The 57,462-nt window shown below is 65.3% G+C and carries 50 protein-coding genes (1 of these 50 only partly in view); 31 read left to right on the forward strand and 19 right to left on the reverse strand.

Annotation, left to right across the window (positions count from 1 at the left end):
* Positions 1-254 precede the first annotated feature (254 nt).
* The 9 genes from P0R31_RS35890 to P0R31_RS35930 all read left to right on the forward strand — a co-directional run bounded on the left by P0R31_RS35890 (position 255) and on the right by P0R31_RS35930 (position 9,886).
* Complete coding sequence (locus P0R31_RS35890) at positions 255-1,193, forward strand: LysR family transcriptional regulator (RefSeq protein ID WP_225128458.1); 939 nt, start codon at positions 255-257, stop codon at positions 1,191-1,193.
* Between the two features lie 132 nt (positions 1,194-1,325).
* The gene (locus tag P0R31_RS35895; RefSeq protein WP_275519538.1) at positions 1,326-2,201 is read left to right on the forward strand and encodes a shikimate dehydrogenase; all 876 of its coding nucleotides are present in this window, start codon (positions 1,326-1,328) and stop codon (positions 2,199-2,201) included.
* A 56-nt stretch (positions 2,202-2,257) separates the two neighbouring features.
* Entirely contained in the window at positions 2,258-3,388 is a 1,131-nt protein-coding gene (locus P0R31_RS35900) for an ABC transporter substrate-binding protein (RefSeq protein WP_036001805.1), read from the forward strand.
* 217 nt (positions 3,389-3,605) lie between these two features.
* Positions 3,606-4,481 (forward strand): branched-chain amino acid ABC transporter permease, encoded by an 876-nt coding sequence (locus P0R31_RS35905; protein ID WP_275519540.1) that lies wholly within the window; start codon positions 3,606-3,608, stop codon positions 4,479-4,481.
* Positions 4,478-5,476, forward strand: coding sequence for a branched-chain amino acid ABC transporter permease (locus tag P0R31_RS35910; protein ID WP_275519542.1), 999 nt, complete (start codon positions 4,478-4,480; stop codon positions 5,474-5,476). The genes P0R31_RS35905 and P0R31_RS35910 overlap by 4 nt, the downstream gene beginning before the upstream one ends.
* Positions 5,473-6,216, forward strand: coding sequence for an ABC transporter ATP-binding protein (locus tag P0R31_RS35915; protein ID WP_275519544.1), 744 nt, complete (start codon positions 5,473-5,475; stop codon positions 6,214-6,216). The genes P0R31_RS35910 and P0R31_RS35915 overlap by 4 nt, the downstream gene beginning before the upstream one ends.
* Positions 6,217-6,225: 9 nt before the next feature.
* Positions 6,226-6,963, forward strand: coding sequence for an ABC transporter ATP-binding protein (locus tag P0R31_RS35920; protein WP_036020339.1), 738 nt, complete (start codon positions 6,226-6,228; stop codon positions 6,961-6,963).
* A complete protein-coding gene (locus tag P0R31_RS35925) occupies positions 6,960-8,018 on the forward strand; it encodes a Gfo/Idh/MocA family protein (RefSeq protein ID WP_275519546.1) in 1,059 nt (352 codons plus the stop codon). Before P0R31_RS35920 ends, P0R31_RS35925 begins: the two co-directional genes overlap by 4 nt.
* Positions 8,015-9,886, forward strand: a complete 1,872-nt coding sequence (locus P0R31_RS35930; RefSeq protein WP_275519548.1) for a bifunctional sugar phosphate isomerase/epimerase/4-hydroxyphenylpyruvate dioxygenase family protein — start codon at positions 8,015-8,017, stop codon at positions 9,884-9,886. Before P0R31_RS35925 ends, P0R31_RS35930 begins: the two co-directional genes overlap by 4 nt.
* 161 nt (positions 9,887-10,047) lie before the next feature.
* Here the strand turns inward: P0R31_RS35930 and P0R31_RS35935 are convergent, their stop codons facing one another.
* Positions 10,048-11,220: an ABC transporter substrate-binding protein gene (locus P0R31_RS35935; RefSeq protein WP_275519550.1), complete on the reverse strand. Its 1,173-nt coding sequence runs from the start codon at positions 11,218-11,220 to the stop codon at positions 10,048-10,050.
* 298 nt (positions 11,221-11,518) lie between these two features.
* Here P0R31_RS35935 and P0R31_RS35940 point away from each other — a divergent pair, with 298 nt between their 5' ends.
* The gene (locus P0R31_RS35940; protein ID WP_275519552.1) at positions 11,519-12,781 is read left to right on the forward strand and encodes an NAD(P)/FAD-dependent oxidoreductase; all 1,263 of its coding nucleotides are present in this window, start codon (positions 11,519-11,521) and stop codon (positions 12,779-12,781) included.
* Between the two features lie 98 nt (positions 12,782-12,879).
* On the opposite strand, the gene P0R31_RS35945 is transcribed toward P0R31_RS35940, so the two are convergent.
* The 4 genes from P0R31_RS35945 to P0R31_RS35960 form a co-directional block, all read right to left on the reverse strand.
* The gene (locus P0R31_RS35945; RefSeq protein ID WP_275519618.1) at positions 12,880-14,544 is read right to left on the reverse strand and encodes a tannase/feruloyl esterase family alpha/beta hydrolase; all 1,665 of its coding nucleotides are present in this window, start codon (positions 14,542-14,544) and stop codon (positions 12,880-12,882) included.
* 98 nt (positions 14,545-14,642) lie between these two features.
* The gene (locus P0R31_RS35950; protein ID WP_275519554.1) at positions 14,643-15,854 is read right to left on the reverse strand and encodes an ABC transporter substrate-binding protein; all 1,212 of its coding nucleotides are present in this window, start codon (positions 15,852-15,854) and stop codon (positions 14,643-14,645) included.
* A gap of 55 nt (positions 15,855-15,909) precedes the next feature.
* Positions 15,910-16,233, reverse strand: coding sequence for a 2Fe-2S iron-sulfur cluster-binding protein (locus P0R31_RS35955; RefSeq protein ID WP_275519556.1), 324 nt, complete (start codon positions 16,231-16,233; stop codon positions 15,910-15,912).
* Between the two features lie 12 nt (positions 16,234-16,245).
* Positions 16,246-17,454 carry a cytochrome P450 gene (locus P0R31_RS35960; protein ID WP_275519558.1) on the reverse strand — a complete coding sequence of 403 codons (1,209 nt, stop codon included), beginning with the start codon at positions 17,452-17,454 and terminating at the stop codon, positions 16,246-16,248.
* Between the two features lie 83 nt (positions 17,455-17,537).
* On the opposite strand from P0R31_RS35960, the gene P0R31_RS35965 reads away from it, so the two are divergent.
* Positions 17,538-18,044: a MarR family winged helix-turn-helix transcriptional regulator gene (locus P0R31_RS35965; RefSeq protein WP_275519560.1), complete on the forward strand. Its 507-nt coding sequence runs from the start codon at positions 17,538-17,540 to the stop codon at positions 18,042-18,044.
* A gap of 345 nt (positions 18,045-18,389) precedes the next feature.
* On the opposite strand, the gene P0R31_RS35970 is transcribed toward P0R31_RS35965, so the two are convergent.
* Entirely contained in the window at positions 18,390-20,237 is a 1,848-nt protein-coding gene (locus tag P0R31_RS35970) for a feruloyl-CoA synthase (RefSeq protein WP_275519561.1), read from the reverse strand.
* A 153-nt stretch (positions 20,238-20,390) separates the two neighbouring features.
* Here P0R31_RS35970 and P0R31_RS35975 point away from each other — a divergent pair, with 153 nt between their 5' ends.
* Both P0R31_RS35975 and atzF read left to right on the forward strand, forming a co-directional pair.
* Entirely contained in the window at positions 20,391-20,897 is a 507-nt protein-coding gene (locus tag P0R31_RS35975) for a MarR family winged helix-turn-helix transcriptional regulator (protein ID WP_275519563.1), read from the forward strand.
* Positions 20,898-21,082: 185 nt separating this feature from the next.
* Positions 21,083-22,891: an allophanate hydrolase gene (gene atzF, locus P0R31_RS35980; RefSeq protein WP_275519565.1), complete on the forward strand. Its 1,809-nt coding sequence runs from the start codon at positions 21,083-21,085 to the stop codon at positions 22,889-22,891.
* Positions 22,892-22,986: 95 nt separating this feature from the next.
* Here the strand turns inward: atzF and P0R31_RS35985 are convergent, their stop codons facing one another.
* From P0R31_RS35985 to ugpB, 10 genes are all read right to left on the reverse strand, one after another.
* Positions 22,987-23,709, reverse strand: a complete 723-nt coding sequence (locus P0R31_RS35985) for a GntR family transcriptional regulator (protein WP_275519567.1) — start codon at positions 23,707-23,709, stop codon at positions 22,987-22,989.
* The gene (gene hpxZ / locus P0R31_RS35990) at positions 23,706-24,101 is read right to left on the reverse strand and encodes an oxalurate catabolism protein HpxZ (protein ID WP_275519569.1); all 396 of its coding nucleotides are present in this window, start codon (positions 24,099-24,101) and stop codon (positions 23,706-23,708) included. Before hpxZ ends, P0R31_RS35985 begins: the two co-directional genes overlap by 4 nt.
* A 1-nt stretch (position 24,102) precedes the next feature.
* Entirely contained in the window at positions 24,103-25,494 is a 1,392-nt protein-coding gene (locus P0R31_RS35995) for an AtzE family amidohydrolase (protein ID WP_275519570.1), read from the reverse strand.
* Positions 25,495-25,498: 4 nt separating this feature from the next.
* The gene (locus P0R31_RS36000) at positions 25,499-25,678 is read right to left on the reverse strand and encodes a DUF4089 domain-containing protein (RefSeq protein WP_036001861.1); all 180 of its coding nucleotides are present in this window, start codon (positions 25,676-25,678) and stop codon (positions 25,499-25,501) included.
* Positions 25,679-25,704: 26 nt separating this feature from the next.
* A complete protein-coding gene (locus tag P0R31_RS36005; protein WP_275519572.1) occupies positions 25,705-27,513 on the reverse strand; it encodes an ABC transporter ATP-binding protein in 1,809 nt (602 codons plus the stop codon).
* A gap of 280 nt (positions 27,514-27,793) precedes the next feature.
* The gene (locus P0R31_RS36010) at positions 27,794-28,693 is read right to left on the reverse strand and encodes an ABC transporter permease (protein ID WP_036020304.1); all 900 of its coding nucleotides are present in this window, start codon (positions 28,691-28,693) and stop codon (positions 27,794-27,796) included.
* Between the two features lie 212 nt (positions 28,694-28,905).
* Positions 28,906-29,919 carry an ABC transporter permease gene (locus P0R31_RS36015; RefSeq protein ID WP_275519574.1) on the reverse strand — a complete coding sequence of 338 codons (1,014 nt, stop codon included), beginning with the start codon at positions 29,917-29,919 and terminating at the stop codon, positions 28,906-28,908.
* A gap of 209 nt (positions 29,920-30,128) precedes the next feature.
* Complete coding sequence (locus tag P0R31_RS36020) at positions 30,129-31,748, reverse strand: ABC transporter substrate-binding protein (protein WP_275519576.1); 1,620 nt, start codon at positions 31,746-31,748, stop codon at positions 30,129-30,131.
* Between the two features lie 364 nt (positions 31,749-32,112).
* Complete coding sequence (locus tag P0R31_RS36025) at positions 32,113-33,072, reverse strand: aminoglycoside phosphotransferase family protein (RefSeq protein ID WP_275519578.1); 960 nt, start codon at positions 33,070-33,072, stop codon at positions 32,113-32,115.
* Positions 33,073-33,323: 251 nt separating this feature from the next.
* Positions 33,324-34,664, reverse strand: coding sequence for a sn-glycerol-3-phosphate ABC transporter substrate-binding protein UgpB (ugpB, locus tag P0R31_RS36030; RefSeq protein WP_275519620.1), 1,341 nt, complete (start codon positions 34,662-34,664; stop codon positions 33,324-33,326).
* 281 nt (positions 34,665-34,945) lie between these two features.
* On the opposite strand from ugpB, the gene P0R31_RS36035 reads away from it, so the two are divergent.
* From P0R31_RS36035 to P0R31_RS36080, 10 genes are all read left to right on the forward strand, one after another.
* Entirely contained in the window at positions 34,946-35,956 is a 1,011-nt protein-coding gene (locus P0R31_RS36035) for a TRAP transporter substrate-binding protein (protein ID WP_343299359.1), read from the forward strand.
* A 54-nt stretch (positions 35,957-36,010) separates the two neighbouring features.
* Positions 36,011-38,041 (forward strand): sensor histidine kinase, encoded by a 2,031-nt coding sequence (locus P0R31_RS36040; RefSeq protein WP_275519622.1) that lies wholly within the window; start codon positions 36,011-36,013, stop codon positions 38,039-38,041.
* The gene (locus P0R31_RS36045; RefSeq protein WP_275519582.1) at positions 38,011-39,756 is read left to right on the forward strand and encodes an ATP-binding response regulator; all 1,746 of its coding nucleotides are present in this window, start codon (positions 38,011-38,013) and stop codon (positions 39,754-39,756) included. Before P0R31_RS36040 ends, P0R31_RS36045 begins: the two co-directional genes overlap by 31 nt.
* 39 nt (positions 39,757-39,795) lie before the next feature.
* A complete protein-coding gene (locus P0R31_RS36050) occupies positions 39,796-40,527 on the forward strand; it encodes a response regulator (RefSeq protein WP_036020286.1) in 732 nt (243 codons plus the stop codon).
* A gap of 432 nt (positions 40,528-40,959) precedes the next feature.
* Positions 40,960-41,571, forward strand: a complete 612-nt coding sequence (locus P0R31_RS36055; RefSeq protein WP_275519584.1) for a sigma-70 family RNA polymerase sigma factor — start codon at positions 40,960-40,962, stop codon at positions 41,569-41,571.
* A 487-nt stretch (positions 41,572-42,058) separates the two neighbouring features.
* On the forward strand, positions 42,059-42,757 hold the full coding sequence (locus P0R31_RS36060; protein WP_275519586.1) for a cytochrome c biogenesis CcdA family protein: 699 nt from the start codon (positions 42,059-42,061) through the stop codon (positions 42,755-42,757).
* 30 nt (positions 42,758-42,787) lie between these two features.
* Complete coding sequence (locus P0R31_RS36065) at positions 42,788-43,351, forward strand: thioredoxin family protein (protein WP_036020278.1); 564 nt, start codon at positions 42,788-42,790, stop codon at positions 43,349-43,351.
* 104 nt (positions 43,352-43,455) lie between these two features.
* The gene (locus tag P0R31_RS36070; RefSeq protein ID WP_275519588.1) at positions 43,456-44,427 is read left to right on the forward strand and encodes a hypothetical protein; all 972 of its coding nucleotides are present in this window, start codon (positions 43,456-43,458) and stop codon (positions 44,425-44,427) included.
* Between the two features lie 352 nt (positions 44,428-44,779).
* Entirely contained in the window at positions 44,780-45,373 is a 594-nt protein-coding gene (locus P0R31_RS36075) for a L,D-transpeptidase (RefSeq protein ID WP_275519590.1), read from the forward strand.
* An 87-nt stretch (positions 45,374-45,460) separates the two neighbouring features.
* Complete coding sequence (locus P0R31_RS36080; protein ID WP_275519624.1) at positions 45,461-46,498, forward strand: amino acid ABC transporter substrate-binding protein; 1,038 nt, start codon at positions 45,461-45,463, stop codon at positions 46,496-46,498.
* A gap of 143 nt (positions 46,499-46,641) precedes the next feature.
* Here the strand turns inward: P0R31_RS36080 and P0R31_RS36085 are convergent, their stop codons facing one another.
* Together P0R31_RS36085 and P0R31_RS36090 are read right to left on the reverse strand one after the other, a co-directional pair.
* Positions 46,642-47,781, reverse strand: a complete 1,140-nt coding sequence (locus P0R31_RS36085; protein WP_275519592.1) for an acyl-CoA dehydrogenase family protein — start codon at positions 47,779-47,781, stop codon at positions 46,642-46,644.
* A gap of 149 nt (positions 47,782-47,930) precedes the next feature.
* On the reverse strand, positions 47,931-49,145 hold the full coding sequence (locus tag P0R31_RS36090; RefSeq protein ID WP_275519594.1) for an acyl-CoA dehydrogenase family protein: 1,215 nt from the start codon (positions 49,143-49,145) through the stop codon (positions 47,931-47,933).
* A 127-nt stretch (positions 49,146-49,272) separates the two neighbouring features.
* Between P0R31_RS36090 and P0R31_RS36095 the strand changes: the two genes are divergently transcribed.
* Together P0R31_RS36095 and P0R31_RS36100 are read left to right on the forward strand one after the other, a co-directional pair.
* On the forward strand, positions 49,273-49,818 hold the full coding sequence (locus tag P0R31_RS36095; protein ID WP_275519596.1) for a carboxymuconolactone decarboxylase family protein: 546 nt from the start codon (positions 49,273-49,275) through the stop codon (positions 49,816-49,818).
* 300 nt (positions 49,819-50,118) lie between these two features.
* Entirely contained in the window at positions 50,119-50,613 is a 495-nt protein-coding gene (locus P0R31_RS36100; protein ID WP_275519598.1) for a VOC family protein, read from the forward strand.
* A 49-nt stretch (positions 50,614-50,662) separates the two neighbouring features.
* On the opposite strand, the gene P0R31_RS36105 is transcribed toward P0R31_RS36100, so the two are convergent.
* Complete coding sequence (locus P0R31_RS36105; protein ID WP_275519600.1) at positions 50,663-51,988, reverse strand: MFS transporter; 1,326 nt, start codon at positions 51,986-51,988, stop codon at positions 50,663-50,665.
* Positions 51,989-52,170: 182 nt separating this feature from the next.
* Here P0R31_RS36105 and cyoA point away from each other — a divergent pair, with 182 nt between their 5' ends.
* The 6 genes in view from cyoA to P0R31_RS36135 are tightly spaced (at most 25 nt apart) and all read left to right on the forward strand, a layout consistent with a single transcriptional unit that may run on beyond the window.
* Positions 52,171-53,331, forward strand: a complete 1,161-nt coding sequence (gene cyoA, locus P0R31_RS36110) for a ubiquinol oxidase subunit II (protein WP_275519602.1) — start codon at positions 52,171-52,173, stop codon at positions 53,329-53,331.
* A 25-nt stretch (positions 53,332-53,356) separates the two neighbouring features.
* Positions 53,357-55,354 carry a cytochrome o ubiquinol oxidase subunit I gene (gene cyoB / locus P0R31_RS36115; protein ID WP_109142142.1) on the forward strand — a complete coding sequence of 666 codons (1,998 nt, stop codon included), beginning with the start codon at positions 53,357-53,359 and terminating at the stop codon, positions 55,352-55,354.
* Complete coding sequence (gene cyoC, locus P0R31_RS36120) at positions 55,355-55,984, forward strand: cytochrome o ubiquinol oxidase subunit III (RefSeq protein WP_109142141.1); 630 nt, start codon at positions 55,355-55,357, stop codon at positions 55,982-55,984. It abuts the gene before it with no gap.
* Positions 55,981-56,361 carry a cytochrome o ubiquinol oxidase subunit IV gene (gene cyoD / locus P0R31_RS36125; protein WP_275519604.1) on the forward strand — a complete coding sequence of 127 codons (381 nt, stop codon included), beginning with the start codon at positions 55,981-55,983 and terminating at the stop codon, positions 56,359-56,361. The genes cyoC and cyoD overlap by 4 nt, the downstream gene beginning before the upstream one ends.
* Positions 56,358-57,209, forward strand: coding sequence for an SURF1 family protein (locus P0R31_RS36130; RefSeq protein ID WP_275519606.1), 852 nt, complete (start codon positions 56,358-56,360; stop codon positions 57,207-57,209). The genes cyoD and P0R31_RS36130 overlap by 4 nt, the downstream gene beginning before the upstream one ends.
* Positions 57,181-57,462: the beginning of an ATP-binding protein gene (locus tag P0R31_RS36135; RefSeq protein WP_275519608.1), read on the forward strand. 1,122 nt of this gene lie beyond the right edge of the window; only the first 282 of its 1,404 coding nucleotides appear in the window; it begins with the start codon at positions 57,181-57,183; its stop codon lies off the right edge, out of view. The genes P0R31_RS36130 and P0R31_RS36135 overlap by 29 nt, the downstream gene beginning before the upstream one ends.

Here is a 57,462-nt window from a genome sequence, read left to right on the forward strand (position 1 = left end):
TTGGCCCCGGCTCCCTTCGGCAGCCACCCCTCAATAAAACTCGGCTGCCCCGTCTGCTTCACTGCCATCGCTACCCTCCAAGGCTTTGCCCTAGGGAATCACAAATGGCGAATTACGCAACAGGCCCACAAGGGGAGAGGGAAACCGCCAGCCTCCGGCCACATCGACACACACTTGCCGCTGGATGACATCGCATCTCTCGTGAGATGATCGCCGCCGCGATCTCTTGTCGATGCCAGGGACATTTCAGGGCCATGATGACGCTGCGCCAGGTCGAAGTGATCCGTGCCGTGATGGTGACGGGCACCATCGGCGGTGCGGCGAAGCTGCTCAACGTCTCGGCGCCGGGGATCAGCCGCCTCGTCAAATACACCGAGCGCTCGCTCGGCATCCGCTTCTTCCAGCGCCAGAACGGGCGCTACTTCCCGACGCCGGAGGCCGAGAACATCTTCGAGCAGATCAACGGCGTCTACAAGAAGGTCGACGACCTCTCCGAGATCATCTCCAAGATCGGCCGCGGGGGCCTCTCGGAGCTGCGCATCGGCTCGGTGCCGAGCATCTCGCAGGTGATGGTGCCGCGCGCCATCGAGCGCGTCCGCCGCCGCTATCCCGATCTCGGCATCGACATCAACATCCTCAAGCTCGAGGAAGCCATCGACTACCTGATGCTCGGCCGCGGCGAGTGCGTGGCGATGAGCTATCGGCTCGAGCATTCCGGGCTCGACTTCATGCCGCTCGCCTCGGGCGAGCTCTATTGCATCGTTCCGCCCGGCCACGAGCTGTCCGGCCGCAAGCAGGTCTCCGCCGCCGAGATCACCCGCTATCCGCTGATCGGCATCGATCCCAACGACCCTTACGGCCGGATCATGGCCGGGATCTTCGCGCGCCATCGGCTCGACTACAACATCACCATCCGCGCGCGCTTCGGCACCACGGTCTGCGCGCTGGTGAAGGCGGGGCTCGGCATCGCCATCATCGACCAGTTCACCGTCGCCCATGGCGGCTATCCCGGCATCGAGCTCTTGAAGATCGCCGAGCCGACGCGGTTCGACACCTACATCGCGGTCAAGCGCGGCACGCCGCTGTCGCTGCATGCGGAGTACTTCATCGAGGCCCTGCGCACCGAGATGCGCGCGGTCGAGCCGTCCCGCGGCAGTGGCAAGACCGCCCCGGCACGCGGGCGGAAGAAATAACATGATGTTAGGTTTGCCAGATAAAAGGGTAATTGTGTTAGGCGGGGGAAAGGCTATCGTCGTAGCTGGAATTGCACGGATTTCCCCGCTAATGGCCGGGGCCGGACGCTCCCTTTGAGACGATAGCGAACCATGTCGAAACGCGGATACGCCGCCAGCAAGAAGCTCCTCACCGGCCTGATCGGCGCCCCGATCGCGCATTCCGCCTCGCCCGCCATGCATGAGCGCGCCGCCGAGGCGCTCGGCCTGCGCGGCCATTACCAGCTCATCGAGGTCGCCGGCGCCGATGCGGCCGGGCTGCGCATGATGCTCGAGGGCGTCCGGCGGCTCGGCTTTGCCGGCGTCAATGTCACCTACCCCTACAAGGAAGCTGTCGTGCCGCTGCTCGACGCGCTGGCGCCGGGCGCAGCCAGCATGGGCGCCGTCAACACCGTCGTCGTCAGGGATGGTCGGCTGACCGGCCACAACACCGACACCACGGGTTTCGCGCGGGCGGTGGGGCCGTTGCTGGCGCCCTCCGGCAACGCCATCGCCCTGATCGGCGCCGGCGGCGTCGGCAAGGCCATCGCGTTTGCGCTGGCGAGCCTGAAGGTTGCCGACATCCGCATTTTCGACAGCGAACCGGCGCGCGCCGAGAAACTGGCCGTCATGCTCGCCCCGCGCGGCGCCCGCGTCGCCGCCAGCGTCGAGGATGCGCTCGACGGCGCGACCGGTCTCGTCAACGGCACGCCGGTCGGCATGCTGCCGAACCGTGACACGCCGGTGCCGGCGGGACTGCTCAGGGCGGACCTATGGGTCGCCGACGCCGTCTATTCGCCGCTGATCACGCCGCTGCTGGCCGCAGCGCGAGACAAAGGCGCGAAGATCATGACCGGCCGCGACCTCGCGATCTACCAGGCCGCCGACGCCTTCGAATTGTTCACAGGCCTTGCCCCATCCACCGAGATCATGGGAGAGGCTTTCGACGCCGTGATGGCAGCGCGCAGCGCCGCCTATCAGGCAGCTTGAGGCGAAGCGGCCGGATACAAGGCCGCTTGCAAGATTTGAAACGGGAGGAGAGGACGATGAAATCAACGCTAGTGGTGGGCGCATTGCTCACCGTCATGACCGCAACGGGCGCCTTTGCCCAGGCGATCAAGCTCGCCAACGTCGCGGAGCTCTCGGGCGGCGGCGCCACCGTCGGCACGAACTGGAAGAACGGCATCGACCTCGCGATCGAGGAGATCAACGCCAAGGGCGGCGTGCTCGGCCGCAAGCTCGAGGTCAGCCACGCCGACTCGCAGTCCAACCCCGGGGTGGCGCGCGCCCAGGTGCAGAAGGCACTCGACGCCGAGCCCTATGTGCTGCTCGGACCCGGCTATTCCGGCTCGGTGAAGGTGACCGCGCCGCTCGCGGCCGAAGCCGGCATCGCGCAGATCATGGGCGGCGAGGCCGCCGAGCTGACGCAGACCGGTAACAAGTTCCTGTTCCGCACCTCCTTCGGCCAGCAATCCTCAATGCCGAAGGTCGCAAAATACATCCACGACGAGATGAAGGCGAAGACCGTTGCGGTGGTCTGGGTCAACAACGATTTCGGCCGCGGTGGCCGCGACGTCGTGGTCAAGGAGCTCGACCGACTCGGCTCCAAGGTCGTCGCCGATCTCTCCACCGAGGCAGGCCAGGCCGACTTCGCCGCCGACGTCGGCAAGATCAAGGCCGCCAATCCCGATGCCGTGTTCGTCTATCTGAATGAGGAAGAGAGCGCGCGCATCCTGAAGGAGCTGAAGCGCCAGGGCGTCACCGCGCCGCTGATGGGCGAGACCACGCTGATCGGCCAGAAGGTGATCGAGCTCGCCGGCGATGCCGCCAACGGCGCGCGCGGCCATGTCGGCCTCACCACCGACGCGCCGGTCGATCTGGTCAAGGCGTTCCGCGAGAAGTTCTCCAAGAAGTACAATTACGTCCCCGACCATAACGGCCTGAAGGGCTATCTCGCCGTCTACATGGTGAAGGCCACCACGGAAAAGATGGGCAAGGTCGACCCGAAGAAGTTCGCCGACACGCTGCACGGCCTCACCATCAAGGCCGCGGACGAGCCGGGCATTTTGATGGACGTCACCTTCAGCGACACCGGCGACATCGACCGCCAGAGCTTCCTGGTCGAGGTGGTCGAAGGCAAGCAGGTGGTGAAGCAAGTGCTGCCCAAGGTGAAGTGAAGCGTGGCTCTTCTCCCGCGCCCCGCTCTTCGCGGGGAGAGATCTTTCATCTCCCTCTCCCCGCCCCTTCGCGGGGAGAGGGCGGGGTGAGGGGCTGCTTCCGCGACGACGGTGACAATCGAGTACGCGGAGACAGCCCCTCACCCCAACCCTCTCCCCGTAAGTACGGGGAGAGGGAGAGGAAAGAGAGCGGGGAGAGGGAAGGAAAGAGGGGAACATGTCCAACCTATTCGATCTACTGGTCGCGGGGTTCGCCACCGGCGCCATCTACGCGCTGGTCGCGGTCGGATTCACATTGCTGTGGCAGACCTCGCAGACCATCAATTTCGCGCAAGGCGAGTTCGTGATGCTGCCGGCGTTCCTGATGCTGGCGACGATGCATGTGGGCGCGCCGTTCTGGCTCGCGATCATCCTCGGCATCCTCTTGTCGATCATCCTGCTCGGCCTCGCCTTCAAGATGCTGCTGGTGGACCCGATGATGCGCCATGGCGTGCTGCCGCTGGCGATCGCGACCATGGCGCTCGCGATCGGCATCAAGGAATCCGTCAAGCAGTTCTACAGCGCGGAAGCCTCGCCCTTCCCCTCGATCGTGCCGACCGGCGACGTCTCCATCCTCGGCCATGCGGTATCGCTGCAAAGCATCGGCGTGCTCGCGGTCGCCATCCTCGCCGTTCTCGGCCTGACCACGCTGCTCAGCCGCACCTCGCTCGGCCACCAGATGCAGGCGGCGGCGCAGAATCCGACGGTCGCCCGCATCATCGGCGTCCCGGTCGAGCGCATGATCCTGCTGACCTTCCTGATCAACGCCTTCCTGGTGGCGCTGGCCTCGCTGCTGATCACGCCGATCTATCTCGCAAAATTCTCGTCCGGCGAGGTGCTGGGCCAGGCCGCCTTCATCGCCGCGATCGTCGGCGGCTTCAACCAGGTGCGCGGCGCCATCGCCGGCGGCCTGCTGATCGGCGTGCTGGACAATCTCGCGGCGGCCTATGTCTCGACGCAGTACCGCGCCGCCGTGCCGATGCTGTTCCTGATCGCCGTCATCCTGTTCCGGCCGCAGGGCTTGCTCGGCCGTGCCGAGGAGCGCACCGTATGAGCGACTTCGCCAAACCCTTGAAGATCGCGCTCGGCCTTGCCATCGTCGCCGCGCTGATCGTCGTCCCCATGAACTTCAACCGCTACGGCCTGTTCATCCTCAGCCAATGGGCGGTGATGAGCATCGCCGCGATGGGGCTCAATCTCACGCTCGGCTATGCCGGCCAGGTCTCGCTGGCGCAAGGCGCCTTCGTCGGCATCGGCGCCTATGCGGCCGCGATCATGACCACGCATGGCTGGCCGCTGCCGGCGGCTATCCTGGTGGCGATCGTCTTGAGCTTTGCGATCGGCTGGGTGCTCGGCTATCCTGCACTGCGCGTGCAGCACCACTACCTCGCTTTCGTCACCCTCGCCTTTTCCACCCTCGCCTTCCTGGTGTTCCGCAACGAGAGCTGGCTGACCGGCGGCATCTACGGCATCTCCAACATTCCGCGTCCGCACATCTTCGGAATCGCGACCAACAAGCCGCTGCCCTTCTACTATGTCTGCCTCGGCTCGCTCGCGATCGTCTCGCTTGCGGTGTGGTGGCTGATCCGTTCGCCCTGGGGCCGTGCCTTCATGGCGCTCCGCGAGAATCCGTTGCGCGCGCAATCCCTCGGCGTCGATACCCGCCGCTACACGCTGATGGCCTTCGCGATCGGTTCGGGGCTCGGCGGCGTCGCCGGAGCGCTCTATGCGCCGCTGACGCAATATATCGATCCCGTGCCGTTCAACCTGTCGCTCTCGCTCGACCTCCTCTTGATGGTGATCGTCGGCGGCGCCGGCTTCTATTTCGGTCCGTTCCTGGGAGCGATGATCGCGGTGCTGCTGCCGGAATGGCTGCGCTTCACGGAAGGCTATTATCTGATGCTCTACGCCATCGCCGTGATGCTGCTGTTGATCTGGTCGCCGACCGGCATTCTCGGAATCCTCGACCGATATCTCGCCGAACGCCGCACCAAGGCGGCTTCCGCGCTGCGCGCCGTCGCAAAGTCGCGCCTGGAGACGGTGCAATGAGCGCGGTCCTCGAGGTCACCGACATCAAGAAGAGCTTTGGCGGCATCCACGCGGTCAACGGGGTCTCGTTCGACGTACGCGAGGGCGAGATCCTCGGCCTGATCGGGCCGAACGGCTGCGGCAAGTCCACGCTGTTCAACTGCATCCTCGGCCAGCTCACGCCGACCGGCGGCGAGGTCAAGCTCGACGGGCAGGTCGTCACGGGCCTGCGCCCTTCCGAGCTCAACAAGCTCGGGGTCAGCCGCACCTTCCAGCTGTTGCAGGTATTCCCAAAGCTCTCGGTGCGCGAGAACCTGATCCTCGCCGGACAGGAGCACCAGGGCAACATGGCCTCGCGCCTGGTCGGCCGCTCCGATGCCGGGCTGACGGAGGCCGCCAACCAGATGATCGGCTTCTTCAAGCTCGATCATCTCGCCGACGAGCCGGCTGGGGGTCTCTCCTATGGCCAGCAAAAACTGCTCGATGCCGCCATGGCCTTCATGGGCGGCTCGCGCCTGGTGCTGCTCGACGAGCCAGCCGGCGGCGTCAACCCGTCGATGCTGGCGGACCTCAAGGAACGCCTGGTCGCGATCAACCGCGAGAAGAACGCCACCTTCGTCGTGATCGAGCACAACATGGAGTTCGTGATGTCGCTGTGCTCGCGCGTGATGGTGATGGCGGAAGGCAAGGTGCTGGCGATGGGCCGGCCCGGTGAGGTGCGGAAAAACCCCGCCGTGATCGAAGCCTATCTCGGACATTAGGAGCGCGTAATGAGCGATCCCATTCTCTCGGTCCACAATCTCGTCGGCGGCTACGGCAAGATGACGATCTTGAACGGCACGACGTTTGCCGTTCCTTCAGCAACGATCACGACGATCATCGGTCCGAACGGCGCCGGCAAATCGACGGTGTTCAAGGCCATCTTCGGCCTGCTCAAACTGCGCGAAGGCAAGATCAGCTTCGCCGGCCGCGACGTCACCAATTTGAGCCAGCGCGCGCTGCTCAACGCCGGCATCTGCTACGTGCCGCAAGGCCGCAACATCTTTCCTGAGCTGTCGGTGCGCCACAACATCGAGCTCGGCGGCGTCGCCGCCGACAAGGGCCTCGACCTGCCCAAGCGGATCGAGGCGGCGCTCGACCTGTTTCCGGCATTGCGGCGCAAGTCCGCGCAGCAAGCCTCGACGTTGTCCGGCGGCGAGCAGAAGCAGCTCGAGATCGCCCGCTCGCTGCTGCTCGAGCCGAAGCTGGTGCTGGTCGACGAGCCTTCGATCGGCCTGTCACCGCTGATGGTGCAGCAGACCTTCGACATCCTCAAGAGCTTGCGCGATCGCGGCGTCACCATCCTGATGATCGAGCAGAACGCGCGCTCGGCGCTGGAGATCTCCGACATCGGCATCGTGCTGGAGCTTGGCCAGACCCGCATGGTCGATGACGCCAGGCGCATTCTGAACGATCCGCGCATCGGGCAGCTCTTCCTCGGCGGCGCCATGGAGGAGAGCGCGGCATGAGCGCGAAGATGCGGATCGCCGTGGCCGGCGCCGGCCTGATCGGCCGCCGCCATATCGAGTTGATCGAGTCCTCCCGGGATTGCGAGCTCGCCGGCATCGCGGACCCCTCGCCCGCCGCAAAGGACTATGCGCTGGCGCATGGCGTGCCCTGCTACGCGGACCATCGCGCGCTGCTGGCAGAAGAGAAGCCCGACGGCCTCGTCATTGCCTCGCCCAACACGCTGCACTTGCCGATGGCGCTCGACTGCGCCGAAGCCGGCATACCGGCTTTGATCGAGAAGCCGGTGACCGAGACGGTTGCCACCGCGCAGCGCCTGTGCGCGGCGGTGAGACGCACCGGCGTGCCGATGCTGGTCGGCCACCACCGGCGGCACAATCCGATCATCAAGTCGGCCCGCGCGGCCGTGACGAACGGAAAGCTCGGCCAGCTCACGGCCGTGGTCGGGCTGTGGCTCCTCAAGAAGCCCGACGATTATTTCGAAGTCGCCTGGCGGCGCGAGGCAGGCGGCGGGCCACTGCTGATCAATCTCATCCACGACATCGACAATCTCCGCTTTATCTGCGGTGAGATCGTCGAGGTGCAGGCGCTGACCTCGAACAAGGTGCGCGGCTTCGCCGTCGAAGACACCGCCGCGCTGCTGCTGCGCTTTGCGAGCGGCGCGCTGGGCACGGTGACCGTGTCGGATGCGACGCCGGCGCCGTGGAGCTGGGAACTCTCCTCGGGCGAGAACCCAGCCTATCCCAGGCAGGACCAGCCCTGCTACATCTTCGCAGGGACTGCAGGTTCGCTCTCCGTGCCGAACATGGAGCTGTGGTCATACACGGAGCAGCCCGGCTGGTACGCGCCGCTGTCGCGCGCGACCATCGCGCCGCCCGCGTTCGATCCGCTGGTCGAGCAGCTCCGGCATTTCTGCGCAATGATCTCCGGCCGCGAACAACCGCTGATCCCGGTCGAAGACGCGATGGGAACGCTTGCCGTCGTCGAAGCCGTCGGCGAGGCCGCGCGCACGGGGCAAACGATCTCGCCGGGGCAGATCATGGAGCAGGCCGCATGAACAAGCGCTCGATCGCCACCGTCTCCCTCTCCGGCAGCCTCGACGAAAAACTCCGCGCCATCGCCGCCGCCGGCTTCGATGCGGTCGAGATCTTCGAGAACGATCTGCTGTCGTTCGGCGCCGGCCCACGCGATATCGCGAAGATGTGCGCAGACCTCAATCTCGAGATCTGTGCGTTCCAGCCGTTCCGCGATTTCGAGGGCATGCCGGAGCCGCAGCGCGCGCGCAACTTCGCCCGCGCCGAGCGCAAGTTCGACCTGATGCAGGAGCTCGGCACCGATCTGTTGTTGATCTGCTCCAACGTCTCGCCCGCCGCGCTCGGCGGCATCGACCGCGCGGCTGACGATTTTCGCGAGCTTGGCGAGCGCGCCGCCAAACGTCGTTTGCGCGTCGGCTATGAGGCGCTGGCCTGGGGCCGCCACGTCAACGATTATCGCGACGCCTGGGAGATCGTGCGGCGCGCCGATCATCCCGCGATTGGCGTCATCCTCGACAGCTTTCATGCGCTGGCACCTGGCTTTCCGACCCGCGCCATGGCCTCGATCCCCGGCGACAAGATCTTTCTGGTGCAGCTCGCCGACGCGCCAAGGATCGAGCTCGACATCCTGTCGTTGAGCCGGCACTTCCGCTCCTTCCCCGGCCAGGGCGACCTTCCGGTCGGCGCGTTCATGGCGGCGATCGCGGCGACCGGCTACGCCGGACCGCTGTCGCTGGAGATCTTCAACGACCAGTTCCGCGCCGGCTCGGCCGCACAGACCGCAGTCGATGGCCTGCGCTCGCTGATCCTGCTGGAGGACCAGCTCGCACCGGACTGGCCGAATTTCGCCGGCAAGGCGCTGGCCCCGAAGGCGAAGAGCCGCGGCACCGGCTTCATCGAGTTTGCCGTCAACGAGAGCAAGGCCGCCGAGCTTGCCCGCCTGTTCTCACAGCTCGGCTTTCGCAAGACCGGCCAGCACCGCAGCAAGGCGGTGGAGCGCTGGTCGCAGGGCAAGGTCGAGCTCGTCGTCAATTGCGAGACCGACGGCTTTGCGCATTCGCACTATGTCACCCACGGGCCCGGCGTCTGCGCCATCGCGCTCGACGTCGACGACGCCGACCGCGCCATGCAGCGTGCCGAGACGCTGAAGGCGCGCACCTTCTACCAGCCGGTCGGGCCGGGCGAGCTCGAGATTCCCGCGATCCATGGCGTCGGCGGCAGCCTGCTCTATTTTCTCGACCAGGCCGGCAAGAACTGGGACACCGATTTCGAGCCTGTTGCAAGCGACGCCAGCGCCGATGCGCTGGTCGCCGTCGATCACATCGCGCAGTCGATGCCCTATGACGAGATGCTGACTTGGCTGTTGTTCTACACCGGCATTCTCGATCTGAAGCGCCTGCCGCAGATGGAGATCGCCGACCCCAGGGGCCTCGTGCAGAGTCAGGCCATCGTCAACGCCGACCAGAGCCTGCGCTTCGTGCTCAACGGCTCCTCCGCCAACCGCACCCTGCCGGCACGCTTCATCTCGGAGTTCTTCGGCTCGGGCGTGCAGCACGTCGCCTTCGCTTGTCAGGACATTTTTGCGGCGGTCGCGGCGATGCGCCGGCGCGGCGCGGACTTCCTGGATATCCCCGACAATTACTACGACGACATCGAAGCCAAATACGATCTTGGGCCCGAGCTGATGGCGCAGCTGCGCGCCAACCACATCCTCTACGACCGCGAAGGCGACGGCGAGTTCTTCCAGGTCTACACCCACATCTTCGACGAGCGCTTCTTCTTCGAGATCGTCGAGCGCAGGAATTATCAGGGTTTTGGCGCGGCCAACGCCGGCATCAGGCTGGCAGCGCAAGCGCGCGAGGTACGCCCGGCAAGCATGCCGAGGGTGTAGGACACTCTCTCCACGCCGTCATTGCGAGGAGCTCTTGCGACGAAGCAATCCAGAATCTCTCCGCGGACAGATTCTGGATTGCTTCGCTGCGCTCGCAATGACGGAGGAGATAGCTAGGAGGCCCTCTCCCCGTAAGAACGGGGAGAGGGAGAGGCAAAGCCTCACTTCATCTTGCACTTCTCGTGGAAGCGATCCTGGTCGTTCTCGACGATGGTGGCGACGGTCTTCAGGGCGAGCTGGCCTTCGGAATCCTTGACCACGTCCTGCAGGTAGAAGTTCTGGATCGGGATGTGGTTGTTGCCGAACTTGAACGCGCCGCGCACCGACTTGAAGTTGGCCTTCTCCATCTCGGCCTTCATCTCGTCCTTCTTGGAGGTGTCACCCTTCACGGCGTCGACGGCGCTGTTGATCAGGTTCGCGGCGTCATAGGACTGCGCGCCGTAGAAGGTCGGGCGCAGGCCGGGATACTTCTTGCGGTAGTCGGCGACGAAGCGCTTGTTCTGCTCGTTGGGGAGGTCGTTGACCCATTGCTGCGCGCCGGGCACTCCGAGCGCATTCTCCTTCTGGAGCGGCAGCGAGAGCTCGTCGATGGTGAAGGCGGTGTAGAGCGGCATCGTGCTCTTCAGCCCCGCCTGCGCATATTGGTTGAGGAATTGCACGCCCGCAGCACCCGGGTAGAACACGAAGATCGACTCGGCGCCGGAGGCACGCGCCTTGGAGAGCTCGGCGGAGAAGTCGAGCTGGCTCGGCCACACCGTGTATTCCTCACCCACGACCTGACCCTTGAAGGTGCTCTTGACGCCGGCCAGCATGTCCTTGCCGGCGGCATAGTTCGGGCCGATCAGGAACACCGACTTGACACCCTTCTGGTTCATATAGGTGCCGACCGCCTGCGGGGTCTGGTCGTTCTGCCAGGAGGTCGAGAACACGTAAGGCGAGCACAGCTCGCCCGCGAGCTGCGACGGCCCAGCATTGGCAGAGATCAGGAAGGTCTTCGAATCGACCGCGGTCTTGAGCGAAGCGAGCAGCACGTTCGACCAGATATAGCCGACGATGAAGTCGACCTTGTCCGACTGCACCAGCTTCTCGGTCTTCTGCTTGCCGACGTCGGGCTTCTGCCCGTCGTCCTCGTAGATCACCTCCACCGGCTTGCCGCCCATCTTGCGGCCGAGATGATCGAGCGCGAGCTCGAAGGAATTGCGCATGTCGTTGCCGATCACGGCGGTCGGGCCGCTGAAAGTGGAGACGAAGCCGATCTTGATGGTGTCTCCGGCGAATGCCTGATTTGCCAGCACCAGCGCCGCTGCGCCCGCCAGCCAGAATGCCGTCCTCATAACGCTCCCTCCTTAATTATCGGTCCTGGAAGCGGGGTGATCGCCGCTCCAGGCCTGTCTCTATTGAACGCAAAATCTGTCGCGCCGCCAATGGCTCAGCGCCCGCCCTGCACCATATTTCGCTCCGATTGGAGATGGCAAGAATTATAATTCTACTCACTTGGACGGAGGCCGCGGCGCTTTTTCGCGTCGGATCGATACATCAGGCCTATGCGACGATTGATGACCTCTATTGGACCGCGGCGCCCAATCCGCACTTAAATGGAGAAGCGCAGCAGCGAGATTCGAGGGTTAAATCATGGCCGCAAATCCCCATCGCGTCGTCATCGTCGGCGCCGGCTTCGGCGGGCTGGAGGCGACTTACCGGCTTGCGGGCGCTCCCGTCGAGATCACGCTGATCGACCGCCGCAATCATCATCTGTTCCAGCCCCTGCTCTACCAGGTCGCGACCGCCTCGCTCGCAACCAGCGAGATCGCCTGGCCGATACGTCATCTCATGCGCGACCGGCGCGAGGTGACGACGCTGTTCGCCACCGTGAGCGGCGTCGATACCGAGCGACGCTGCGTGCTGATCGACGACGGCAGCGAGGTGCCCTATGACACGCTGGTGCTGGCCACCGGCGCGCGGCACGCCTATTTCGGCCACGATGAATGGGAGCAGTTCGCGCCCGGCCTGAAGACGCTGGAGGATGCGACCACCTTGCGCCGGCACATCCTGGTGGCGTTCGAGCGCGCCGAGCGCGAGACCGATCCGAAGCGGCGCGCGGCGCGGTTGACCTTCGTGATCGTCGGCGCCGGCCCGACCGGCGTCGAGCTCGCCGGCACCATCGCCGAGATGGCGCATCACACTCTGCCCGCCGACTTCCGCAACATCGACACGCACAAGGCCCGCGTCGTGCTGATCGAGGCGGGCCCGCGCGTGCTCGCCGGCTTTCCCGACGAGCTCTCGGCCTACGCCCAAGCCTCGCTGGAAAAGATCGGCGTCGAGGTCGTGCTCGGGCAGGCCGTGACCGAGATTAACCGCGAGGGCGTCGTGTTCGGCGGCAAGCTGCTCGAGGCCAAGACGCGGATCTGGGCGGCCGGCGTGCGCGCCTCGCCCGCCGCCGAATGGCTGGGCGCGCCCAGCGATCGCGCCGGGCGCGTGCTGGTCGAGGCCGACCTCACCATATCAGGCCATCCCGAGATCTTCGCGATCGGAGATACCGTCAGCATCAACGCTTGGGACGACAAGCCGGTGCCCGGCATCGCGCCGGCCGCCAAGCAGCAGGGCCGTTACGTCGCCGAGACCGTCAAGGCACGCCTGCGCGGCGCCGCAACGGGTCCGTTCCGCTACAAGCATGCCGGCAACCTCGCGCAGATCGGCAAGCGGCTCGCGATCATCGATTTCGGCAGGATCAAGCTGCGGGGCACCATCGCCTGGTGGATCTGGGGCATCGCCCACATCTACTTCCTGATCGGCCTGCGCCACCGCCTCAGCGTCGCGCTGAGCTGGCTCTGGATCTACGCCCGGGACCAGCGCGCGGCGCGGCTGATCACGCAGGGGTCGAGCAAGGTGGTGTAACGATGCTCTCGTGTCCCGGACGCGGCGCGGCATGAAATGACGCTTCGCGCTGCACCGCGTCGGGGGCATGAGACCGCCCGTACGCAACGAGCAACGAGCTACGGCGCCTTGCAAACGAAATTCGCGGCGTCCTCGCTGTCGCCCTGGCCGGCATACGCGGCGTAGCTCGGATACGGGCAGAGCGGCCGCGTCCGGCCTGGGCTCCAGGACGCGGGGACTTCCTTGTTGGCGGGACTGGCCGACGCGATGATGCGGTCGGGCGCCTTGCCGTTCTCCACCCAGTCGGTCAGCGCAGCCAGCGCATCGAACTTGTCCAGGGTGACGCCGCCACCGCAATGGGTTTCGCCGGGAATCGTGAACAGGCGCGCGACGCTGTTGGCGTGGCCCTGCAGGTTCTTGTTGAGGCGGTCGTACCAGCGGATGGTGTTGTTCACCGAGAACACCGGATCGGCCTGGCCGTGATAGATCAGCATCTTGCCGCCGGATTTCTGGAGCGATGCGAGCTTGGGATCGTCCACGTCGGGCGGCGTCATGAAGTCCATGGCCGATTCCGTGAAGGTTGCGTCCTTGGCGAAAATCTTCGGCGCGTCCTTGTCGAAGTCATAGGCCTTGAGGGCCTCAACCAGCTTCTCGTTGCTGCCTTCCACCACGACTGGCGGTGTCGAGAAGATGTAGTTCAGCGACGCTGCGCCCATGGTTGCGATGATCGGATAGTTATTCCAGGGCGCGATCGGGCTCTCGACCTTCCAGGTGCGCCAATTGCCCGTGCCGATGCCGCCATCGAGTGGCCAGTCGGAATAGAGCGCCTCACCTTTCGAATTCTTCGGTCCGGCGAGGCTCATCTTCAGGGCATCGACCTTGGCCTCGGACAAGCAAACGCTGTTCTGCCCCGGCGCGCAGACCAGGCTCTTGAGATCGAACGCCTTCTGACAGGCGGCGAGATTGGCGGTCAGCCCGTCCTTGACGCCGTCGAGCGCATCGCAGGCCTCCGTAATGCGCGAGGAAACGAGCTGAGCGTCCTCCTTGGTAATGGACTTGCGCAGATCGGGATCGACTTTCAGGAAGGCCTGCACGTCCCATGCGTGCTGGATCGCCGCGCGCGGCAGGTCGAAGCCGGGATTGCCGACGAGGAAGCCGTCGTAGTTTTCCGGCATGCGCGACGCCGCCACCATGGCGTGGCGCCCGCCGTTGGAGCATCCCGCCATATAGGAGCGATCCGGCTTGCGCCCATAATGCAGGGCAATGATTTGTTTTGCGACCGGCGACAGCGTCACGTCGGCGGCATAGCCATAGTCGCGCCGCGCCTGCGGATCGAGGCCAAACGCCGCGCCGGCCGTCAGGCCCAGCGATTTGTTCGCGGGGTCCGAGCCGGAATGACCACTGTCCGACGACAGCACGGCATAGCCGCGTGCCAGTGGCACTGTGCCGGCGAAGGCCAACCCCTCTGGCAGGCTGCCAAGCGCGGGCACGATCACGCCGTCATTGCCGCCATTGACCTGATGCAGGAAGCGGCCGTTCCACTCGGCCGGCAAACGCATTTCGAACCCGATTGCATAGGATTTCCCATCGACGCCGGTGCGCCGGTTGGCAAAGCCCGTCACGATGCAATGCTTGGGGAGACCGTTGGCGGCGTCCTGCGTTTTCGACCCGGTGATCTCGACACCCGAGGTGCCGAGCGAAGCGGTGGTGACCGGCGAGCAGCCCTCGTCGGCGCGAGCCAGCGCGGTCGATCCCAGAAGCGCGGCCAGCGCGGCCGTTGACATCAAGCCAGCCCTCACGGCGGTCCTCCCTATTTAGTTATATCTTATAATTATTACCTCCATTTCTTAGTTTGGCAAGTGCCGCCGCACGGCATCGGAGGTTACTTCACCAGCTCGCATCCGCCTTCCGCCAGCGGGCGGAACGCCTGATCGGCGGGAATGGTCGAGACCAGCCTGTAATAGTCGTACGGATATTTCGACTCCTCCGGCTTCTTCACCTCGAACAGGTACATCGGGTGGATGACGCGACCGTCCTGGCGGATTGTGGTGTCGCCGAACAGCTTGTCCTTGCCCCTGAACTTCTTCATCTCGGGCACGACCTGCTTGGCATTGTCGCTGCCGGTGGCCGCGACCGCGTTGAGATAAGCGAGCGTGGAGGCATAGACCCCGGCCTGATTGCCGCTCGGCATCTTGCCGTTCATGCCGGGCCGTGCAGCAAAGCGCTTGGCGAACGCGCGGGTATCATCGTTCATGTCCCAGTAGAAGGCTTCCATGAGCTGGAGGCCCTGCGCGACCTTGATGCCCATGCCGTGAACGTCGTTGATGAAGAGCAGGAAGGCGACGAGCTTCTGCCCACTCTGCTGGATGCCGAATTCGGCGGCTTGCTTCACCGCGTTGATGGTGTCGCCGCCCGCATTGGCAAGGCCGATCACCTGCGCTTTCGAACTCTGGGCCTGCAGCAGGAAGGAGGCGAAATCGGAGGTGCCGAGCGGATGCTTGGAGGAGCCCAGCACCTTGCCGCCGTGTCCCTCGATGTATTTCTGTGCCTCCGCCTCGATGCCCTTGCCGAGCGCGTAATCGACCGTGAGGAAATACCAGTCCTTGCCGCCGCGCGACATCATCGCCGCAGCGGTGGTGTTGCCGGTCGCCCAGGCGTCGTTGACCCATTGGATGGTGTTGGGCGAGCAGGCCTTGCCGGTGAGATCCGAGCTCGCGGTCGAGGACGCCAGGAAGGTCATGCGGCTGTCGCGCAGCAGCGCGTTGATCGAGAGCCCGACGGCCGAGTTCGGCACGTCGACGATGGCGTCGACGCCCTCGACGTCGAGCCATTTGCGCGCGATCGCGTTGCCGACATCGGCCTTGTTCTGGTGATCGGCATAGACGATCTCCACCTTGATGCCCTTAGCCCCGCCGTTGAAATCCTCCGCCGCCATGCGCGCGGCCTCGACCGAGCCCATGCCGTTGGTGTCCTGGAAGATGCCGGAGATGTCGTTGAGCACGCCGATGCGCACGACATTGTCGGATATCTCGGCGCTCGCCGCGCCGGTCACCAGGCTCGCCGCCAGTGCGAGCGTCCACTTCAGATGCTTCATCATTCCCTCCCCTGTTTGATTGATTGCCGGTCTTTGCCGGCGCATTTGAGAAAAATCAGACCTGCCGCTCGGGCAGTCTCAGCACGAGGCCGTCGAGCTCGGGCGTGATCTTGATCTGGCAGGACAGCCGGCTGTTCGGCCGCCGCTCAGCGGCTGTACCGTCGAGCAGTGCGTCCTCGTCATCCGCCATGTCGGGCAGACGCCTGAGCCAGCTCTCGTCGACATAGACATGACAGGTCGCGCACATGGCATTGCCGCCGCATTCGGCCAGGATACCGTCGAGGCCGTGGCGCGTTGCCGCCTGCATCGCGCTCTCGCCGCCTGAAGTCTCGACGCGATTGGACTTGCCATCGGCATGGATGAAGATGATGTCGGGCATCAAGACTCCTCGTCAGGCGGGGGTGATGGTGACCGGCAGGCTGTCGAGCCCGCGCAGCGTGTTGTTGAAACGGCGCTTCGGCTCGCCCGTGATCTCGATTCTCGCGATGCGGCGCGCCAGCGCCGTCAGCATCACCTCGCCCTCGAGGCGGGCGACGAGCTGGCCGACGCACATGTGGATGCCCGAGCCGAAGCCGACATGGCCGGAGGCGCGGCGGGTGATGTCGTAGCTGTCGGGCTTGTCCCAGCGCCGCGGATCGCGGTTGGCGGCCGCAAGGAACATCAGCACTTTCTCACCCTCACCGATTTTCGCACCTGAGAGTTCGACCTCCCGCGTCGTGGTGCGGAAGAAGGTCTGCACCGGGCTCTCGAAGCGAACGGCCTCCTCGAAGGCACCGCGCGCGAGCGTGAGGTCGTCGCGCAGCCGCTGCCATTGGTCGGGAAAGCGCGCGAGGCAATACACGGCAGCGCCAATGCCGTTGACTGTCGTGTCGAGACCGGCCGACAGCAGCGAGCGCACCAGCAGCGGCGCTTCGACGGCCGTGATGGCGCCCTCTTCGACCTGCGCATGAATGCAGGCTCCGAAGCCGCCGGGTGCCAGGTTCTCGCGCTGGCATTGCTCGGCAACATAGGCCTGATGCGGCGCCGATCGTTCGATCGCTTCCTGGCGCAACCGGTTGGGCGGGCCGAAGGCGTTGAAGACGACGCTGGCATAAGGGATCAGATGCTCGCGCCCCTCCGGCATCAGGCCGAGCGCATCGGGGAAAATCGACAGCGGATAGGCCTCGGCAAGGTCGGTGATCGCGTCGAAGCTGCGCTGGTCGAGCAGCGCGTCGACCCGCTCCTCCGCCGCCGCCGCGAAACGGTCGCGCACCTGCTTCATCACCGTCGGCGACAGCACCTTTGACAGGACCGCGCGGGTGCGGGTGTGCGCGGGCGGATCGGCCTCCAGGATCAGGCTCGGCGGCCGCCACGGCGTTTCCTTCTTGAAATCGGACAGACCGACGCCGCGGCTGGAGCAGAAGGTTGCGGGATCGTTCAGCACGGCGTGGACCTCGGCATAGCGCGCCACGCCATAGACGCTCCACTTGTCGAGATAGACCACGGGGGCGGCTTCCCGCAGCAGCTCATGCGCCGGATAGGGGTCGGCAAGAAAGCTCATGTCGAAGGGGTCGACGTCGAGATGCGGGACACCCGATCCCGCGCAGCCGGATGCGGTCATGGAAGACCTCCCTCATTTTGATCTTGTGAAAGGACGACGCATGCCCTTAGGTCTTTGGGCCCGCCGCTAAACAGAAACCCGATATGCCGCCGTCCTCGACCAAAGCCCGCCACAAGCCCGCGCCCCATGATGCAGGGCCGACGCTCGATCTCGACCGTTACGTCCCGGCGTTCATCACCTTCATCGCCAACAAGCTGTCGAACAGCGCGACCGCGTTCTATCAGAAGCAATTCGGCGTCAACGTCACGGAATGGCGGATCATGTCGCTGCTGGCGATCGAACCCGGCATCCCGGCCTCGCGCATCTGCCACGTCATCGGCTTCGACAAGGGGCCGGTGAGCCGGACCCTGGCAGGGCTGGAAAAGCGTGGGCTGGTGTCGATCCGCACCGACCCGAACGACGGCCGCACCCACTCGATCTCGTTGACGGCAAGGGGCCGCGCCACCCATGACAAGGTGATCGTGGCCGCGTTCGAACGCGAGCGGCGGCTGTTGTCCTGCCTCAGTAAGGACGAACGCGAGGTGCTGATCGATCTCTTGCGCCGGCTGCACGAAAATCTCGGCGCAGTGACCGGCAGCATCGACACCTGACGGGTCGCGCGCGGCGCGCAAGCTCCCGTCACTCCCGATCATGCGCCGGCATTTGCCGACGGCACCCCTTCTGCCGCGCATTGCTTCCTCCAGAAAAGAACGCGGCGGTTCGCCCGCCGTCATCTCTGTCTGGAACGGTTCGCACAAATTAGTTGCCTAGGCAACAAAAGAATCGGCAAGATAATGCGGCAGGGTTGCTGGCGTATCCCACTCGTCACTCCGGGGCGCGCGTAGCGCGAACCTGGAATCCATCGTGCACCACCCCTGCGGTGAAATGGATTCCGGGCTCGCGCCAAGAGGCGCGCCTCGGAATGACAGCGGAATGTGGCGGCGCTAACTCGGCCTTTACAATCCGATCCACTCACCCGACGCATCATCGTTCAGCCGCGCCACCGCCTCTGCGCGGCGCGTCAGCACGGCGCGCTGGTTGATGTAGCCCTTGTCGGTGATCTCGCCGCCGTCGACCGACGGCGGCTCTGCGAGCAGCAGCGCGCGCGTGGCGTGGCCGGAGGAATTGCCGCTCTGCTGCTTGAGCTTCGCCAGACCCTGGGCGATCGCGGCCCTGACCTTGTCATGCGCCAGCACGTCGCTGGCCGCCGCGGTCTCGGGCAGACCGGCAACAGCGCGGCAGGCCACGATGTTCGGGAACACCAGGAAGCGCACCTCGTCGCCGCCGTGACCGGCGACGACGATGTCCTGCGCCAGCGGCGCCAGCGCGGCGATGCCGGCAACGCGCAAGCCGCCGACGCTGACCCAGGTGCCGGAATTGAGCTTGAAGTCTTCGGCAACGCGGCCGTCGAAGAACAGGCCGCGCTCGGGCCGCGCGCTATCGGCAAGCTTCACCGCGTCGCCGATCAGGTAGAAGCCCTCCGCGTCGAACGCTTGCCTGGTCAGCTCCGGTGCCTTCCAATAGCCGGGCGTGACGTTGGGGCCGCGCACCCGCACCTCCAGCTTGTCGCCGGAGGTGACGAGCTTCAGCTCGGTGCCGGGAATGGGCACGCCGATGTTGCCGGAGCGCTCGGCGAGAAAATGACAGTCGGTGGCGAGCGGTGAGGTTTCCGTCGAGCCCCAGGCCGAGACCATCGGCAGCTTGCGGCCGACCGTCTCGAGCGAGAGCTCTTCGAGAGCATCCCACAGATTCTGCGGCAGCGCCGCGCCGGCATAGAACGCGAATTTCACCTCGCCGAAGAAGCGGCGGCGCAATTCCTCGTCGCTGCGCAGCGCCGCGATCAGCATGTCGAAGCCGCGCGGCACGTTGAAATAGACCGTCGGCATCACGCTTCTGAGGTTGGCGAGCGAGGTCGCGAACAGACCGGGCGCGGGCTTGCCGCCATCGATGTAGAGCGCGCCGCCGTTGCGCAGCACGAGGTTGAAATTGTGGTTGGCGCCGAAGGTGTGGCTCCAGGGCAGCCAATCGAGAATGACGAGATCGCGGCTCCGTTCGAGGAAGGTCCAGGTCTGCGCCTTGGCCTGCTGGCTCGACGTCAGCATGCGCTGGGTGTTGATGACGGCTTTCGGCGTGCCGGTCGAGCCCGAGGTGAACAGGAATTTTGCGATCGTATCAAGCGTCACCGCGGCGAAGGCTCTTGCGACGTCTGGCGTCTCGGGCGTTGCCGCAATGGCGCGGAACGCCAGCACCTCAGTGTCATCGGCATTGCCACTAATGATCTGCGCGTTGTGCAGCGGCTCGATGGCGGCCAGCGCTGGCGCGAACGGCTGGAGCGCAGAGACGTAGATCGCGCCGGGATCGAGCAGCGCAATCATGCTCTTGAGCTTGTCGAAATCTTTCGACATCAGCGAATAGGCCGGCGAGATCGCCGCCGAGGGCACGCCGACATGCTGGGCGGCGAGCGCGAGCAGCGCATGATCGATGCTGTTGTCCGAGAGGATCGCGACGGGGCGATCCGCGCTGAGCCCTTGCGCCAGGATCCAGGACCCGGCAGCGCGCACCTTCCGCAGCGCCTGCGCATAGGTGACGGTGATCCAGGGCATTTCGACATTGCCGCGCTCGGCCAGGAAGATCGCATCCGGCCTTTGCTGCGCCCATTGCTCCAGCCAATCGCCGGTGCAGCGCGCAGTCTCGCCGAGCGGCTCGGGCGAGCACAGAACGATGCTGCCGTCGGGCCGATGCTCTGCGACGGTCCTGGGCGTTGCGAACAGCCCTGCAACGTCACCATGTGAGGCGACTGTCATGTGTTTCCTCCTCCATCCCGGTTACAGGATCGGCCGCGGCCTCGTTCCGGGCTGCTTTGGCCTATAATGTTGGGCACGCCAATTGTTGTCGTCAACAACAATCTTTCGCTTCGAACCCAGGAGCGCTAGGGTTGCGCGACAGGAGACACCGACGTGACAGCCACAGCAGACCGGGCCGACACCCGCCACGCCCCGCGAAAGCGCGCCGGCAACGGCGCAGCACCAGGCAATGGCGCCGACGACATCGGCCTCGACGCGCTGGTCGGCCACGCCGGCTATGCGGTACGGCGCTTCCAGATCTGGATCTTTCAGGACTTCATCAAGACGCTAGGCGAGGTCGACATCAGGCCGACGCAATATTCGGTGCTGACCGTGATCGGCGCCAATCCGGGCCTGTCGCAGATGGCGGTGGCAAAGCGCCTCGGCATCGAGCGCGCCCGGCTGGTGCACCTGCTCGACAGCCTCGAGCAGCGCAAGCTGGTGAAGCGGATCAGGTCGAAGCAGGACCGGCGTTCGCATGCGCTGCACCTCACCGCGCAGGGCGAGACGGCGCTGACGAAATTCAAGCGGCTCGCAGCCGAGCACGAGCGGCACGTCGAGGCGAAGATCGGCAAAGAGAACCGGGCACAGCTGCTCCGGATCCTCTCCGGCTTCACCTGATCTCGACTGCCCATGATTTGGGCAGATAGGTCACTGAGGCGACCGACCGAGCGCCGGCCGAAATATCCCCCAAGCCACTGATCGCACGATAGGATCCGGCACGATCATCCTGCCCGGTTTCTGTACACAATGGCACATCGCTTGCTTCACTCCGGGCGAAGACGAATTGCCGGAGTTTTGCCGCCATGGGGGCCGAGCAGCCTGAAACGATCGCCGCGATTGTGGCCGCGCACCGCGCGGGCACGCCGACGCCGGCCGAGACGGTCGCGCGGACCTATCGGCGCATCCGCGACCACAACGATCCCGCCGTGTTCATCAGCCTGCGCGATGAGAAGGACGCGGTCGTGGAAGCGGAGAAGCTCGCGGCCCGGGCGGATGCTGCCAGCCTGCCGCTTTACGGCGTGCCGGTCGCGGTGAAGGACAATATCGACGCGCTGGGCTTCCCTACCACCGCGGCCTGCCCGGCTTTCTCCTACACGCCCACGCACGACTCGACCGCCGTCGAGCGCCTGCGCGCGGCCGGGGCGATCATCATCGGCAAGACCAATCTCGACCAGTTCGCGACTGGCCTCGTCGGCGTCCGCTCGCCCTACGGCATTCCCCGCAATTCGATTCGCGAGGATCTCATTCCCGGCGGCTCGAGCTCGGGCTCGGCCACCGCGGTCGGCGCCGGGCTGGTGCCGCTGTCGCTTGGCACCGACACCGCCGGCTCCGGCCGCGTGCCGGCGATGCTCAACAATATCGTCGGGCTGAAGCCGAGCCTCGGCATGATCTCGACCGCAGGCCTGGTGCCGGCCTGCCGCACGCTCGACTGCATCTCGGTGTTCGCACTGACGGTGGACGATGCCGCGCTCGCACTGTCGGTGATGGCCGGCCCCGACCAGGCCGATCCATTCTCGCGCGACCGGCCGCTTCAGCCGATCACACCGATGCCGGCAAACCTGCGCCTGGGCGTGCCGCGCAACGGCCAGTTGATCTTCTTCGGCGACAAGAAAGCGGAAGCCGCCTACAGCGATGCGCTAAAGCGATGGACCGCGCTCGGGGCAAAGCTGGTCGAGTTCGACCTCGAGCCGTTCTACGAGACGGCCCGGCTGCTCTATGAGGGTCCCTGGGTCGCCGAGCGTTACCTCGTGATCAAGAACCTGCTGGCGACCGCGCCCGACACGATCCACCCCGTCACGCGGGAGATCACTGCGGCCGGCGCGCGGCTGACGGCGGCGGAAACCTTCTCGGCGCTCTATCGCCTGCAGGGCCTGCGCAAGATCGCAGAGCGCACGTTCTCCAACATCGACGCGCTGGTGCTGCCGACCGCGCCGACGGCCTATACGACCGCACAGGTGCTCGCCAATCCGATCGAGCTCAACAGCCGGCTCGGCACCTACACCAATTTTGTGAATCTGCTCGACCTCTGCGGCCTCGCCGTGCCGGCCTCGATGCGCAGCGACGGCATTCCCTTCGGCATCACGCTGCTGGCACCCGCAGGGCGCGATGCAATGCTGGCCAGCATCGGACGGGTGTTCCATGCCGATACCAAACTGACGGTCGGCGCGAAGGGTGTGGCGCAGACCCCACTCGCGCCACTGCCCGCAAATAGTGGCGATGAAATCCCGATTGCGGTGGTCGGCGCGCATCTCACCGGCATGGCGCTGAACGGGGAATTGACCGCGCTGAATGGCAAGCTGGTCGAGGCGACGAAGACCGCGCCCGACTACAAACTCTATGCGCTCAAGACGACGCCGCCGAAGCCCGGCATGTTACGCGTCGAGACCGGCACGGGCTCGGCCATCGAGCTGGAGATCTGGTCGTTGTCATCGTCCGCCTTCGGCAAGTTCGTCAACGCGATCCCCGCGCCGATGGCGATCGGCACGATCAGGCTCGCCGACGGACGTAGCGTGAAGGGATTCCTCGTCGAGCCGGAAGTGCTGGGCGATGCGCGGGACATCACGGCGTATGGCGGCTGGCGGAAGTTTATCGCGGAAGCTGCGACGGCGTAGTTCGTAGGGTGGGTTAGCGGAGCGTAACCCACCTCTTCTGTTTCTGCGGATGTGAACAGTGATGGGTTACGCCTTCGGCTAACCCACCCTACAAACTACACCGACACCGCGTAGATCTCATACTCCCCGCGCACCAGCTCGATATGCGCTCGCATGGCGGCGGCGGCACCCTGCTTGTCGCCCCGCATGATGGCGACGACGACGCGGTCGTGCTCGGCCTGCGACTTGGCGAGGCGGCCGAGGTTGCGGAACTGGGCGCGGCGGAACGGCTGCACGCGGACGCGGGTCGCGAGCGTGATCTCGGCGATGTAGCCGTTCTGCGAGCCGGCATAGATCGCGTTGTGGAAGCGCTCGTTGACCTCGTGGAAACGCTCGGGATTGCCGGCGTAGCTCAGCACGCGCAGCTCCTCGTGGACGCCCTCCAAGCCGTGACGCTCCGCCGGCGACATGCGTTCGGCAGCAAGACCGGCGCACAAGGCCTCGAGTTCCGCCATCGCCTCGAACATGCCTTTCAGCCGCTCGACGGATGGCCGCGCCACCACGGCGCCGCGATGCGGCCGCGCCTCGACGAGGCCGCTCGCCACCAATTGGCGCAGCGCCTCGCGTACCGGCGTGCGCGAGACGTTGAAGCGCCGCGCGATGTCGGTCTCGTCCAGCGGCGAGCCCGGTGCCAGCGCTCCCCGCACGATCTCGTCGGCAAGCTGCAACCGCAGCTCCTCGGCGCGCGTGACCTTCAGCAGCGACGGCGATGCACGGTCAACGCGCGGCACCACCGGCTCGGCCGGCAATGCGCCCTGCGGAAGATCATCAAGCGTCATACGGTCTCTTTCGGCTCCTCGATGATGCTGACATGAGCGGCGACGACGCGCCAGCCCTCCGGAAAACGTATCCACGTCTGCATCTGCCGGCCGACCTTGCCGGGAGCCGTATCGCGATAGAACAAGGTGGACGCCACGGCCGTGTCACGGCCATAGCTGGTGATCACGGTTTTGGCGGTGCGGCGCTTGAGGCCGACCGGCGAACGGCCGGCGCGGAAACCGGAGATTGCCTCGTAGCCATAGAGGTTCTCGCCGATGCCGTAGCGCAAGGTGCGCGGATCGTTGCGGAACAGCTCGCCGAGCACCGCGACGTCGTTGCTGACGAGGGCCTGCTCATAGCGCTCGAACGCGGCTTTGACTTCCGCAATCACGTCGGGGAGATCGATCTGCATCTTAGAATCCTCTCGGCACGGGCGCAGCGACGACGCCCATCCTCTCCAATGCGTGCGCGACGCGCAGCGCGATGTCCTCGCGCCAGGGCGCACAGATGATCTGCACGCCGATCGGCAGCGGCTCGAGCGGCACGGGGACCGCGACCACCGGCAGGCCGATGAAGGAGATCGGCTGGGTGTGGATGCCGATATTGGCGCGCACCGGCAGCTCGACCCCGTCGAGGTTGAAATTGACCTGTCCGAGCTTCGGCGCGGTGCAGGGCGTCGCCGGCGCCAGCAGCACGTCGACCGATCGAAAGATCTCGGCAAGCTGTGCGCGATACCAGCGGCGGAATTTTTGCGCGCGGTCGACCAGCGGCGCCGGCACCATGGCGCCCGCGATCAGCCGGTCGCGCACCGCCGGGTCAAAGTCGTTCGGGCGCTTGCGCAGGCGATCGAGGTGGAGCGAAGCGCCTTCGGTGGTGGTGATGACGTAAGCCGCCGCCCGGGCGCGCGAGGCTTCGGGAACATCCACCACTTGCGTTGCGCCCAGCGCCTTGGCGACGCGGCTGACGGCCTCGACCGCTTCCGGGAACACGTTCTTCTGGAAGTGCCCGCCGGCTATCGCAACGCGCAAGCCCGAGATGGACACATCGAGCAGCGGCGCGACGGGCTCTGGCCCGCGCGTGGTGCAGGCGCCGTCGTCTGCGTCCGGACCCTGCATCGCGTCATAGGCGAGCGCGAGATCGGCGACGGAGCGCGCAAACGGGCCGAGATGGTCCAGGCTCGCCACGAACGGGAAGGAGCGCGCGCGTGACAGCCGGCCATAGGTCGGCTTCAGGCCGAAGATGCCGCAGAAGGACGACGGCACGCGGATCGAGCCATTGGTGTCGGAGCCGAGCGCGATCGGCACCAGCGCGCCGCCGACGGCGCTGCCCGAGCCTCCGGAGGAGCCGCCGCTCATCCGCGTGGTGTCATGCGGATTGCGCGAGGGACCGTCGTGGATGTTCTCGCCTGTGAAATCGTAGGCGTATTCGCCCATGTTGAGCGCGCCGACGAGAACGGCGCCGGCCGCCTCCATCCGCTCGATCAGCGTCGCATCGCGCCTGGCGGGCGCGAGGTCGCGGTTGATCTTCGAGCCGGCGCGCGTTGAAAGGCCCGCGACATCAAACAGGTTCTTGACCGCGAAGGGTACGCCGGCGAGCGGACCGACTTTCCCGCCCGCGGCGATGTCGGCATCGATCGCGCGCGCTTTCGCGCGGGCGCGTTCGGCGGTGACGTCGGTGAAGGAATTGAGGATGTTGTCATGCCGCTCGATGCGCGCGAGCGCAGCTTCGGTGGCAGCGAGCGCGGACATCTTGCGCCCCGCAACCGCACTCGCGATCTCGGAGGCCGTCTCTGGCTTGGCGGACATGGTGTCAGGCCGTGAAGATCGGCGCCGGCTCGGTTTCGTCCGGCAGCGCGAATTCGTCGACCAGACGGCCAAGCCGCAGCGAGACCTCGAGGTTGGCGCGAACGGCAGGCCGCCAGGCCTCCTCGATCGGCAGCGCCAGCGCCTTCGATACGGCGTCGATATAGTCGTCCAGGGGTTCGGCCATCACGCTCTCAAGCAATCAGTGCAGTCTCAGTGTGTCGGCAACGGCGGATGCGGGATCGCCGTCAGCAGCTCCTTGGTGTAGTCGTCCTTGGGATCGCCGAGAACCTGCTCGGAAGAGCCCTCCTCGACGATCCGTCCGGTCCGCATCACAATGACACGATCGCACAACAAGCGCACCACGTTCAAATCATGCGAGACGAACAGATAACTCATACCTAGCCGCTGTTTCAGATCCTGCAGCAGGTTGAGCACCACGGCCTGCACGGAGACGTCCAGCGCCGCGGTCGGCTCGTCGAGGATGACGAGCTTGGGATGCAGCGCGATCGCCCGGGCGATACCGACGCGGGCCTTCTGGCCGCCGGACAATTGGTGCGGAAAGCGGTCGAGCAGATTGTGCGGCAGGCCGACCATGGTGGCGAGTTCCTCGCAGCGGGCGCGGAGCGCGTCGCGGCCCTTGATATCGCCAAGCTGCATGATCGGGTCGGCGATCGCGCGCGCTGCGGTAAAGCGCGGGTTGAGGCTGTCGGTTGGGTCCTGGAACACCATCTGGATGCGGCTGCGCTGCGGCAGCCGGGCGAAGGCGGCAGGCTGAATGCCGCCGATGTCCTCGCCGTCGAACTGGATCAGGCCGGAAGTCTGGTCGAGCAGACGCATCACCATCATCGACGTGGTCGATTTTCCGCAGCCGGATTCGCCGACGAGACCGACGCTCTCGCCATGACCAATCACGAAGCTGATGCCGTCGACGGCGCGGAACACGTCCGGCTCCACAGCCGGCTTGCGGCCGAACAGTTTGCCGAGCACGGCGGTCGCGCCCTGGCGGGGATATTCCTTGACGAGCTTGTCGACGAGAAGGAGGGGCTTTGGATTCTCGTCACCCCCGGGCTTGACCCGGGGGTCCATCGCCTGAGACGAATCTTGCGAAGCGTGATGGATGGCCGGGCCTTCGCCGCGCCGAAGGGGCTTCGGCCCCGCAGGCGGGTCAAGCCCGGCCATGACAGAGGCGCCCTCCTCTTCCGGCAGCAAGTCTCGCAGCGACACACCGAGCCGCGGCGTCGCGCGCATCAGCTTCTTCGTATACGGGTGCTGCGGGTTCGCAAAAATGTCGGCGGCGGTGGCGGTCTCGACGACGCGGCCCTTCTCCATCACGACGACGCGGTCGCAATAGGCGGCAGCCAAACCGAGATCGTGCGTGATCAGGATGGTCGACATCGCGCGGCGTTTCGTCAGCTCGACGATCAGGTCCATCACCGCCTTCTGCGTGGTGACATCCAATCCGGTCGTCGGCTCGTCGGCGATGAGCAGCTGCGGATTGCAGGCCAGCGCCAGCGCGATGACGACGCGCTGGCACATGCCGCCCGACAGCTCGAATGGATAGGCGTGATAGCGCTCGCGCGGGCGGGCGATCTTGACCTGCTCGAGCGCCTCGATCGCCTTCTCGCCGTGATCGGCGACCTGGGCCTGCTGCACATGGGTGCGCAGGACGTCCTCGATCTGGTCGCCGACTTTGCGGATCGGGTTCAGAGCGGCGCGCGGGTTCTGGAAGATCATCGAGACTTCGCGGCCGCGCAAATCGCGCATCTGGTCTTCGGTCGCCGCCTTCACGTCGATGCCGGAGAACATCACCGAGCCCTCGGCGATCTTGCCGGCGCGGTCGAGGATGCGCATCACCGCGTATGAGGTCACCGACTTGCCGGAGCCGGACTCGCCGACGATGGCGAGCGTCTCGCCCTTGGCCACGGAGATGTTGACGTGCTGCACCGCCTTGACGATGCCGCGGCGGGTGGTGAATTCGACCGTGAGGTCCTGAACGTCGAGCAGCGGCTGGGCGGTCATGGACGGCTCCCGTCACTCAAACACTCGAAAACAACCCCATGCACAGTAGAAGCGCCATTGGAATCATTGGAGAATTTCAGCAGGCGCGCGGCGGACACAGCTCTGTCGCTCCCTCTCCCCGTTCTTACGGGGAGAGGGTTGGGGTGAGGGGCCTCTATCGGCGCAAACGGCTGGCGGGGGAGTTCGCGGAGAGTCCCCCTCACCCGGTCCGCTGTCGCGGCCCGGCCTCTCCCCGCAAGCGGGGAGAGGCGAAGCAAGACGCGCGTTCTTAGACCAACCATCACGTCCTCCGCTGGGGGTCGACGATGTCGCGCAGGCCATCGCCGAGGAGGTTGAAGCAGAACACGGCGATCATCAGGGCAAGGCCGGGGAAGAGCGCGATCCACCATTCGCCCGACACCATGAAGCCCGCGCCTTCGGCGACCATGATGCCCCATTCGGCGGTCGGCGGACGGACGCCGAGGCCGATGAAGGACAGGCCGGCGGCGTTGAGGATGGCGTAGCCCATGGTCAGCGACATCTGCACGATCATGATCGGCATGATGTTCGGCAGGATGTGCACCAGGAGGATGCGGAATTCGCCGTTGCCTGACAGACGCGCGGCCTGCACGAAGCCGGCATTGCGGCGGACATTGGCCTCGGCGCGCGCGACGCGGGCATAGAGCGGGAAGTTCACGATCGCGGTGGCCAGGATGATGTTCTGCACGGTGTTGCCGAGCGCGGCGACGATGCCCATCGCCAGCACGAACAGCGGAAAGGCCATGATGGTGTCGGCGATGCGGCCGACGATGCGATCGGTCCAGCCGCCGAAATAGCCAGCCGCGATGCCGGCAAGGCCGCCCATCAGGAACACCAGCGCGACCGAGGCGATCGCAATGAAGAAGTCGAGGCGCGTGGCGACGATGACGCGACTGAAGATGTCGCGGCCCAGCTGATCGGTGCCGAACCAGTGCGCCGCCGACGGCGGCTTCAGCGCAGCCGCGGTGTCGGACGCGAGCGGATCGTAAGGCACAACATAGGGGCCGAACAGCGCGGCGAACACGATGATCAGGAGCAGCGCGAAGGCAAAGCCCGTGACCTTGTTCTCGCCGAGGACGTAACGGGTCTGCTCGAGGATCGCGACGAGGCCCGACGTGCGGGCGGGGCCGACGGGTTCAACAGCAGGCGCAACGGAGCTCATGGCTTCACTCCTGGGCGTTGGGATAACCGGACGAGCCGCGAGCTGGCTTCACCTCTCCCGCTTGCGGGGGAGGTCGCGCCGAAGGCGCGGGTGAGGGCTTTCTCCTCTTGGGGGTTCTCGACCGCGGAGACACCCTCTCCCCAGCCCTCCCCCGCAGGCGGGGGAGGGAGCGCACCGTTTGCGTGGCTTGCATCGAACGCGGTCATCATTCGCTACCCCTCCAACCTGACGCGGGGATCGATCACGCCGTACAAAATGTCGATCACGAGATTGAGCAGCACGTACATGACGGCCATGGTGAGGACAAAACCCTGCACCGGCGCGAAGTCGGAGGAGATCAGCGCTTCCACCGCATAGGAGCCGATGCCGGGCCAGGCGAACACCTTCTCCACCAGCACGTTGGCGCCCAGCAGGAACGAGAACACCATGCTGAGCGTGGTGATGACGGGCAGCATCGCGTTACGGAACGCGTAGGTGACGATCACGGTTGCCGGCGACAGGCCGCTGGCGCGCGCGGTGCGGACGAATTCGGATGCGAGCACCGCGAGCATGGAGGCGCGCGTCATGCGCGCGATCGGCGCCAGCGAGAAGATCGCGAGCGTCGTTGCGGGAAGAATGAGCTGGCTCAGCGCCGAGCGGAACGCCTCGAGATCGCGCGCGATCAGGGTGTCGATCAGATAGAAGCCTGTCACCGTCGGCGGCGCGCTATAGAACACGTCGAGACGGCCGAGCGGCGCCGGCGACCAGCCGAGCCGGAAATAGAAGACATAGACCAGCACGAGGCCGGTGAAGAACACCGGCAGCGACACGCCGGCCGTGGTCGTGATCCGACAGAGATGGTCGATCCATGATCCCGGCCGCGTTGCCGCCAGCACGCCGAGCGGAATGGCGATCGCAACGGACACGAACAGGCCGAGCAGCGTCAGCTCGGCTGAGGCCGGCAGGCGATTGCGGATCTCGGTCGCGACCGGCTGGCCGGTCGTCAGCGAGTTGCCGAAATCGCCGTGGGCGAGATCGTTGGCATAGCGGAAGAACTGTTCGATCAGCGGCTTGTCGAAGCCGAGTTTCTTGCGGATCTGCTCGACGGCTTCCTTGGTCGCGGCGGGGCCGGCGAAGTAGGCGGCGGGATCGCCCGGCAGCGCGCGCGTCAGCAGGAAGGTGACGATGACGACGCCGATCAGCGAGGGGATCGCGAACATCAGGCGCTTGCCGATCATGGTCAGCATGGGGTGCTCCTGATGTGGGAATGAGATTGCGCCCCGCACTCCGCTACGCCCCCTCTCCCCTTGTGGGAGAGAGTTGGGGGTAGGGGTAGCCGCAAGCGAGGTCTGAGTTCGTGGACACCCCTCACCCGTCTCGCCGCTAGGCGGCGAGCCACCCTCTCCCACAAGGGGGGAGGGTAAGAGAGAACCGTGCTCACCTCACCCATCGCACCTCACCCCTTCGCCATCGCGCGATAGTCCAGCCGCCGGTGGAACCAGTATTGGTAGCCGCTGATGTTCTTCTGCATCGCGACGTTGACGAAGGGCTGGTAGAGCGGGATGCGCGGGACGTCGGCGAAGGCGAGATCGACGAAGCCTTTCACGTCGGCATCGTAGGTTGCCTTGTCGCCGGTGGCGGCCGCCGTGCGCGCACCGTCGATGAACTTGTCCATCGCCGCCGACTTGTAGCTCATGGTGTTGAAGACGGAATTGTTGCCGTGATAGCACCAGTAGAAGAAGTACTCGGGGTAATCGAGCCAGCCCGAGAACACGTTGGTGAAGAGCGGCATCTCCTTCTTGTTGAGCTCGGTGCGCCAGTTGGCGCCGGGCACCTTGTTGATGGTGGTCTTGATGCCGAGCTGGGCGAGGCTCTCCTGCACGAGGACGCAGAGCGGCTCGTTGACGCCGGCGAAGTTGAGATCGAACGAGATCGTGGTCTCGAAGCCGTTGGCGTAACCGGCCTCAGCCAGCAGCGCCTTCGCCTTCTCCATGTCGGTGTTGTACTTGTGCGGCTGCGGCCAGGCGACTTCAGTCGCCTTGTCCTTTGCGCCGAACATGGGATTGCCGAGGCCGAACAGCACGGCGTCCATGATCTTCTGATACGGCAGCGCATAGGCGATGGCCTGCCGCACCTTCACATTGTCGAACGGCGGCTTGGTCACGTTCATGCCGATATACTGGATGCCGTTGGAGAACGGCAGCGACACCACGTTGAGCTTGCCGTTCGCCTTCATCTCCTGGAAATCCTTGAACGGCAGTTCATAGGAGATGTCGGCATCGCCGCGCTCGAGCAGCGCGCGGCGGTTGCCGGCCTGCGGCACCATGCGCCAGATCACGCGCTTGATCTTGGGAAGCGGACCGCCGACCCAATCCTCATTGCGCTCCATGATCACTTCGGTGCCGGCGGTCCACTTCGTCACCTTGTAGGCGCCGGAGCCGGCGGTCTGCTGTTTTGTAAACTCGAGGCCCCAGGGATCGTTCTCGCTGGCATTCTTCTTCACCAGCTCGGAATTGACGATGCAGGGCACGATGACGGCGAGATCGGGGATCGTCAGCTTGTCCTTCTTCAGGAAGTCGACGCGCACGGTGTGATCGTCGACCACGACGAACTGCTCGGCCTTGGTGAGCGAACCCGCGCTCATCTGGAAGGTCGGGAAGCCGCCGACGCTGACGGCGCGGTCGAGCGACCATTTCACGTCTTTCGCCGTGACCGGCGCGCCGTCGTGGAATTTGGCGTTCTTCTTCAGCTTGAAGGTGACCGACATGTCGTCGATCTTCATGTCGTCGGCGAGCTCGCCCTTGAACTTGTCGCGGTCGTAATAGGGCACGCCGCCGGGACCGCTCTTCATCTCGTGGCTGATCAGGCGGTCGTAGCAATTCCAGGAGACTTCATAGCCGGGCACGTTGGTGCCGATGCCATGGATGTCGAGATTGTTGGGGCCGCCTTCCGAGACGATCAGCAGCGTCTCCGAGCGGGCATCGGCCTTGGCCGAGGAGATCACGGACGGCATGGCCGGAAGCGCCGCGCCAGCGGCCAACCCGGAAACGGATTTGAGGAAATCGCGGCGCTTCATGAAATCGCTCCAACACAAAGTTTTTGGCTGGAACTGGATTCGCAAGGTTTGTGCCAAGGCTTAACGGAAGACTAAATTCTTTGTAAGCAACTGATTTTCAAAACCATTCTTCATTTTCGCTACACAGCGTGACCGGCTTGATTGCATACAAAGACGAGCATTTCGCTCAAAAATTAGGCTGATCGACTTGACAGCCCATTGTGAAGGCGACGGGCCCAACCTTGGCACCGGCGCTCGCGCCGAGCCCCCAGCCGTCATTCCGGGGCGATGCGCAGCATCGAGCCCGGAATCCATCGGGCCGCGGCACGTGTAGAGAAATGGATTCCGGTTCGCGCTGCGCGCGCCCCGGAATGACGAGCAGCGTTCAGCCCGGCCAGATCAGCTCCTGCAGCTCGACCAGGTCATCCGCCCTTTCCTGCCAGCCCTCGATGCAGATGTGGCTGTTGAGGTCGCTGGCGCGGTGCAGCAGCATCAGGGCCATCAGGCGGCGCTTGAGGGTGAAATCCAGCGCCGTATAGCCGAAGCCATCGAGCAGGCTCTTCACCCTTCCCGGCCGGCCCGCCGCCATGAAGGCGCTGGGGCCGAGCAGATCGTAGTCGCGCCACCCTGTGAGCACGTCGCCGAAATCGAACAGGCCGCCGAGCGACCACTCGCCATCATGGCAGGCGAGCAGAAAATTCTCGGGGATGTATTCGCCGATTAGGATCACCGGCGGCGCGTCCATCGGGATCAGCCTTGCGGCATCGTGGAGGAGATCGTCGAGACCGGCGAGGAATTTTGGCGCAAGGCCGAGACGCTCGTGCTGCGCCCTGCATCCCTGCATCTGCCGGCGCACGAACGCGTCCCAGCGCGGCTCGATATGCGCGAGCGGTCCAAGCGGCGCACGCTGCACGCTCGCAATGGTCTCGCCGATCTGGCGCAGCAGACGCTCCTTCTGCGGCTCCGGCAGTGAGGGCCAGACCTCCGAGCCGAGCGTGCCGGCAAGACGCGTCATGACGAGATAGGGCCAGCCATCGCGGATCCCCTCCGCGGCGATCTCGGGGATCGGCAGCTGCAGACGGCCTTTGAGCTGCGTCAGCGCGGCGCGCTCCGAGACGAATTGCGCCGCGAGCAGCGGCGGAAAGATCTTCAGGATCAGCCTGTCACCGAGGCCGACCACGAGATTGGTGCCGGTCGCAAATACATGCGGGGAGCCGGCATCGAGGCCGTGGCTGCGCGCGATGTCGAGGGCGATCGGCAACCATTGCGGGGACGCGGAGCGGAAGGCGCGGAGGCTTGCGGCGTCGATGAGGTGAGGGAGTTGTTGCGACTGCGTGATTGTCATCTGCACTCGCGTATCGACTGCAGGGGCAACTTTGGTTGACCCGGTGCAAGCCAAGGAGACGGTGCACCTCTCCCGCTTGCGGGGGAGGTCGGCGCGAAGCGCCGGGTGGGGGCTCTCTCCACGTGGGGACACTCTCCGCAGACTTCAGACAATCCCAACGTGGAGAGAACCCTCTCCCCAACCCTCCCCCGCAAGCGGGGGAGGGAGCGCACCTCGTTCGCAGCGGCGGCGAGACCTAATCGCAACACACCCTACCGCTCCGGACTTGCGCGCTCGAACTGGCGCAAGAGCTTGTTGCCGCGCTCGACGGCAGAATCGAGCGCTGATTGCGCGCTCTTGTGGCCGGCGAAGGCCTGCTCGAGCTCGTCCTCGATCACGCCGCGGATCAGGACGAAGGAGCCGAGCCGGATGCCCTTGGAGTTCTCGGTCGGCGGATTGAGCGTGATCTGCTCGAACGAGATCGCCGAGCCCGGATTGCGCTCATAGAAGCCTTGCGCGCGCGTCAGCTCGAAGGCGGCGCGGGTCACGGGGAGATAGCCGGTGTTCTGGTGCCAGGCGGCCTGCACGCCGGGCTGGGACAGATAGGCGAAGAACCGCGCCACGCCCTTGTATTCCTCGCGCGGACGGTCGCGCAGCACCCACAGCGTGGCGCCGCCGATGATCGAGTTCTGCGGCGCGCCCTTCACATCGGGCCAGTAGGGCATCATGCCGTAGCCGATCTCGAACTTCGAATTGGCCTTGATGTCGGCGCGCGTCGCCGAGGAGCCGATGAAGATGCCGCACTCGCCTTTCTGGAAGCGCGGCTCGGCCGACTGGCCACGGCCGCTATAGTCGAACAGTTTTGTCTTTTGCCACTCGGCAAGCTGGCCGATGTGCTTGACCACGATCGGATTGTGGATGGTCAATTCCGCATCGAGGCCGGCAAAGCCGTTGGTGCGGGTGGCGAGCGGTAGATTGTGGAACGCGGAAAAGTTCTCGACATGAACCCAGGACGGCCAGGACGTGGTGAAGCCGCACGCAGCGCCGCGGTCGCGCAGGCGCTTGGCGGCCGCTGCCAATTCCGGCCAGGTCTTCGGCGGCGCCTCCGGATCGAGGCCGGCGTCGCGGAACATGGTCTTGTTGTAGTAGAGGATCGGCGTCGAGGAATTGAACGGGAAAGACAGCAGATTGCCCGCCGCATCGGTGTAATAGCCGGAGACCGCGGGCAGGTAATCGCCCAGCGAGAACGGCTCGCCCTGGTCCCGCATCAGGCTGAACACCGGATAGATCGCGCCCTTGGCCGCGGTCATGGTGGCGGTGGCGACCTCGTTGACCTGGACGATGGCGGGCTGGCTGCGCGAGCGGAAGGCGAAGATCGCGGCGGTCACGGTCTCGGTGTAATTGCCCTTGTAGACGGGCACGATGCGGTAGTCGGACTGCGAGGCGTTGAAGTCCGCGGCGAGCTTTTCCAGCTGCCGGCCGAGCTCGCCGGACATGGCGTGCCACCAGGCGATCTCGGTGGCGGCGCGCGCGGGGGCGGCCAATGAGAGGGCCGCAAAGGCGGCGACGAGCTGCAAAAGGCGCAATGCTGACCTCACGATGGCTCTTCCCAGGCCGCAGGCGACGACGAGGCGGCTGTCCTGCTTAAGGCCCGGCATTGGCCGTTTCAACCGGGAATGAACGCCGGCCGCGCCGCTCAATCGGCTCGCGGAACCAAGCGGGATGGCCTTCCCTTGACCATCTGCTAGCGCCCCGGGCCGATCGGAACGGGGCGCTAGATTCTTGGTTTGACGCGTTTTCTTTACGCGAACCGGTATCCACTTCGCTTGAAAACGCTTTAAATTGCATTGAACCTTTTCCTTCCGCCATAGACTCCACCACTGAGGGGTTGAGTGTGCCAGTGTCGAGCCGTGCCGAACTCTCGCGGACCGGGGTGGTCTTCGTCGCGCTTCTGCTTGTCGCAGTCTCGTCGAGCATGCGCACGACGAGCGCGGTTGCGCGCGAATTTCGCGCCGCCGATACCCAGGCCGAGGATTACCCGACCGTCCAGGCGCTGCGCTACATGGGCGCCCTGATCGCCGAGCGCACCAAGGGCCGCCACGAGATCAAGGTGTTCCACTCTCGCCAGCTCGGGGAGGAAAAGGAGACCATCGAGCAGACCCGGGCCGGTGCGATCGACCTGAACCGGACCAATGTCGCCCTGATCGGCAATTTCGTCCCGGCGATGAACGTGCTGGCGATGCCGTTCCTGTTCCGGTCCATCGAGCACATGCAAAAGGTGCTGGACGGGCCTGTCGGCAGCGAGATCCTCGGCAGTTTCGAGCCCTACGGTTTCGTCGGGCTCGCCTTCTACGATTCGGGTGCGCGGTCGATCTATAACGGGGTCCGCCCGGTGAAGACCATCGCGGACCTCAAGGGATTGCGGATCCGGGTGCAGCAGTCGGAGTTGATGAGCCAGATGATGCGCGCGCTCGGCGCCGAACCGGTCGAGCTGCCGTACGGGCAGGTGCTCACCGGGCTTGCCAACCATCTGATCGACGGCGCCGAGAACAACTGGCCATCCTTCGTGACCACGAATCATTACAAGCATGCCGGCCACTACACGCTCACCCAGCACACGATGAGCCCGGAGGTGCTGGTGATCTCGCTGAAGGCCTGGAACAGCCTGTCGGCGGAGGAGCAGACGATCTTTAAGGAGGCCGCGCAGCGCTCCAGCCGGTTCATGCGCGAGAAGTGGCGTGACCTCGAGGACCAGTCGCAGCGCAAGGCGCAGGAAGCCGGCGTGACCATCATCAGGGACATCGACCGCGAGCCGTTCGAGGAGGCGATGGCCGCAATCTACGCCAAGGCGGAAGCCGACCCCGCGGCGGCCGCGCTGATCGAACGGATTCGCAAGGTGGAGTGAGGCCTGTTGGCTGCGCTTGGACATAGCGAACACGCGGACAAGCCGCCCGGCCCGATCGGGCAGCTGCGCGCGCGCATCGTCGGCCTCTTGCGGGCGGTGCCGATCCGCTGGCGCATCCTGTCGATCGCCGCGCTGAACTCCGCCGTGGTCGTGGTGCTGGTGGCGATGATCTGGAACGGCGCGCAGGTGCTCGGCTCGGCCTGGGACGACGTGCGCCGGGTGCGCGAGTCCGACCGGATCCTGGCGCTGCTCGAAAGCGAGACCGGACGGCTGCAGAACCTGATCCACCGCTACATCAACCAGCCGAGCCCCGACCTGTTCGCCGAGATCCTGTTGCTGCGCGAGGCGGTGCTGGGCACGCTGACCAATCGCGCCGCCAAGGACCCGATGCTGTCGGGCTCGGTCGAGGAGCTGGAGCGCACCACCGACCGCTTCCTCAACGGCTTCGGCGAGCTACGCAGCGTGCAGTCCACCATCGCCAAGACCTATGAGGAGCAGGTGCAGGGCCCCGCCAGGGACATGGCGGGCCTCTACTCCATCATCGAGGGCGCCACCGGCCATCGCGACGCGCTGATCTGGCCCTCGCTCGGCAAATCCCGCGAGGCCTTCACCGCGATGCTGGTCGCGGCCAATTCCTACTATCTGTCGCAGTCGTCGGGCGCCGCCGACGACGCGCGCCGCCACACCGAGACGATCGAGAGGACCATCCCGGTCATGATCGATCTCGCCGACAACGACCTGCAGAAGATGGCGTTGCAGCGGCTCGCGGCCCGCACCGCCGCACTTCGCGAGGGCTTTGCAAAGCTCTCCGAGCAGCTTGCGAGCCGCACCGAGCTGCTCCGCAACACCATCGACGCCAGCCAGGCCGAGGCGATCGGCGCCATCGACGACCTCTCGACCAAGATGCGCCAGCGCGAGCAGAAGGCGCAGGAGACGTTCGACCGCACGCTGGCGGACATCTCGCGCCGGGTGCTGTCGATCGCGGTGATCTTCCTCGGCATCATCCTCACCGCGGGCGTCCTGATCGCGCTGTCGATCCGCCTGCCGCTGCAGCAGATCATGTCCGCGATGCGCGCGATCACGCTCGGCGACCTCGACCGCGAGGTGCAGGGAACGAAAGCGCGCGACGAGGTCGGGGCCATGGCGCGCGCGGTGGAGGTGTTCCGCGAGAACGCGATCGCCAAGCGCCGGACCGAGGACGAGCTGCGCGCGTCCAAGGAAAAGGCCGAGAGCGCCCTGCTCGAGCTCAACACCGCGCAGCAGAACCTGATCGATGCCGAGCGGCTGGCCGCGCTCGGCGGCCTGGTTGCCGGCGTCGCGCACGAGGTCAACAACCCGATCGGCATCAGCCTGACGGTGGCTTCGAGCTTTGCCCGGCGCACCGAGATTTTCGAAGCCCAGCTCAAGGGCGAGGGCGGCCTGCGCCGCTCGCAGCTGGAGGAGTTCGTGCAATCCTCGCGCGACGCCTCGCAGCAGCTCGTCGCCAACCTGACCCGCGCCGGCGAGCTGATCCAGTCGTTCAAGCAGGTCGCGGTCGACCGGTCCCATGCCGAGCGGCGGCAGTTCTCCTTGAGCGAAGCCACCGACCAGATCATCGCCAGCCTCAAGCCCGTCCTGAAGCGCTCGCCGATCACACTGGAGGTCGACGTCCCCGAGGGGCTGCTGCTCGACGGCTATCCCGGCTCCTATGGCCAGATCCTGACCAACCTCTTCCTCAACGCCGCCAACCACGCCTTCGCCGACGGCCGCGCCGGCCGGATCGCGATCTCGGCGCGGCCGCGCGGGACCGAGGACATCGAGATCAGCTTCTCCGACGACGGGGCCGGCATGACCCCGGACGTGCAGCGCCAGGCCTTTGACCCTTTCTTTACCACCCGGCGCAATGAAGGCGGCACGGGACTTGGCCTTCATATCGTCTATAACCTCGTCACCCAGCAGCTCGGCGGCCGGATGATGCTGGAATCCAAGCTGGGACAAGGCACTACTTTTCGCATTATCATGCCCCGCGTCGCCAAGGGCGGCGCGCAAAGCACAGAAAGTGACGGATCTTCGCAATGGCCGAACAGGACGATGTCCTCCACCTGATCGACGATACCGGTACCGCGTCGGAGGACAGCAACGCCCGGAAATGGAAGATCGCCGTCATCGATGACGATCCGGCCGTGCATGACGGCACGCGTTTCGCGCTGTCGGACTACAGCCTGAACGGCCAGAGCCTGGAGATCCTGTCGGCCTATTCCGCGGCCGAAGGCCGCAAGCTGATGGCCGAGCACCGCGACATCGCCGCCGTGCTGCTCGACGTCATCATGGAGACCGACGTCGCCGGCCTCGAGCTGGTCGAGTTCATCCGCAACGAGATCCGGAACGAGACCGTGCGCATCATCCTGCGCACCGGCCAGCCCGGCCAGGCGCCGGAGCGGCGCGTCATCGTGCAGTACGACATCAACGACTACAAGGCCAAGACCGAGCTCACCGCCGACAAGCTGTTCACCTCGCTGACCGCGGCGCTGCGCTCCTATCAGCAGCTCGAGCGCATGGTGCAGACGCGGCGCGGGCTGGAGATCATCATCGACGCGGCGTCCACGCTGTACGACTTCAAGTCGATGCAGCGGCTCGCCGAGGGCGTCCTGACCCAGCTCGCTTCGCTCCTCAACGTCGACTGCGCCGGCATCCTGGTGCTGCGCGACAATGGCGGCATCGATCCCGAGCTCTCGGTGCTCGCCGGCAGCGGCTGCTACAGCCGCTTCATCGGCACCACCTCATCGAAGGCGCTCGACCCCGAGCTGCGCGAGATGGTGGAGGCCGCGTTTCAGCGCCGCAAGAACGAGTTCGCCGACCATCGCAGCGTGATCTATTTGCGCACCGGATCGGGCCGCGAGGTCGTGGTGCTGCTCCAGGCCGAGCGCGAGCTGTCGGAGACCGACCGTTCGCTGGTCGAGATCTTCTCGAGCCGGCTCTCGATCGCCTTCGACAACGTGATCCTCTACCAGCAGCTGCAGGACGCCAATGCCCAGCTGGAGGACCGCGTCGCCCAGCGCACCCGCGCCCTGATGCAGGCCAACCGCCGCCTCTCGGCGCAATGGCTGCGGCTGCAGCGCGCCAACGGCTTCAAGAACGAGATCCTGGGCACCGTCGCGCACGACCTGAAGAACCCGCTCGGCGTCATTCTCGGCCGCACCGAGATGCTCAAGGAGCTGATCTCGACCGGCGCCTCGGAAAGCGGGGTCGTCGCCCAGGTCGACCACATCCGCGACGCCACCAAGCGCCTGACCACGATGGTCGATCATCTGATCTCGGACGCGATGGCGGATGCCTTCGACATCACCATCCGCCGCGAGCCGGTCGACGTCGCCGCGCTGGTCAAGGAGGTCGCCGAGGCCAACCAGCCGCTCGCGGTCAACAAGCAGCAGGCGATCAGCGTCACCGCGCCACCCAACATCGTCACCATGTGCGACACCGACCGCATCCGCGAGGCGATCGACAATCTCATCAGCAACGCCATCAAATACTCGCCGATCGGCGGCAAGATCGACGTCACCGTGGTCCACGAGGGCAGCGACACCGTCGTCAGCGTCAGCGATGAGGGCGCCGGCCTGTCGCCGGAGGATCTCGGCCGCCTGTTCGGCAGGTTCCAGCGGCTGTCGGCCAAGCCGACCGCCGGCGAGAGCTCGACGGGACTTGGGCTCTCCATCGTCAAGCGTATCATCGACATGCACGGCGGCGAGGTGACCGCCGAGAGCGAGGGCCCCGGCAAGGGCTCGACCTTCACCATCACCCTCCCCGCGACAGAAATGCCGTGATGCCAAAGCCCGTGATGCAAAGCCCGTGATGCAAAGCCCATGACCCAAAGCCAGCACATCATGATCGTCGACGATGAGGCTCCGGCCCGGGAGATGGTCGGCGATTACCTCAAGATGCACGGCTTCACCGTGACGCTGTGCGACGGCGGCAAGTCCTTGCGCGCCGCGATCCAGGGCAGCATGCCCGATCTCGTCGTGCTCGACCTCAATATGCCCGAGGAAGACGGGCTCTCGATCATCCGCGACCTCAAGAGCCGCATCAACGTGCCGGTGATCATGCTGACGGCGACCGCGAGCCCGATCGACCGCGTCGTCGGCCTCGAGCTCGGCGCGGACGATTACGTGGCCAAGCCCTGCGAGCTGCGCGAGCTGATGGCGCGCATCCGCTCGGTGCTGCGGCGGAGCGGACCGGCCAAGGCGGCAGACGCGCCGGCGGCGAAGTCGGACAAGGAGCAGCTGGTGCGCTTCGGCACCAAATGGCTCGACCTCGAAGCGCAGGCCTTGCGCGATGACGAGGGCAACGAGCATCCGCTGACCGCATCCGAGTTCGGGCTGCTCAAGGTGTTCGCGGCCAATCCGAAGCGCGTGCTGTCGCGCGAGCGCCTGCTCGAGCTTGCCAACGCCCGCGACGCCGAAGCTTTCGACCGCGCGGTCGATCTGCGCATCATGCGCATCCGCCGCAAGATCGAGCCCGACCCTGCCAAGCCTGCCGTGATCCGCACCATCCGCGGCGGCGGCTATCTGTTCTCGCCGCAGGGCGAGAAGGCGTAGCGCAGACCCACACTCCGCCGTCATCCCGGGGTGCGCGCAGCGCGAGCCCGGGATCCATAACCACAGGCCGTGGTTTGGCGAAGATTCGGAGTTGGCAAGCTCGCGCCAGACTTCCCCCTGGGGCTATGGGTCCCGGGCTCGCTTCGCGCCCCCGGGACGACAGCAATAGGTGTGGCGCGACCAAACGCAAGTCACCGGGATTCGTTCCGCGGCGCGTCCGTCCGGCCCCGAATGGCACTCCCGTATTTCCCGTATGTTGAAATTCCACGGCTTTTTGCCCCGAATGTTTCGTCGCGGCCGTTGCCGCGAAACAATTTGGCGGCGCACGAAACCATTTTCCCCCTTTGGTGCAGACGTCCCGAAACGTTGGCTCATTAACACTTTGACCCAAGGAAACGCCGCTCGGTTGCGGCGCTACGGGGAGCCAAGTCCATGCCGAACGTCATCGCCATCAACGCCCAAGCCAGCCAGAGCATCATTGCCGCTCAGGCGACCTCGGACGACATGCTCCTCGAAAGCATTGCGGGCGGCAACCGGACGGCCATGCACATCCTTTACTGCCGGCACAATGTACGGGTGTACCGCTTCATCCTGCGCATCGTGCGCGACGCCACCACGGCGGAAGATCTGGTCAGCCAGGTGTTTCTGGATGTGTGGCGGACCGCCGGCCAGTTCCAGGGCCGCTCGCAGGTGTCGACCTGGCTGCTCTCGATCGCCCGCTTCAAGGCGCTGACCGCAATGCGCCAGCGCCGCTTCGAGGACATCGATCAGGAGGACGTGCGTCAGATCCCTGATGATTGCGACACGCCGGAGACTTCGCTCGACCGCAGCGACACCAGCGCCATCCTGCGCGCCTGCGTGCAGAAGCTGTCGCCGGCACACCGCGAGATCATCACCCTCGTCTACTACCACGAGAAGTCGGTGGAGGAGGTCGGCCAGATCATCGGCATCCCCCAGAGCACGGTGAAGACGCGGATGTTCTATGCCCGCAAGCAACTCGCCGATTTGCTTAAGGGCGCCGGCGTCGACCGTTTCGCCGCTTAACAATAATGATTTCAAGGGGATAGGACCTCCGCTTTGGCCCTCTCCCCGGACACGGAAGCGTTACCGCCGGCGAAACAATTGAAACAAACGACAACATCAGGCGGAAAAACTTCCCCTCTATAAAGCTCCCATAGGGTTTCGTTAAACCTCCCAAGACCTCCAGCGACCCGGACGATGCCCCGTCCGGGTCGTTTTTATTTGGGCCCGGAGTGGTTGCCGCGAGTTCCCGCCTCTCCCGCTTGCGGAAGAGGCCGACGCACTCGCAGAGTGCGGCGGGTGAGGGTTCTTTCCTCTGGGGGAGTATCCCGTTGTGGAAGCACCCTCTCCCCAGCCCCTCCCCCGCAAGCGGGGGAGGGAGCACACCGCCGCTCTGACCGGGGTTGATGTTCTCCTCCCCAGACAGCACCCCGTCACGAAGCCGTGACGCTGCGTAACGACGGTCCCACCGCACGCGAACTGCCCTCGTGACCTCCCTCACGAGTGCCTCATGCTCGACCTGCTCTTTGCTCTCCTCGCCGGCATCCTCACCATCGCCGCGCCCTGTACGCTGCCAATGCTGCCGATCCTGCTCGGCGCCTCGATCGGGCGCGCGGGGCATCTGCGACCCGCGATGATCGCGCTCGGCTTCGTCTTTTCCTTCTCGGTGGTCGCGCTGGCGCTCGGCGCGATCACGCGGGCCTTCGATTTCGATCCGAACGTGCTGCGCGAGGTGGCTGCGGTCCTGCTGCTCGGCTTCGGCCTGTTGATGCTGTGGCCGGCGCCGTTCGAATGGCTGTCGATCCGGATCAACGGCTGGCTCGATCTCGGCAACACCGGCGCCACGCAGCGCGAGGGCGCAATCGGTGGGCTGATCCTCGGCACGACGCTGGGCCTGGTCTGGACGCCCTGCGCAGGGCCCGTGCTCGGCTCGATCCTGACGCTGGTTGCGACATCGAGGAATCTCGGCTGGGCCGGCACGCTGCTGGTCGCCTATGCCATTGGCGCTGCGATCCCGATGCTGGCGATCGCCTACGGCGGACAGGCCGCGACCACGCGTGTGCGCAGTCTCGCGCGCATCTCGCCGCGGCTGCAGCAGGGCTTTGGCGTCGTCGTGATCGGCTTCGCGGTCGCCGCTTATTTCCAATACGACACGCTGATCGTGGCGTGGCTCACCGGCTTCTACCCCACCGGCCAAATCGGCCTGTGATCCCCTCATCTTCACCGGAGGACGCTTTCCATGACTCTCAAGCTGCTCGCAATGTCTGCTGCACTGATCGGCATCACAGTGACCGGCGCCGTCATCCCCGGCATCTGCGACGAGGCCGCACGCGCCGCGCCTGTCGTCACCGCCGCCGCGAACCAGCAGGCCGCGCCCGACTTCACCGGCATCACCAACTGGTTCAACTCGAAGCCGCTTCATATCGCCGATCTCCGCGGCAAGGTTGTGCTGGTCAATTTCTGGACCTATGGCTGCGTCAACTGCGTCAACACGCTGCCGCATGTCACCGGCCTCTACGCCAAGTACCGGGATCGAGGCCTCGTCGTGGTCGGCGTGCACACGCCGGAATTCCCGTTCGAGCGCTCCGCCGCCAACGTGCAGGCCGCGCTGAAGCGCCATGGCATCACATATCCGGTGGCGCAGGACAACGAGTCCAAGACCTGGAACGCCTATCGCAATCAATATTGGCCGGCGCAATACATCGTCGACCAGAGCGGCAAGATCGTGTTCCAGCACGCCGGCGAAGGCAGCTATGACGAGATCGATCGCACGGTGGCCAAGCTGTTGAACGCGAGCAGCTGACGCCGCACGGTCATCGCGCGGCGGGCTTCAACTGTCGCCCTTGTTGCTTGACTCCACGGAGCCGTCCGTGGAGTTTCGCAACCGACGCCAATCAGCCGCCCGCAATGGACGCGACCACCAGCACCGACATCCGCCTTCGTGAAGGTTCCTCGATCGCGCAGCGGCTGGTCGTGGCCGGCTCTGCGGCTGCCGTTGCGCTCTGCTTCACGCCGGGACTGTTCACGCAGGACCTCCTGGAAATCACGATATCGACTGTGGCGCTGCTGGTGGGAGCCGGATTCGTCGTCGGCATCATGATGGCGCCGGCGGTGGTGTGGATCATCACGGCGGACGAGATCCTGATCGGCCGGCAACGGCCGTTCGGAAAACTAAGGACGCGCCTCGTCGGGAAGGACGAGATCACGGCGCTGCAGGTCCCCGGCAGCAAGAGGGTAAAGGCCCGCTTCCAGCTCGTCTTCACCCTGGCCTCGGGCGAGCGGCTGACTTCGCCGCCTATTTCCGATGTCACCCATGTCCGCGACACCGTGGCGTGGATCGCGGCGCATTTCGGCGTTCCAAATGTCGAGGCGCCGAGCAACCCGCTCGATGCCAGCAATCCCGAGATGCATCTCGGCGAGCCTCTCGAGGCGTTTCCTGCACGGGAGATCCGCATCGTCGCACTGATCGCGGTGGCTTTGTCCGCGGCCCCCTATGCCTACAAACTGTGGCGCGGCCTCTCGCCGAGCCATGTCGATATCCTGCTGCTGCCGCTGGGCGCGATCGCCGCATTCGCCGTCTATCGCTATGCCAACCTTGCGACCGGCGCGTTCTGGATCATCGGGCCGAACGATATTCGCGTCGAGCGCCTGTGGGGCGACGGCAGCCTGCGCGCCGACCGCATCGCCGGACCCGACGTGAAAACGATCACGGTCGAGCGCCGCGGCCGCTCCGAGGACGAGCATTGCATCGTGGTGATCCGGCTGCATTCGGGGCGGCGGTTTCGCAGCCCCCGCATCGGCTCGCGCGTCGAGGCCCGCGCCGTGGGAGCCGAGATCGTGCGGCGGCTCGGGATCCCGGCGGCGAGCAACAAGATTTAGCTGGCACAAATTGTCGGCCTCGATCTCACCGCGCGTTCGGTCTGAGCCTCTCCCGCTTGCGGGAGAGGTCGCCGCGAAGCGGCGGGTGAGGGTTCTATCCTCTGGGAGGGTCCATTGCGGAAGCACCCTCTCCCCAACCCTCCCCCGCAAGCGGGGGAGGGAGCGGACCACCACTGCGGTACCACCTATGCTTTTCGCGCCATCCCCTGTTCGTGGCATTGCGCCGAGCCCGTCAAAAAACCAAAGCATTCTCGTGACATGCCAGGGTGGCGCGCCATCAACTTGCCATGAACTTGCCCCTCAGGTTTGATGGTTCCGAATGATTTGCGCTGTGGCAGCGGGGAGAGCTTGAATGACGGATTTTCGTCGCCTGACCGGGATTTTCGTGGCTGCGATGGGACTGGTCCTGTCCACGCCGCACGCCTTCGCCCAGCAGCCGGACCGCGGCGACGAGCCGGGCCTGATCGCCGATGACGGGTACCAGCTCGAGCCGGAATGGCAGAAGCAGGTGGTCTACTTCCGCACCACCGAGCCGCCGGGCACGATCATCGTCTCGACGGCCGAACGTCACCTCTATTTGGTGCAGCCCGGCGGGCGCGCCATCCGCTACGGCATCGGCGTCGGCCGCGACGGATTCCAGTGGCAGGGGCTGGTGACCATCACCAACAAGAAGGAGTGGCCGGACTGGACGCCGCCGCCGGAGATGATCCAGCGCCAGCCCTATCTGCCGCGCTTCATGGCCGGCGGCCCGGGCAACCCGCTGGGGGCCCGCGCCATGTATCTCGGCACCACCGTCTACCGCATCCACGGCACCAACCGACCCGACACGATCGGCACCAAGGTGTCGTCGGGCTGCTTCCGTCTCGTCAACAGAGACGTCGCCGATCTCTACGACCGCGTCCCTCTCGGCACCAAGGTCGTCATCCGGCAGAAGCCCGAGCTGTAACGGCCACAGGTTTGAGCATGATCCCTCGGGATCATGCTCCATGCCCTCCTCCCATTCCCTTTCCGATACTTTCGAGAGAGCAACATGATGCGCACTTTTCGTGGCGGCCTGCTGATCGGGCTCGCCCTCGCCGTGTTGGTCGCCGTTGGGGCGATCATTTACGAGTTCTACGACACGCGCACCCTGAGGCGCACGGTTCGCCGCGGCGAGGTGCTGTGCGGCGTCAACAAGGGCCTGCCGGGCTTCTCGATCCCCGACGACAAGGGCAACTGGACCGGCTTCGACGTCGATTTCTGCCGCGCGGTGGCCGCGGCGATCTTCAACGACCCCGGCAAGGCGAAGTTCGTTCCGCTCGACGCCAACGAGCGTTTCAAGGAGCTGCAGAGCCGCAAGGTGGACATCCTCTCGCGCAACACGACCTGGAGCATGGCGCGCGAGCTCGACTACGACCTGTATTTCCCGGCCGTGGCCTATTACGACGGCGTCGGCTTCATGGTGCCGCGCACGCGCAACAAGGAGACCTCGCTGGACCTGGCAGATAGCAAGGTCTGCGTGCAGAACGGAACCACGACGACACTCAACGTCGCCGATTACTTCCGCGTCAACAACATGAAGTATGAAGAGGTGAAGTTCGATAACCTCAACGACGTGGTGAAGGCGTACGACACCGGCAAGTGCGACACGTTCTCCGCCGACGTTTCTCAGCTCTATGCTCTCAGGCTGAACCTGACGAAGCCCGGCGACCACATGATCCTGCCGGACATGATCTCCAAGGAGCCGCTCGCCCCCGTCGTGCGCCAGCGCGACGACGACTGGATGATGATCGTGAAATGGACGCTGTATGCGATGATCAACGCCGAGGAGCTCGGCGTGACCTCGGAGAACATCGACGAGGCCCTGAAGTCGAAGAAGCCGGAAGTCATGCGCCTCGTCGGCACCGAAGGACGCTACGGCGAGCAGCTCGGCCTCACCAAGGACTGGGCCGCGCGCATCATCCGCCACGTCGGCAATTACGGCGAGATGTATGATCGCAACATCGGCGAGAAGTCGAAGCTGAAGATCCCGCGCGGCATGAACCAGCTGTGGAACGCAGGTGGCGTGCAGTACGCACCGCCGATGCGGTAAGGCGGTCTCACCGTCGTCGTTGCGAGTCACCCTCTCAATCGTCATGCCCGGGCTTGTCCCGGGCATCCATGTTTTTGAGGCGCGTTAAGAACGTGGATGGCCGGACAAGCCCGGCCATGACGGTTCGCGCTATTGCCCCAGCCTCAATATCCGCGCGCCCTGGCTAGCTGCTCGGTGTGGTAGTTCGCATCGCCGAACAGCTCCTCGCAGACGCGGGCGCGCTTCATGAAGAAGCCGATGTCGAACTGGTCGGTCATGCCCATGCCGCCATGCATCTGCACGCCTTCCTGCACCGCGCGGGTGGCGGTGGTGCCGGCGCGCGCCTTGGCGACGGCGACGGCGGGTGCGGCCTTGGCAATGTCGGCATCCAGTGCCTGCAGCGCCTTCATGGTGGCGGCGCGGGTGATCTCGATGTCGATATAGAGCTCGGCGGCGCGATGCTGCAGCGCCTGGAATTCGCCGATGAGCTTGCCGAACTGCTTGCGGCCCTTCAGGTACTCGACGGTGCGGCCAAACACCTCGTCGCTGAGGCCGACCATTTCGGCGGCGACCGCGCCGCGGCCGATATCGAGCACGCCATCGAGCAGGCCGGCCGCCTGGTCGACCTCGCCGAGCACGCTGTCGGCGGTGACCTCGACATTGGCGAACTCGATTCGCGCCGCATTGTGCGCATCGACCATGATGGTGCGCTCGATCGCAACGCCCTTGGCCTTGGGGTTGACCAGAAACAGCGTCAGGCCCTCGCGTTCGCCGGCAGCGCCCGCGGTGCGCGCGGCGACGATAAGGAGATCGGCGACGTGGCCGTCGACCACCAGCGCCTTGGCGCCGGAGAGCTTGAAGCCGTTGCCGGCGCGCACGGCCTTGAGGCTGGTCTGCAGCGGGCGATGCTTGGCGCCCTCGTCGATCGCGAGCGTCGCGAGCAGCGAGCCGTTCGCGATCTTCGGCAGATATTCCGATTTCTGCGCGGCATTGCCGCCGCGGGTCAGCACTGATGCCGCCACCACTGATGTCGCGAGGAAGGGCGACGGCATCAAGGTGCGGCCGATCTCCTCCATGATAATTCCGGCTTCGACGTAGCCAAGACCACTGCCGCCGTACTCTTCCGGCACAAGCAGGCCGGCAAACCCCATCTCGGCAAACGAATGCCAAAGCTCCCTGGAGAAGCCGGTGGGGTCCTTGCTGTCGCGCAAGTGACGCAGGTGCGACACCGGCGCCTTGTCGCTGATCAGCCCGCGCGCGGAGTCGCGGAGCATGGATTGTTCTTCGGTGAGGACGAGGGCCATGTGCGTGTTTCCGATTCGAAATCTATGTTGTCTCGTCATTCCTGGATGCGCTACAGGCGCAGGCCCGGAATCCATACTCCCGACTGGTGGTTATGGATTCCGGGCTCGCGCTACGCGCGCCCCGGAATGACGGGTGGTGAGAGTGCGGCTCACGCCCCCGGCAGATCCAGGATGCGCTTGGCGACGATGCCGAGCATGACCTCGGACGTGCCGCCTTCGATCGAATTGGCCTTGGTGCGCAGCCAGGCGCGCGGGCGGGCGCCCTGCCTGGAGCGCTCGCTCTCCCATTCCAGCGCATCGACGCCGCCCGCCGACATCAGGATCTCGTGGCGGCGCTTGTTGAGCTCGGTGCCGTAATATTTCATCGCCGAGGAGAACGCCGGATGCGCCTGGCCGGCCTTGGCGAGATCGACCGCCCGCTCGGCGCAGGCAGCCAGCGCGGCTTCATCGACGTCGAAGCGCGCGATTCTACCGCGCAGCATGGCGTCGTCGAGCTTGCCTTGCCCATCGGTGCCGACGGAATCGGCCGCGATCTGGCCGAGCGGCCGGCCGACGCCACGCTCGCCCATCCCCGAGATCATCGCGCGCTCGTGCTGGAGCAGATATTTGGCGACGTCCCAGCCGCGGTTGATGGTGCCGACCACATGCGACTTCGGCACGCGGACATTGTCGAAGAAGGTCTCGCAGAACGGCGAGTAGCCGGAGATCAAGAGGATCGGCTTGGTCGAGACGCCCTTGGAGGTCATGTCGAACAGGATGAAGCTGATGCCGTCATGCTTCTTCGCGGTCGGATCGGTGCGGACCAGGCAAAAGATCCAGTCGGCGTAATTGGCGTAACTAGTCCAGATCTTCTGGCCGTTGATGATGAAGTCGTCGCCGTCGCTCTCGGCGCGGGTCTGGAGCGAGGCGAGGTCGGAACCGGCGTTCGGCTCGGAATAGCCCTGACACCAGCGGACCTCGCCCGCGGCGATCTTCGGCAGATGCACCTTCTTCTGGGCCTCGTTGCCGTACTTCAAGAGCGCCGGCCCGAGCATCCAGATGCCGAAGCTCGACAGCGGCGGCCGCGCGCCGATCCGCGCCATCTCAGCGCGCAGCACCTTGTGCTCGGCAGCGCTTAAGCCACCGCCGCCATACTCCTTCGGCCAGTCGGGCACGGTCCAGCCCTTGTCGCGCATGCGCTCGAACCAGATGCGCTGCGGCTCGGACGAGAATTTCGCGTTGCGTCCGCCCCAGAACACGTCGGCATCGGACGTTGCCGGCTTGCGCATCTCCGGCGGGCAATTGGCTTCCAGCCAGGCGCGGGTCTCGGTGCGGAATGTTTCGAGATCGGCGGATTCAGAATCGCTGGTTTTGAGATCGGTCATTGGTCGTTTCCATCACCCAACATTCGAATTGTTGACAGCGAGTCTGGGCCAAGCCCCCGCGGAATTCAACCACTTATCATTTATAGTCGCGGCGACAGCGAGCCTTGAAAACACAGAGGAAACGACAATGCGCCTAAAACTTCTTTCGCCTGGCGAAATGAACGAGAGCCAGCGGCAGACCTATGACGAGTCGATCGCCGGCAAGCGCGGCAAGCCGCCGGCGCCGATGATGGCCTGGCTGAACAGCCCCGAGATGGCGCGCCATGCCACGCGGCTCGGCGAGGTGCTGCGCTTCGACACGATCTTCCCGGCCAAGCTCTCGGAGATCGCGATCCTGGTGACGGCGCGGCACTGGACCGCGCATTACGAATGGTATGCGCACAAGCGCCTCGCGCTTGCCGGCGGCATGAAGCCCGAGATTATCGAGGCGATCCGCGACCGCCGTACGCCCGACTTCGAAGATGCCAAGGCCAAGACGATCTACGATCTCGCCAAGTCGCTGCACGAGGGCCACGGCGTCGAGAAGGGACTCTACGACGACGCCGTGAAGCTGCTCAGCGAACGCGGCGTGGTCGAGGTGATCGGGCTGTGCGGCTATTACACGCTGGTGTCGATGACGCTGAACACCTTCGAGTTCGGCCTGCCCGAGGGCGAGGTGTCGGAGCTGGCTTAGATCGTGATGTGATCAGACCTGCTCGCGACAAGGAAAGTGCGCTCCCTCTCCCGCTTGCGGGAGAGGGTTGGGGAGAGGGTGCTTCCGCGATGGGACAATCCCCCAGAGGAGAAAGCCCTCACCCGCGCCTTCGGCGCGACCTCTCCCGCAAGCGGGAGAGGTTGCACCGAGCCCGCGGCAATCGCTTCACCCTGAAGCCATTCCGGTTTAGTTGCCGATCCAGAAACGGTGGGTTTCGAGTTTGGCCGTAGCACTGGCGCGAAGCCGGGCTTACGTGCGTGTTTTCGAGGGAGCATTCACATGTCGCAAAGCCCCGTCATTCCTGCCGGCACCCGGATCGGCCACGTCCATCTCAAGGTCGCCGATCTCGACCGTGCGCTCGGCTTCTATTGTGGCGTGCTCGGCTTCGAGCTGATGCAGCGGATGGGCTCGGGGGCGGCCTTCATCGCGGCCGGCGGCTATCACCACCACATCGGGCTCAACACTTGGGAGAGCAAGGGCGGCTCACCGCCGCCGCCTGATGCGACCGGGCTCTATCACACCGCGATCTTGTTTCCGACGCGTCCCGCGCTGGCGGAGGCGCTGCATCGGGTGCTCACGGCCGGGATTGCGCTGGATGGCGCCAGCGACCACGGCGTCAGCGAGGCGCTTTACCTGCGCGACCCCGACCAGAACGGCGTGGAGCTGTATTGGGACAAGCCGCGGGAGCAATGGCCGTTCGGGCCTGACGGGAAGCTCGCGATGTTCACCAAGCGGCTGGATGTCGAAGCGCTGTTGCGGCAGCGGCAGAGGTGAGAGGGCCCGGCGCCACCAGCGCCGTTGCCCACCCTGCTGCGCCGCGTGATCAGCGCCCGGCGTCCATGTCCCCCGCTTCGCGCTGGCCGCTGAGCCAGAGCGCGAGCAGGGTCCAGAACGCGCCGGACAACAGATACGCACCCGAGGCGATGACGCCGAGATTGGTGGCGAGCAGCAGCGCGACCAGCGGGGCGAAGCCGGCACCGAACAGCCAGGCCATGTCGGAGGTCAGTGCGGACGCCGTGTAGCGATAGGCCTGCCGGAAGTTCGAGGCGATCGCGCCCGACGACTGGCCGAAGGACAGGCCGAGCAGGATGAAGCCGATCACCATGTAGATGGTCTCGCCGAACGCGCCGGCGTCGAGCAGCTGCGGCGCGAAGCCGCTGTAGATCGCGATCGCGATCGCCGATCCCATCAAGAGCGACTTGCGGCCGACGCGGTCGGCAATGATGCCGGAGGCCACGATCGCGGCGACGCCGAACACGGCGGCGACGATCTCGATGATCAAGAAGCGCACCGGGCTTTCGTGGGTGAACAGGAACACCCAGGACAGCGGAAACACCGTGACCATGTGGAACAGCGCAAAGCTCGCCAGCGGCGCGAACGCGCCAAGCATGATGGTCTGGCCTTCGCGCGCGACCGTCTCGGAGATGCGCGCGGGCTGGAGTTCGCGGGTCTCGAACAGCGTAGCGTATTCTTCCGTCGTCACCATGCGCAGGCGCGCGAACAGCGCCACGACATTGATGGCGAAGGCGACGAAGAACGGATAGCGCCAGCCCCAGTCGAAGAAGTCATCGGCCGAAAGGAGGCCGGCGAAATAGGCGAACAGCGCGCTCGCCACGATCAGGCCGAGCGGGGCGCCGAGCTGCGGCACCATCGCGTACCAGCCGCGCTGCGAGGCCGGCGCATTCAGCGCCAGCAGCGAAGCCATGCCGTCCCAGGCTCCGCCCCAGGCCAGACCCTGCGCGATGCGCGCCAGCGCCAGCAGCCAGATCGCGGCGACGCCGATCTCCTGATAGCCGGGCAGGAACGCGAGCGCGACGGTGGCGGTGCCGAGCAGGAATAGCGCCGAGATCAGCTTGGCCGTCTTGCCGTATTCGCGGTCGATCGTCATGAAAATGACGGTGCCGATCGGACGGGCCATGAAGGCCAGCGCGAAGACCATGAAGGAATAGAGGGTCCCGGTCAGCTCGCTCGCGAACGGGAACACCAGGCGCGGAAACACGATCACCGAGGCGATCGCGAAGACGAAGAAGTCGAAGAATTCCGAGGTGCGGCCGATGATGACGCCGATGGCGATCTCGCCGGGACTGGCCTGGTCGTGGCCGTGCTCGCCCGTGTGGACTGCCATTGCGGGGGTCTGTGCCGTCGCCATTCGTGCGCCCTTAACGTCCTGAAAACCAAAGCCGACCGCCCGGCGGGGCGCCAGGCAATCTGGCCCTATCTGGCGCAACCTCCCGCACTGCAACATTGGACAAATTGTCCAATGTCCCCATTGTTGCGCCGCAGCTACCCCTTGGCCCCGCAAAGGAAACTCATTCTCATAAGGCTCGGCCCGTGTCCCGTCTCAAGATCCTGGCGCTACTACCTCTAGCTGCTGCGCTCAGCGGCTGCGACTATGTCGTGCTGGCGCCAGCCGGCGATATCGCAGCCCAACAGCGTGACCTCGTCATCATCTCCACCGTCCTGATGCTGCTGATCGTCGTGCCCGTGATGGCGCTGACGGTGCTGTTCGCCTGGCGCTACCGCCAGTCCAACACCGAGGCCCGCTACGAGCCGGACTGGGACCACTCGACCAAGCTCGAGCTGGTGATCTGGTCAGCGCCGCTCTTGATCATCGTTTGCCTCGGCGCGCTGACCTGGATGGGCACGCATCTGCTCGACCCCTATCGCACCCTCGGCCGCATCCATGCCGAGCGCGCGGTGGACAAGTCCAAGGCCCCGCTCGAGGTCGACGTGGTCGCGCTCGATTGGAAGTGGCTTTTCATCTACCCGGATTACGGCATCGCCACCGTCAATGAGCTCGCAGCTCCGGTCGATCGCCCGATCACCTTCCGCATCACCGCGTCCTCAGTGATGAACTCGTTCTACATCCCCGCGCTCGCCGGCCAGATCTACGCGATGCCGGGCATGGAGACCAAGCTCCACGCCGTGGTCAACCACGCCGGCACCTACAAGGGTTTTTCGGCGAACTATAGCGGCGCCGGCTTCTCGGGCATGCACTTCAATTTCAAGGGGCTCGACGACAAGGGTTTTGACGCCTGGATCGCCAGCGCCAAGTCGGCCGGCGGCTCGCTCGGCCGCGCCGAATATCTCCAGCTGGAGAAGCCCAGCCAGAACGAGCCGGTGCGGCGCTGGGGCACCGTCGATGCCGATCTCTACCGCCTGATCCTCAACATGTGCGTCGAGACCGGCAAGATGTGCCAGAGCGAGATGATGGCGATCGACGCCAAGGGCGGCAACGGCCATCAGGGCCTGAACAACACCCTGCCGCTCGCCTACGACAAGTATGCCCGCCGCGGCACGGTGCTCGGACCCGAGCCGACCTTCGTCGCCGGCACCTGCACGCCGGATGCGCCGCAGGGGCAGACCACCGCGTCGATCAAGGCTCCGACCGACTTCGAGCCGCTCCTGGGTGCCGGCCTGAAGCGGCCGTCGTTCACGCCGCTGAAGTCCTCGTCCTTCTTCCTCGGACAGCGTCCGAAGTCAGATTCCTGAAGTCAGACTCCTAAAGAGAGTTCGCATGTCTCCTGATCTTCTCAAGCTCATCTTCGGCCGGCTCGGCCTCGAATCGCTGCCGCTGCACGAGCCGATCGTCGTCGGCACCTTCGTGGTGGTCGCGCTCGGCGGCGCCGCGCTGCTCGGCGGCCTCACCTATTTCCGCCTCTGGGGCTATCTCTGGCGCGAATGGTTCACCACGGTGGACCACAAGCGCATCGGCATCATGTACATGATCCTCGGCATCGTGATGCTGCTGCGCGGCTTTGCCGACGCGCTGATGATGCGCGGCCAGCAGATGCTCGCGTTCAACGGCTCCGAAGGCTATCTCAACGCCCATCACTACGACCAGATCTTCACCGCCCACGGCGTGATCATGATCTTCTTCGTGGCGATGCCGCTGGTCACCGGCCTGATGAACTACGTCGTGCCGCTGCAGATCGGCGCGCGCGACGTCTCGTTCCCGTTCCTGAACAATTTCAGCTTCTGGATGACGGTCGGCGGCGCGGTGCTGGTGATGGCCTCGCTGTTCATCGGCGAATTCGCCCGCACCGGCTGGCTGGCCTATCCGCCGCTGTCGAACATCGGCTACAGTCCCGACGTTGGCGTCGACTATTACATCTGGGCGCTGCAGGTCGCCGGCGTCGGAACGACGCTATCCGGCATCAACCTGATCTGCACCATCGTCAAGCTGCGCTGCCCCGGCATGACCATGATGAAGATGCCGGTGTTCACCTGGACCTCGCTCTGCACCAACGTGCTGATCGTCGCCTCCTTCCCGGTGCTGACCGTGGTGCTCGCGCTGCTCTCGCTCGACCGCTATGTCGGCACCAACTTCTTCACCAACGATTTCGGCGGCAGCCCGATGATGTACGTGAACCTGATCTGGATCTGGGGCCACCCCGAGGTCTACATCCTGGTTCTCCCGGCGTTCGGCATCTTCTCCGAGGTCACCTCGACCTTCTCGGGCAAGCGGCTGTTCGGCTACACCTCGATGGTCTACGCCACCGTCGTCATCACCATCCTGTCCTACTTGGTGTGGCTGCACCACTTCTTCACGATGGGCTCGGGCGCCAGCGTCAACTCGTTCTTCGGCATCACCACGATGATCATCTCGATCCCGACGGGCGCGAAGATGTTCAACTGGCTGTTCACGATGTATCGCGGCCGCATCCGCTACGAGCTGCCGATGATGTGGACCATCGCCTTCATGCTGACCTTCGTGATCGGCGGCATGACCGGCGTTCTGCTCGCGGTGCCGCCGGCCGACTTCGTGCTGCACAACAGCCTGTTCCTGATCGCGCACTTCCACAACGTGATCATCGGCGGCGTGGTGTTCGGCGCGTTCGCCGGCATCAACTATTGGTTCCCGAAGGCGTTCGGCTTCAAGCTCGATCCGTTCTGGGGCAAGATGTCGTTCTGGTTCTGGGTCACGGGCTTCTACCTGGCCTTCATGCCGCTCTACGTGCTCGGCCTGATGGGCGTGACCCGCCGCCTGCGCGTGTTCGACGATCCGTCCTTGCAGATCTGGTTCGTCATCGCTGCGATCGGAGCCGTGTTCGTCTTCATCGGCATCCTCGCGATGCTGATGCAGTTCGCGGTCAGCCTGCTCAAGCGCGAGCAGCTCAAGGACGTCACCGGCGATCCCTGGGACGCGCGCACGCTGGAATGGGCGACCTCCTCGCCGCCGCCGGACTACAACTTCGCCTTCACCCCGGTCGTTCACGACAATGACGCGTGGTGGGACATGAAGCGGCGCGGCTATCAGCGTCCGCTCACCGGGTTCAAGCCGATCCACATGCCCAGCAGCACCGGTACCGGCATCATCCTCGCCGGCTTCGCCACCGCGATGGGCTTTGCTCTCGTCTGGTACATGTGGTGGCTCGCCGCCCTGAGCTTCATCGCGATGCTCGCCGTCGGGATCGGCCACACCTTCAACTATCACCGCGACTTCGACATTCCGGCTGACGACGTCATCCGGACCGAGGACGCGCGCACCAAGCTGCTCGCCGGAGCCAAGTAAATGACCGTTGCCGTCAATCCCTCGCAGACCGGCGAGCCGGTCTTCTACCTCGCTGACGAGCATCCGCATCCGGAAGGCTGGAGCACCTCGCTCGGCTTCTGGATCTATCTGATGAGCGACTGTCTCATCTTCGCGATCCTGTTCGCCACCTACGGCGTGCTCGGCGGCAACTATGCCGCCGGCCCCGCGCCGAAGGACCTGTTCGACCTGACCCTGGTCGCGGTGAACACCTCCATGCTGCTGCTGTCGTCGATCACCTACGGCTTTGCGATGCTGACGATGCAGCAGAACAAGGTCGCGCAGACGCAGGTCTGGCTCGCAATCACCGGCCTGTTCGGCCTCGCCTTCATCGGCATCGAGCTGTTCGAGTTCGCGCACATGATCCACGAGGGCGCCACGCCGCAGCGCAGCGCCTTCCTCTCCGCCTTCTTCACCCTGGTCGGCACCCACGGCCTGCACGTCACCTGCGGCCTGATCTGGCTGGTAACGCTGATGGTGCAGGTCGGAAAGTTCGGCCTGATCGAGGCCAACCGCCGCCGCCTGATGTGCCTGTCGATGTTCTGGCACTTCCTCGACGTGGTCTGGATCGGCGTCTTCACCTTCGTCTATCTCCTGGGAGTTCTGCGATGAGCACCGATATCCACGCAGCCGGCGCGCACGACCATCACCACGAGGGCGGCCACGCCCACAGCACGTTCTCGGGCTACATGCTCGGCTTCGTGCTCTCGGTCGTGCTCACCGCGATCCCGTTCTGGCTGGTGATGAGCGGCGCGCTGCCGAGCAAGCAGATCACCGCGCTGGTGATCATGGCCTTCGCAATCGTGCAGATCGTCGTGCACATGGTCTACTTCCTGCACATGAACACGACGTCCGAGAACGGCTGGACCATGATGGCGCTGATCTTCACCATCGTGATGGTGGTGATCGCGCTGTCGGGTTCGCTGTGGGTGATGAGCCACCTCAACAGCAACATGATGCCGATGCACCAGATGAGCGGAATGAAGTGAGCGCGACCGGGACCGTGACGGGTGAGGACGGAGATGCGCGCAGCAAGGCTGCGCGGTCCCCATCCCTATGGCTCACGATCCTCTCGCTCATTGCTTTCGTGCTTCTGATCGCGCTCGGCGTCTGGCAGATCGAGCGCCGCGCCTGGAAGCTGGCGCTGATCGACCGGGTCGAGCAACGCGTCCACGCGCCGGCGCAGCCGATCCCCTCGCCCGCATCATGGCCCGCCGTCAGCGCCGCAAATGACGAATACAGGCACGTCAGCCTCAGCGGGCGCTTCCTGCACAAGAGCGAGACGCTGGTTCAGGCCGTCACCGAGGAAGGCCCCGGCTATTGGGTGCTGACGCCGCTTCAGCGCGACGACGGCACGCTGGTCCTGATCAATCGCGGCTTCGTGCCGTCCGAGCGCCGCGACGCATCGACGCGCCGGGACGGCAATCCGCAAGGTCGGGTCGAGATCACCGGCCTCCTGCGCATCACCGAGCCGAAGGGCGGCTTCCTCCGGACCAACGTGCCCCAGCACAACCGCTGGTACTCGCGCGACGTCGCCGCCATTGCGGCGGCGCGCGGTCTTGGCGAGGTCGCGCCCTTCTTCGTGGACGCCGACGCCGGATCACAAATCGCCGGCGGCCCAATCGGCGGATTGACCGTGATCCGCTTTCCCAATAACCACCTGATCTACGCGCTGACGTGGTTTGCCCTGGCTTTCATGCTGGCTGGCAGACTTTTCGTCATATTCGGCGGCGGGCTGTTCCGTCGCAAGCGCTTCGTCCACGACAAGGCCGGCGGCTCGGATGCCGACGCCCGCAGGACGGGATCAGATGCTGGAACGATCGTCGAGCCGACCTGACGACGGGAAAACGCTTTCCCAGATGCTTGGGCGTGACGGGCAAGCCGTCACGCTGCAATCGCAGGCCGACGCGCGCAGCGAGCTGATCGGCACCATGCCGACCGAGGACGAGACCAACCGCAAGAACATGGCGCTGCTGATCCAGCTGCGCTGGACCGCGGTGGTCGGCCAGATTGTGACCATCGGTGCCGTGCATTTCGGCCTCGGCATCCCCCTGCCGCTGGAGCGGATGGGCGCGGTGATCGGCGCGCTG

The sequence above is a fragment of the Bradyrhizobium yuanmingense genome (assembly GCF_029167105.1).
GTDB classification, from domain to species: Bacteria; Pseudomonadota; Alphaproteobacteria; order Rhizobiales; family Xanthobacteraceae; genus Bradyrhizobium; species Bradyrhizobium yuanmingense_A.

What these genes read in the sequence shown, in the direction of transcription:
- P0R31_RS35890 (WP_225128458.1), top strand. Translation starts at nt 255, where the DNA reads ATGATGACGCTGCGCCAGGTCGAAGTGATCCGTGCCGTGATGGTGACG.
- P0R31_RS35895 (WP_275519538.1), top strand. Translation starts at nt 1,326, where the DNA reads ATGTCGAAACGCGGATACGCCGCCAGCAAGAAGCTCCTCACCGGCCTG.
- P0R31_RS35900 (WP_036001805.1), top strand. Translation starts at nt 2,258, where the DNA reads ATGAAATCAACGCTAGTGGTGGGCGCATTGCTCACCGTCATGACCGCA.
- P0R31_RS35905 (WP_275519540.1), top strand. Translation starts at nt 3,606, where the DNA reads ATGTCCAACCTATTCGATCTACTGGTCGCGGGGTTCGCCACCGGCGCC.
- P0R31_RS35910 (WP_275519542.1), top strand. Translation starts at nt 4,478, where the DNA reads ATGAGCGACTTCGCCAAACCCTTGAAGATCGCGCTCGGCCTTGCCATC.
- P0R31_RS35915 (WP_275519544.1), top strand. Translation starts at nt 5,473, where the DNA reads ATGAGCGCGGTCCTCGAGGTCACCGACATCAAGAAGAGCTTTGGCGGC.
- P0R31_RS35920 (WP_036020339.1), top strand. Translation starts at nt 6,226, where the DNA reads ATGAGCGATCCCATTCTCTCGGTCCACAATCTCGTCGGCGGCTACGGC.
- P0R31_RS35925 (WP_275519546.1), top strand. Translation starts at nt 6,960, where the DNA reads ATGAGCGCGAAGATGCGGATCGCCGTGGCCGGCGCCGGCCTGATCGGC.
- P0R31_RS35930 (WP_275519548.1), top strand. Translation starts at nt 8,015, where the DNA reads ATGAACAAGCGCTCGATCGCCACCGTCTCCCTCTCCGGCAGCCTCGAC.
- P0R31_RS35935 (WP_275519550.1), bottom strand. Translation starts at nt 11,220, where the DNA reads ATGAGGACGGCATTCTGGCTGGCGGGCGCAGCGGCGCTGGTGCTGGCA.
- P0R31_RS35940 (WP_275519552.1), top strand. Translation starts at nt 11,519, where the DNA reads ATGGCCGCAAATCCCCATCGCGTCGTCATCGTCGGCGCCGGCTTCGGC.
- P0R31_RS35945 (WP_275519618.1), bottom strand. Translation starts at nt 14,544, where the DNA reads ATGTCAACGGCCGCGCTGGCCGCGCTTCTGGGATCGACCGCGCTGGCT.
- P0R31_RS35950 (WP_275519554.1), bottom strand. Translation starts at nt 15,854, where the DNA reads ATGAAGCATCTGAAGTGGACGCTCGCACTGGCGGCGAGCCTGGTGACC.
- P0R31_RS35955 (WP_275519556.1), bottom strand. Translation starts at nt 16,233, where the DNA reads ATGCCCGACATCATCTTCATCCATGCCGATGGCAAGTCCAATCGCGTC.
- P0R31_RS35960 (WP_275519558.1), bottom strand. Translation starts at nt 17,454, where the DNA reads ATGACCGCATCCGGCTGCGCGGGATCGGGTGTCCCGCATCTCGACGTC.
- P0R31_RS35965 (WP_275519560.1), top strand. Translation starts at nt 17,538, where the DNA reads ATGCCGCCGTCCTCGACCAAAGCCCGCCACAAGCCCGCGCCCCATGAT.
- P0R31_RS35970 (WP_275519561.1), bottom strand. Translation starts at nt 20,237, where the DNA reads ATGACAGTCGCCTCACATGGTGACGTTGCAGGGCTGTTCGCAACGCCC.
- atzF (WP_275519565.1), top strand. Translation starts at nt 21,083, where the DNA reads ATGGGGGCCGAGCAGCCTGAAACGATCGCCGCGATTGTGGCCGCGCAC.
- P0R31_RS35985 (WP_275519567.1), bottom strand. Translation starts at nt 23,709, where the DNA reads ATGACGCTTGATGATCTTCCGCAGGGCGCATTGCCGGCCGAGCCGGTG.
- hpxZ (WP_275519569.1), bottom strand. Translation starts at nt 24,101, where the DNA reads ATGCAGATCGATCTCCCCGACGTGATTGCGGAAGTCAAAGCCGCGTTC.
- P0R31_RS35995 (WP_275519570.1), bottom strand. Translation starts at nt 25,494, where the DNA reads ATGTCCGCCAAGCCAGAGACGGCCTCCGAGATCGCGAGTGCGGTTGCG.
- P0R31_RS36000 (WP_036001861.1), bottom strand. Translation starts at nt 25,678, where the DNA reads ATGGCCGAACCCCTGGACGACTATATCGACGCCGTATCGAAGGCGCTG.
- P0R31_RS36005 (WP_275519572.1), bottom strand. Translation starts at nt 27,513, where the DNA reads ATGACCGCCCAGCCGCTGCTCGACGTTCAGGACCTCACGGTCGAATTC.
- P0R31_RS36010 (WP_036020304.1), bottom strand. Translation starts at nt 28,693, where the DNA reads ATGAGCTCCGTTGCGCCTGCTGTTGAACCCGTCGGCCCCGCCCGCACG.
- P0R31_RS36015 (WP_275519574.1), bottom strand. Translation starts at nt 29,919, where the DNA reads ATGCTGACCATGATCGGCAAGCGCCTGATGTTCGCGATCCCCTCGCTG.
- P0R31_RS36020 (WP_275519576.1), bottom strand. Translation starts at nt 31,748, where the DNA reads ATGAAGCGCCGCGATTTCCTCAAATCCGTTTCCGGGTTGGCCGCTGGC.
- P0R31_RS36025 (WP_275519578.1), bottom strand. Translation starts at nt 33,072, where the DNA reads ATGACAATCACGCAGTCGCAACAACTCCCTCACCTCATCGACGCCGCA.
- P0R31_RS36045 (WP_275519582.1), top strand. Translation starts at nt 38,011, where the DNA reads ATGGCCGAACAGGACGATGTCCTCCACCTGATCGACGATACCGGTACC.
- P0R31_RS36050 (WP_036020286.1), top strand. Translation starts at nt 39,796, where the DNA reads ATGACCCAAAGCCAGCACATCATGATCGTCGACGATGAGGCTCCGGCC.
- P0R31_RS36055 (WP_275519584.1), top strand. Translation starts at nt 40,960, where the DNA reads ATGCCGAACGTCATCGCCATCAACGCCCAAGCCAGCCAGAGCATCATT.
- P0R31_RS36060 (WP_275519586.1), top strand. Translation starts at nt 42,059, where the DNA reads ATGCTCGACCTGCTCTTTGCTCTCCTCGCCGGCATCCTCACCATCGCC.
- P0R31_RS36065 (WP_036020278.1), top strand. Translation starts at nt 42,788, where the DNA reads ATGACTCTCAAGCTGCTCGCAATGTCTGCTGCACTGATCGGCATCACA.
- P0R31_RS36070 (WP_275519588.1), top strand. Translation starts at nt 43,456, where the DNA reads ATGGACGCGACCACCAGCACCGACATCCGCCTTCGTGAAGGTTCCTCG.
- P0R31_RS36075 (WP_275519590.1), top strand. Translation starts at nt 44,780, where the DNA reads ATGACGGATTTTCGTCGCCTGACCGGGATTTTCGTGGCTGCGATGGGA.
- P0R31_RS36080 (WP_275519624.1), top strand. Translation starts at nt 45,461, where the DNA reads ATGCGCACTTTTCGTGGCGGCCTGCTGATCGGGCTCGCCCTCGCCGTG.
- P0R31_RS36085 (WP_275519592.1), bottom strand. Translation starts at nt 47,781, where the DNA reads ATGGCCCTCGTCCTCACCGAAGAACAATCCATGCTCCGCGACTCCGCG.
- P0R31_RS36090 (WP_275519594.1), bottom strand. Translation starts at nt 49,145, where the DNA reads ATGACCGATCTCAAAACCAGCGATTCTGAATCCGCCGATCTCGAAACA.
- P0R31_RS36095 (WP_275519596.1), top strand. Translation starts at nt 49,273, where the DNA reads ATGCGCCTAAAACTTCTTTCGCCTGGCGAAATGAACGAGAGCCAGCGG.
- P0R31_RS36100 (WP_275519598.1), top strand. Translation starts at nt 50,119, where the DNA reads ATGTCGCAAAGCCCCGTCATTCCTGCCGGCACCCGGATCGGCCACGTC.
- P0R31_RS36105 (WP_275519600.1), bottom strand. Translation starts at nt 51,988, where the DNA reads ATGGCGACGGCACAGACCCCCGCAATGGCAGTCCACACGGGCGAGCAC.
- cyoB (WP_109142142.1), top strand. Translation starts at nt 53,357, where the DNA reads ATGTCTCCTGATCTTCTCAAGCTCATCTTCGGCCGGCTCGGCCTCGAA.
- cyoC (WP_109142141.1), top strand. Translation starts at nt 55,355, where the DNA reads ATGACCGTTGCCGTCAATCCCTCGCAGACCGGCGAGCCGGTCTTCTAC.
- cyoD (WP_275519604.1), top strand. Translation starts at nt 55,981, where the DNA reads ATGAGCACCGATATCCACGCAGCCGGCGCGCACGACCATCACCACGAG.